We start from the raw sequence: 57,671 nt of genomic DNA, 5'->3' as shown, positions 1-57,671 counted from the left end.
CGCGAACGGCACCGACGCCAACAGCTCACGACTGCCCGCGTACTCACCGCCCAGCGGCTGCAGCACCGCGCCCAGGTCGGGCCGCAGCGCGGTCAACAGCGGTCGGGCCACCAGCTCGGTGACCCGGCCGCCACCGGTGGGTTCCTCGGTGCCGTTGACCTTCAGCGGGCGCCGGTAGAAACCCTTGACCAGGTGGACGCCGTCACTGGTCAGCAGCGGCCCGACCAGGTTCGGCACGAACATCGGGTCGGGGTCGATCAGGTCGGAGTCGACGAACACCACGATGTCGCCGCTGGTGGCCGCCAGCGACCGCCAGAGGGCTTCGCCCTTACCAGGCTGCGTTGGGACCTCCGGAACCGCCTGTTCGCGGCTGACGACGCGAGCGCCGGCGGCGATGGACCGGATCTCGGTGTCGTCGGTGGAGCCGGAGTCCAGCACGATCAGTTCGTCGACCAGGTTGTCGACCAGGGGCGTGATGCTGTCGATGACCGATTCGATGGTCGCCTGCTCGTTCAGCGCGGGCAGCACCACCGAGATGCTGCGACCGGTGTTGGCCTTGGCCGCCAGCAGCTCGGCCACCGTCCACTGCGGCCGGGTCCAGGTGCGCCCGGACAGCCGGGTGTCGCCCGGCGCCGAGACCAGCTCGGTCATGCCAATCCCCTAACTGTGCGGGTCGGGGCCCGCACGCCCTGGATCGATGCCACCATCTCCAGTACGCGCCGGGTCGGCCCGACCTCGTGAACCCGAAACATCCGGGCTCCGGCGGCCGCCGCCAACGCGGTGGCCGCCAATGTTCCGTCCAGTCGTTCGGTGAGACCCACTCCAAGAGTCTCCCCGATGAAGTCTTTGTTGGAGAGCGCCATCAGCACCGGCCATCCGGTACCGACCAAGTCCTCCGTGTGTCGCAACAACGCTAGCCCGTGGAAGGTGTTCTTGCCGAAATCATGGGTGGGATCGATCAGCACACGGTCGCGCGACACCCCAGCCGCCACCGCCCGTTGCGCGGCCGCGGTGACCTCGCCGATCACCGCTTTCACCACCCCGTCGACGCTGGTGCCGTAGCTCACCCGGAACGGGCGGGTGCGCGGCTTGGCGCCTCCGGTGTGCGAGCAGACCAGCCCGGCCCCGAACTCGGCGGCCACCGCCGGCAGCTCCGGGTCGACCCCGCCCCAGGTGTCGTTGATCAGGTCGGCACCGGCCGCGCAGGCACGTTTGGCCACCTCCGCGCGCCAGGTGTCCACGCTGATCAGCTGCTCGGGGTAGGCGCCGCGCAGCCACTCGATGAACGGCACCACCCGAGCGGTCTCGGTGTCGGCGTCGACGGTCTCCCCCGGCCCGGCCTTGACCCCGCCGACGTCGATGACATCGGCGCCGTCGGCCACTGCGCGGTGCACGGCAGACTTGGCCGCCTCGTCGGTGAACGTGGCGCCCGCGTCGTAGAACGAGTCCGGAGTGCGGTTGACGATCGCCATGATCAGCGCGCGATCAGCCGCCACCGGACGGCCGCAGAAGTGGGACTGCACTGCTCCATGGTGCCTGGTGGCCTACGAGCCCCAGGACACTACCGTGCTCTCATGGTGGATTTTGCTCTCTGCTCGTGCGCAGTTCGTGGGCACGCGACGTTCGCTCCCGATGAGCCGGAACTTCGGACGCGACTGCGGGCCGACACACCCGTGGGCGAGGCATGGCGGTGTTTGCGCTGCGAGACCTTCGTGGTGGGGCCGCCCCGCGGCACCGGCCCAGCCGACACCGCGCCGGAGATTCCCCGTGGCCCGATGCTGCGCGACCGGATCCTGATGCGAGCACTCGCGGTGGAACGCGCTACTCGCTGCGTGATTTTCATGTTGGTGGCTGCCGGGGTGTTCAAGGTCAGGGGATCACGCGAACGCCTGCACGATGCCTTTGAGCGAGACGTGCCGTTGCTGCGACCGTTGGCAGATCAGATCGGTTGGGATCCGGATAACTCGAAGATCATCCGGCACATCGCCGAGGCGTTCGCCCTGTCGTCGTCGACGCTGCTGTGGATCGCCGTGGGGCTGGCGGCCTATGCGGCGATCGAGCTTGTCGAGGCGGTCGGACTGTGGCTGATGCAACGGTGGGGCGAGTACTTCGCAGTGGTCGCGACCGGTGTCTTTCTTCCCCTGGAGATCTACGAGCTGACCGAGAAGATCACGGTTCTTCGTGCTGTCGCCCTGCTGATCAATGTCGCTGCGGTGATCTGGCTGCTCTGGAGCAAACGACTGTTCGGATTGAACGGCGGCGCCAGGGCCTACCGACAAGCACATGAGACGGCGAGCCTGCTCAGCGTCGAGCGGGCGAGCCTGCGCGAAGCCGATGCCGGCGCAACGCCGTAGGGGGAACCGTCAGCCCTGCGGTCGCTTACCGGCGGCCACCTCGGCGGGGTAGTCGGCGTAGTAGGGCACGTAGCCCTCGCCGCGGCCGGCCAGCACGTACAGCGGGTCCTCTATGACGGCACCGTCACCGCCGTAGCCCTGCTCGCGAAGCTCCACCTTACGACTCTTGAAGGTGCTGGTGTGGGCCATCGACGGCACCACCCGCACGAACAGCGGCACCGCGTAGGAGGGCAGCTGGTCCGAGACCACGGCGGCCAACCCCGCCCCGTCGAACGTCGCGCCGTCACGCAGTTTGATCGCGGCCATCCCGGCACGGCCCCCGGTACCGGGCACCTCCACCCCGTAGACGGCGCACTCCTCGACCGACTCGTCGGCAGTCAGCGCGGCCTCGACCTGCGTGGTGGCGACGTTCTCGCCCTTCCACCGGAAGGTGTCCCCGAGGCGGTCGACGAACGCGGCGTGCCCCATGCCCTGGGGACGCATCAGGTCACCGGTGTTGAACCAGCAGTCGCCGTCGCGGAAGGCGTTGCGCACCAGCTTCTTCTCGTTGGCCTCCGGGTCGGTGTAACCGTCGAACGGCGAGAACCGGTTCACCGGGCTCAACAACAGCCCGGGCTGACCCGCGGGCACCCGCTGCACCCAGCCGTCCTCGCCGCGCAGTGGCAGGCCGGTGTCGGGGTCGTACCGCACGTAGGCCAACGGCAGCGGATAGACACCGGTGCTGCGCGGCACGTTGAACACGTTGAGGAAAGCGCTGTTGCTCTCGCTGGCGGCGTAGAACTCGCAGACCCGCTTGATGCCGAACCGGTGAGTGAACTCGTCCCAGATCTCGGGCCGCAGACCGTTGCCGGCGATCACCCGCACCTTGTGCGCACGATCGGTTGCCTTGGCGGGCTGGTTGAGCAGGTACCGGCAGAGCTCACCGATGTAGACGAACGCGGTGGCGTCGGCGGCGATCACCTCGTCCCAGAACCGCGAGGCCGAGAACGAGCGGCCCAGCGCCAGCGTGGCACCGGCGTTGAGCACCGACGACACCGCCACCGTCAGCGCATTGTTGTGATACAGCGGCAGGCAGCAGTACAGCGTGTCGGTGCCGCGCAGCCGCAGCCCGATGCCCCCGAATGTCGCCAGCGCACGCAGCCACCGGTAGTGCGTCATCACGCTGGCCTTGGGGTAGCCGGTGGTGCCGGAGGTGAAGATGTAGAACGCGGTGTCCTTGGCCAGTACCGCGTTGACCGACGCGGGGTTGCCGGCCGGTGCCGTCGCGGCCAGCCGGTGGAACTCCTCGATGGTCATCGGCGCGTCGGGAGAACCGCAGTCCTTGACGGCATCGACCAGGTCGGACTCCGCGACCAGCAGGGTGGAGCCCAGCACACCCAGGCTGTGGGCCAGCACGTCACCGCGCTGGTGATAGTTGAGCATGCCGGCGACGCCGCCGCATTTGGCGATGGCCAGCATCATCAACACCGCGTCCGGAGAGTTACGCAGCATGATCCCGACGACGTCGCCGTGACCGACGCCGCGGGCGGCCAGCACGGCGGCGTAGCGGTTGACGGTCTCGTTGGCTTCGCGGTAGGTCAGTTGCTGCTCGCCGAACCGGATGAAGACCCGGTCGCTGAAGCGGGCCGCGCAGTCCTGAAAGACCTTGCCGATCGAGGCCTTGGAGGTGGGGCGGGCCCGCAGACCGGTCCACAGCCCACGCAGGATGGTCGGCCCGTCGGCCAACAGGCGGGGCGCACGGGCGAGAACATCGACGAGGCCCACCTGGGTGACGGTGCCGGAGTCGTGGTCGGACACGTTATCGCCTCATTTCACTGAAAGTCGGTGGCCACGCGAGCTTAATCGGTACCGGCGGTACCGGGTGAACAGGCGTCCAGCGCCGCCTCCATGTCGTCGAACACCAGCAGGCGGTCCATCGCACGCCGGGACACGTACCCGGTCTCGATCAGCCCGGACAGCCACGTCCACAGCGCCTCGTAGTGGCCGTCGGGATCCAGCAGCACCACCTCTTTGTCGTGCATACCCAGATACCCCGCGGTCCAGGTTTCGAACAGCTCTTCCAGCGTGCCGATGCCGCCGGGCAGGGTCAGGAATGCGTCGGCGCGGTCGTCCATCACCTGCTTTCGCTCGCGCATGGTGTCGGTGACGATCAGCTCGTCGGCGTCGACATCGGCCACCTCGCGATGCAGCAGCGCTTTGGGGATCACCCCGACGGTATGCCCGCCGCGCTCCCGGGCGGCCACGGCGAGCGCGCCCATCGCCGAGACGTTGCCGCCTCCCCACACCAACGTCCAGCCCCGCTCGGCGATCGCCGCACCGACCTTGGCGGCCAGCGCCAACAGTGCCGGATCGCTGGGACCGGACGCGCAGTAGACACAGACCGCCCATTCGCTGCACCGCACGACCGAAAGGCTATCGGGCCGTTGGCTCAGACCGTAAACTCTCGGCGATGCCGATCCGGTGGAACGTCCCCGAACATTCGGCGGCGTTGGATCAGCTGACCGCGGCGCTCGACGCCGACGGGCCCCGGGCCGGCGCGGTGGTGCTCGGTCCCGACGGGTGCGGCAAGTCCACCCTGGCCCGGTTGGCCGCCGAAGACCACGCCGACCGCCACCCCGGCACCCGGGTGCGCTGGGTGATCGGCACCCCCGCCGAGCGAGACGTGCCGTTCGGCGCCGTCAGCCATCTGGTCCGGGTGGCCGACATCGGCAAACCCGCCGCACTGCTGCGGGCGGCGCGGGCTTCGATGGTCGACGCGGCGGGCGATCTGCTGCTGGTGGTCGACGACGCCCACCTGCTCGACATCTTGTCGGCGACGCTGGTCTACCAGCTGGCGCTGACCGGGACGGCCCGAGTGATCGTCACCGGCCGCGCCGACTGCGCCCCCGCGCCACCGCCGCCGATCACCGCGCTATGGGGCGACGACCTGCTGTCCCGCATCGACATCACCGCCTCCGACGAGGCGGGCGAGGCCGGCCGTGACGTGGACGCCTTCGTGGCGGGCTTGCCGGCCGACGCGCGTGCGGTGCTGGACTACCTGGCCGTCTTCGAACCGCTGGCGCTGGTCGACCTGATCGGCCTCACCAGCGCCGACGCGGTCCGCCAGGCCGAGGAACTGGGCGCGGTGGAGACCCGCGCTCGCGGCGGCCGCGAACCGGACCCCGTGGTCTACACCGCTCACCCGCTGTTCGCCGAGCGGGCCCGCGGCGCGCTGGGCGCCGACGGTGCGCGCGCCCGGCGCACCGAGGTGGTCGGGGCGCTGACGGCCCGGCCCTGCGCACACGTCGGCGAGCAGCTGAGGCTGGCGGCGCTGGCCGCCGACAGCGACGCACCCCAGCCCGCCGCGGACGTGGTGGCCGCGGCGCAGCAGGCGCTGCGGCTGGGCGATCTGCAACTGGGTGAGCGGCTGGCCCGTCACGCCCTGGATCGGTCGGACAGCCTGTCGGCCCGACTGGCGCTGGCGCATGCACTGGGCTGGCAGGGCCGAGGGCGTGACGCCGACGCGGTGCTGGCGGCGGTCGACCCGGCCGGGCTCAGTGAGCCGGAGTTGATGGCCTGGGCGCTGCCGCGGGCCGCCAATCAGTTCTTCATGCTGGGCGAGCCCGAACGCGCCACCGCCTTTCTGGCCGCCACTCGTGGCCGGGTGACCGGCACCGCCCCACGCATCACCCTGGACGCGCTCGGCGCCACCTTCGCGATGAATGCCGGCAACATCGGCCGCGCCGTCGAGGCCGCCACCGCGGTACTGGCCGACCCGGCCGCCGACGACATGGCGGTGGCCTGGGCGGGCAGCGCCGCGGCCCTGTGCGCGGCGCGGTCCGGCCGCTTCGATGACGTCGGCCCGCTGGCACGCCGAGCGCTGGACGCCGAACATCCCGGCGTGCTGCGGTTCACCATCGGGCTCGCCGAGATCACCGCGCTGCTGATGGCCGACCGGCTCGCCGAGGCGCGCGAGCTGGCGTGGCAGTTCACCGATTTCGCCGAGCTGTCCCAGCCCGGGCGGGCGATCGGCGAGGTGCTGGTGGCGCAGGTGCTGATCGCCGCCGACGAGTACGACGCCGCCATCAAGCTGCTGGCACCGGCCGCGGCCACCCTGGAACGCACCGGCTACTCGTGGGGGCCACTGTCGCTGACGCTGCTGGCCACTGCACTGGCCCGCCAGTCCGACATCGCCGGTGCGGCAAAGGCGTTGAGCCGGGCCGAATCCCGGCACGGCACCAAATCGGCACTGTTCGCTCCGGAGTTGGGTATGGCGCGCGCCTGGCAGCGGGCCGGCATGCGCGATCAGCACGGCGCGGTCGCCGCGGCCCGAGACGCCGCCCGGATGGCCGAGCGCACCGGACAGTCGGCGGTGGCGCTGCAGGCCTGGTACGTGGCCGTCCAGCTCGGCGATGCCCGGGCCGTCGATCCGCTGAGCCGGCTGTGCGACGAGATCGACTGCGCGTTCGGCCGGACCGCGCTGGCGCTGGCTAGGAGCTGAGGAACCCGCGCAGCAGCTCCGCCACCGTGCTGATCTGCTCGACCGGCACCCGCTCGTCGACCTTGTGAGCCAGGTTGGGATCGCCCGGCCCGTAGTTGACCGCGGGGATGCCGCGGGCGGCGAACCGGGACACGTCGGTCCAGCCGTACTTGGCCCGTACCCGGCCCCCGGCAGCAGCCACCAGCGCGGCCGCGGCGGGCGCGGTGAGTCCCGGCAGGGCGCCGGCGGCGGAGTCGGTCTGCTCGATCACGACGTGCAGGCCGTCGAACACCTCCTGCACATGGGTCAGCGCCTCATGGGGCGTGCGGTCCGGGGCGAAGCGGAAGTTCACGGTCACGCTCGCGGCATCGGGGATGACGTTGCCGGCGACCCCGCCTTCGATGCGCACCGCCGACAATCCCTCGCGGTAGACACAGCCGTCGATGTCGATGCTGCGCGGCTGGTAGGCGGCCAGTCGGTTCAGCACCGCCCCCAGTTTGTGGATGGCGTTGTCGCCCAGCCAGGAGCGCGCCGAATGCGCCCGGGTGCCCGCCGCGCTGATCACCACCCGCAGCGTGCCCTGACAGCCGGCCTCGATGTAGCCGCCGGTGGGCTCACCGAGGACGGCGACGTCGGCCGTCAGCCAGTCCGGCAGGTTGCGTTCGATGCGGCCCAGCCCGTTGGCGGCCGCCTCGATCTCCTCGCAGTCGTAGAACACGCAGGTCAGATCGTGTGCAGGCTCGACGACGGTGGCCGCCAGGTGCAGGAAGACGGCGACCCCGGATTTCATGTCGACCGTGCCGCAACCGTGCAGCACGTCGCCCTCGTCGCCGGTGGTGGTGCGCCGGCTGGGCAGGTTGCCGGCCGCCGGGACGGTGTCCAGATGCCCGGCCAGCAGCACCCGGGTCGGGCGTCCCAGCTGGGTGCGGGCCAGCACCGCGTCACCGTCGCGGATGATCTCGAAACCGGACGTCTGGGCCCGCAGCGCGGCTTCGACCTCGTCGGCGATCCGCGCCTCGTGCCGCGACTCGCTGGGAATGTCCACCAGCGCCGCGGTCAGGGCAATCGGGTCGGAGCGCAGGTCCAGCACGGGCTCAGCCTAACGGGTCGCGTCTCCCGGCGAGCAGACGTGAAAGCGCCCAATTTTGAGGCGCGCAGGGGGCTTTTGCGTCTGTTCGCCGAAAGAAAGTAGCCTGGCCGGCGTGACTGGAGCTTCGGGCGTCGGGGTAGCGACGCTGGCCGCAGACGGATCGGTGCTCGACACCTGGTTTCCCGCACCGGAGTTGGGCGGCTCCGGCCAGCCCGGGACCACCCGCCTTACCGCGGACGAGGTGCCCGCCGAGCTGGCCGGGCTGCTCGGCGCCGACGAGGACCGTGGCACCGAGACGGTCGCGGTGCGCACCGTGATCGGGTCACTCGACGACGCCGCCGTCGACGCCTACGACGCCTATCTGCGGCTGCACCTGCTGTCGCACCGGCTGGTGGTGCCGCACGGGCTCAACGCCGGCGGACTGTTCGGCGTGCTGACCAACGTGGTGTGGACCAACTACGGTCCGTGCGCCGTCGAGGGCTTCGAGTCAACACGTGCCCGGTTGCGCCGACGCGGACCGGTGACCGTCTACGGCGTGGACAAGTTCCCCCGCATGGTCGACTACGTGCTGCCGTCCGGAGTGCGCATCGCCGACGCGGACCGGGTGCGCCTCGGCGCGCACCTGGCGTCGGGGACCACGGTGATGCACGAAGGCTTCGTCAACTTCAACGCGGGCACGCTGGGCGCCTCGATGGTCGAGGGCCGCATCTCCGCGGGCGTGGTGGTCGGCGACGGCTCGGATGTCGGCGGCGGCGCTTCGATCATGGGAACGCTGTCCGGCGGTGGGACACAGGTGATTTCGATCGGCAAGCGCTGCCTGCTGGGCGCGAACGCCGGGCTGGGCATCCCGCTGGGCGACGACTGCGTCGTCGAGGCCGGGCTGTATGTCACCGCGGGAACCAAGGTCGCTCTGCCCGATGGCACCACGACCAAGGCCCGCGACCTGGCCGGCGGCAACAACCTGTTGTTCCGCCGCAACTCGCAGACCGGTGCGGTCGAGGTGGTGGCCCGCGACGGTCAGGGCATCGCCCTCAACGAGGACCTGCACGCCAACTAAACCAGCACTTCCTCCGGTTCCCGCTGGATCGGTTGCGGCCAGGGCTGCGGAACCGGGCGTGGACGCACGATCTGCGGCCACCAGAACCAGCGCCCCAGCAGAGTGGCGACCGACGGCGTCATCAGGGACCGGACGATCAAGGTGTCGAAGAGCAGGCCCAGCCCGATGGTCGTGCCGACCTGGCCGATCACGATCAACGCGCTGACCGCCATCGAGGCCATGGTGAAGGCGAACACCAGACCCGCGGCCGTCACCACGGCACCGGTGCCGACCATGGCGCGGATCAGCCCGGTGTGCAGACCCGCGTGGATCTCCTCCTTGATCCGCGAGACCAGCAGCAGGTTGTAATCCGCGCCGACGGCCAGCAGCACGATGACCGACATCGGCAGCACCATCCAGTGCAGCGGGATGCCGACGATGTGCTGCCAGAGCAGGACTGACAGGCCGAACGCGGAACCAAGACTGAGCACCACCGTGCCGACGATCACCGTCGCGGCGACCACGGCGCGGGTCAGGACCATCATGATGATGAAGATCAGGATCAGCGCGGCCGTCGCAACGATCATCAGGTCGTAGTTGGCGCCCTGCTGCATGTCGTAGAACATCGCGGCGCTGCCGCCGAGATAGATCTTGGCCCCCTCGAACGGTGTTCCCTTGATCGCATCGGCCGCGGCGACCTTGAGCGATTCGATGCGCGATATTCCCTCGGGCGTCAAGGGGTCGCCCTGGTGAATGATGGTGAACCGCACCGCATGACCGTCCGGCGACAGGAACAGCTTGATACCGCGCTTGAAGTCGGCGGTGTCGAAGGCTTCCGGCGGAAGGTAGAACGAATCGTCGTTCTTGGCGGCGTCGAAAGCCTCGCCCATGGCCGTGGAGTTCTCCTGCATCGCCATGTTCTGGTCCTGCTGGGCCTTCTGCACCTGGTACTGGTTGAGCAACGTCTGCTTCTGGTTCTTCATCGACTGGATCTGCGCCGGCATCACCGCGACCATCCGCGGCATCAGCTCGGCCATGCGCTGCATGTCGGGCACGATCTCATCGAAGTCGGCGGACATGGTGTCGACGCCGTCCAGGGCATCGAAGATCGACCGCAAAGACCAGCAGATGGGGATGTCGAAGCAGTGCGGCTCCCAGTAGAAGTAGTTGCGGAACACCCGGAAGAAGTCGTCGAAATCGGCCATGTGGTTACGCATCTCGCCGATGTCGACCGCCGTGTTGGACATCTTGTCGGCCATCCGCTGCGACACCTCGGCCAGGTCCTGCTGGATGTTCATCATCTCGGTCATCGAGTCGATGCTGGCCTGCAGATCGTCGGCCTGCTTGAGCAGGTTCTCCAGGTTGGTCTGCATGTAGTCGTTGTTCATCAGCTGGGCCGTGCCGCTCTGGCCCAGGGTGTACGGGATCGTCGAATGTTTGACCGGGTCTCCGTCGGGGCGGGTGATGGTCTGCACCTGGGCGATGCCGTGCACGTTCTTGAGAGCTTTGGCGATCTTGTCGATCACCAGGAAGTCCGCCGGGTTACGCAGGTCCCGGTCGGTTTCGACCATCATCAGGTCCGGGTTCATCTTCGCCTGGGAGAAGTGCCGGAACGCGGCCGAGTAACCCACGTTCGCGGCGACGTCGTCGGGCAGGTAGATGCGGTCGTTGTAGCTGGTGTGGTAGCCGGGCAGCGCGAGCAGGCCGATCAGCGCCGCCGCGACGGCGGCCACCAGGATCGCCCCGGGCCAGCGAACGGTTGAGGTGCCGACCCGGTGCCACCCGGTCGACCGGGTGACGCGCTTGGGCTCCAGCACCCGACCGAAGCGACTGCACACCGAGATGACGGCGGGCCCCAGGGTCAATGCCGCGGCGACCACGATCACCATGCCGATCGACAGCGGGAAGCCCATCGTCTGGAAGTACGGCAGCCGGGTGAAGTGCAGGCAGAACGTCGCCCCGGCGATGGTCAGCCCGGAGGCCAACACCACGTGCGCGGTTCCGTGGAACATGCTGTAGTACGCGGCTTCTCGGTCCTCACCGGCTTTGCGTGCCTCCTGATATCGGCCGATCAGGAAGATCGCGTAGTCGGTGGAGGCGGCGATGGCCAGCGTCACCAGCATGTTGGTGGCGAAGGTCGTCAGGCCGAACAGGTTGTGGAATCCCAGGAATGCCACCAGTCCTCGGGCAGCCGACAGCTCGAACACGACCATCAGCAACACGATCAGCGTGGTGATGACGGATCGGTACACGCCCAACAACATCACCGTGATGACGGCGAAGGTGAGCATTTCGATGGTCTCCATGCTCTTGTCGCCGACGTGGTTCTGGTCGGAGCTTGTTGCCGCCGGCCCCGTCACATAGGCCTTCACACCGGCGGGAGCGGGGAGGCCGGATGCGATGTGGCGCACCGCGTCCACCGACTCGTTGGCCAGCGTCTCACCCTGGTCGCCGGCGATGTAGACCTGCACGTAGGCGGCCTTGCCGTCGGCGCTCTGGGCGCCCTTGGCAGTGAGCGTGTCGCCCCAGAAGTCCTGGACGTGCTGGACGTGGGCGGTGTCGGCACGCAGATCACGCACCATGCGGTCATAGAACTCATGCGCCGCCGCACCCAGTGGCTCGTCGCCTTCGAGCACGATCATCACCGAGCTGGAAGTGTCGTACTCCTGGAACACCTTTCCGACCCGCTTGGTGGCGATCATCGACGGTGCGTCATTGGGGCTCATCGACACCGCACGCAGCTTGCCGACGTCCTCGAGCTGCGGGACGACGATGTTCAGCACGGCGATCAGGGCGATCCAGGCCAGGATGATAGGCACCGCGAACCTCCGGATGAACCGGGGTAGCCGCGGGCGCTCGGCGGGACGTGCCGCCGGAATGGTCACGGTCGGCGCGTCGTCCGTCGGCGCGGTCATGCTGCCTTCACAAAGCAGAAGGTCTCGGCATTCACTCCGGTGGCCGTCCTTTCCTGTTTGACCTCGTCGTCGACGGTGACCCGGCAGCTGATGCTGTCGCCGTCGCCCTGGGCCAGGATGTTGGGCATCACCGAGGGCAAGGTGGTCTGCAGAGTCAGAGTCCACGGCAGCGCCACATCCGTGACGCGCTGCGGCTTGCCTTCGAGGTCCATGTAGTTGATGACGGCCGTGGTGCCCGAACCGAAGATCTCGTAGGTGACGAACTTCGGGTTGAAGTCCTCGGCGTTGTCCGAGGACAAGTCGGTCACCACGACCGGATGCGCACCGAACACGGTCCGCAGCTGGGCGACGGTGAGAGCTCCCGCCGCGACTGCCGTCACGATCAAAGCGGGCAGCCAAACCCGGCTGATCAGCCTTTTCATCGTCTGCCTTCCCCGACGTTGACCAGGCCGGTCGCCGTCTCCGCTCCAGGTAGCTAAGCTAACTATGCAAGCGGATTAAGTCAATCCGGTTTAGCTGTTGCGCGCGTTACACTTGGCCGCTGTGAGCGCCAGTGAGACGACCGGCCGCCCGCTGCGCAAGGACGCGGAGCGTAATCGGGCGCGCGTGTTGGAGGCCGCCCGCGACCTGTTTGCCAGCAAGGGCCTGGAGCCCAACCTCAATGACGTCGCGCATCACGCAGGCGTGGGAGTGGGCACCGTCTACCGGAGGTTCGCCAGCAAGGAGGAACTGCTCGAGGCGATCTTCGAAGACGGCTTGAACCAGCTCGCAGATCTCGCGGAAACCGCTCTGTGCCAACCAGACTCATGGCAGGCGATCGTATGGTACGTCGAGCACATGTGTGAGATCACCGCGACGGACCGAGGGCTGCGGGAGATCGCGTTCAGCAAGGCCTACGGGGGCGATCGAGTCAAGACCGCCCAAGAGCGACTTGTTCCCCTGACGAAGAGACTCGTCGAGCGAGCGCAAAGCGACGGCTATCTGCGGCCCGGACTGTCGTCTACGGACATGCCGATCTTCGCGCTACTGGCGGGCACGGTGAGCGAGTTCGCCGGCAACATCGACCCGGAGCTATGGCGGCGCTATGTGGCCATCATCCTCGACGGCATCCGCCACCGCAGTGACCAAACGCCGCTGCCGATCGCCGCACTCGACGACGACGGAGTCGAGTGCGCAATGCAGTCCTGGGAACCCGCGGGTCCCTGCGGTGACCGCAGCCGCGAGTTGAGATGAGCGTTACAGCATCACCCTGCTGATCTTGTCGCTGTCTTTCCCGATCGTCTTGCAGTAGGCGCTGACCGCCACCTGCGTTCCCGACAGCTCCAGATTCGACGGCTCGCCGCCCTTGGAGTCCTTGAGCATCTTGGAGATTTCGGAGCGCTGCTTCTCGTCGGTGTGGCTGTTGAACTCTCCGCACGTGGTGTCGCCACCCTTGTTGATGACCTTGTCCACCGCCGAGCAGCCACCGAGTAGGACCGTCGCGCCGGCGAGGGCGGTGACAGCGGCGAGACTGAATCGCTTCCTAGGCTTCACGGGGCCACCCTTCTGGTTTCGATTCGCGCAAGCGGAGCCTACGTCAGCAGCGCCTTCTTGAGCACTTTTCCCATCGCATTGCGCGGCAGGGCATCCACGATCCGTACCTCGCGCGGCCGTTTGTGCACCGAAAGTTGTTGAGCGACATAGTCGATCAATTCGGTCGGCCGCGCAGAACCGTCCGGCGAGGCGACGACGAACGCGACGATTCGCTGCCCCAGGTCTTCGTCGGGCAAACCGACGACGGCCACTTCGGCAACCGCGGGATGGCCCAGCAACGCGGTCTCGATCTCACCGGCCCCGACCCGAAAACCACCGGACTTGATCAGATCGACCGACTCGCGGCCGACGATCCGGTGCATGCCGTCGGCGTCGATCACCGCCACATCCCCGGTGCGGTACCACCCGTCGGCGTCGAACGCCTCGGCGGTGGCGTCGGGCCGGTTGAGGTAGCCGTCGAACAGCGTCGGCCCGCGCACCGCGAGCCGCCCGATGGTCGCCCCGTCGTGTGGCACCGGCCCACCGTCGTCGGCGACGAGCTTGGTCTGCACCCCGCGCAACGGCAGACCCACCCAGCCCGGGCGGCGCTCACCATCGACCCGGGTACTCAGCGTGATCAGCGATTCGGTGCTGCCGTAGCGCTCGATGGGGGCGTGACCGGTCTGCGCGACGAGGGCGTCGAACACCGGGACCGGCAGCGCCGCGCTGCCCGAGACCAGCAGCCGGGCGGGCCGCAAGGCTGCGGCGGCGCCCGTGTCGGCCACCACCCGCGACCACACGGTGGGCACTCCGAAATACAGCGTGCCGCGTGCGGCTGCGTATGCCTCCGGCGTCGGCTTGCCGGTGTGCACGAAGCGGTTGCCGACCCGCAGCGAGCCCAGCAGACCCAAAACCAACCCGTGCACGTGGTACATCGGCAGGCCGTGCACCAGCACGTCGTCGGGACTCCACTGCCAGGCCTGCGCCAGCGCGTCGAGGTCAGCGGCCAGCGCCCGCCCGCTCAGCTGCACGCCTTTGGGCGGGCCGGTGGTGCCGGAGGTGTAGATGATCAACGCGGCGCCGTCTTCGCTCACTTCGGGCAACTGGTGCGACGATCCGGCGCGGGCCGGGAAGTGCGGCAGGCCGGCGAGGTCGTCGGGCCGCTCCCCCAGCCAGGCCCGTGCACCCGAGTCGCTCAGGATGTGCTGGCGTTCGGCGACGCCCACGTCGGCGGGGACCGGCACCACCGGTATCCCGGCCAGCAGGCAACCGGTGACCGCCAGCACGGTCTGCGCCGTCGGGGTGGCCAACACCGCGACCGTCGGCACGCCGGCAAGATCTTCGAGCACTGCCGAGGAGGCGGCACTCAACTCGGCACGGCTCAGTACGGTGTTGTCGATACGCACCGCATCGGCGAGGTCCGAGGCATCGGAGCCGTCGGCAGCCAGCGAGGTCAGCAGCATCTGGGGGACGTTACCCGGTCCGCAGCGCGCCCCCAGCCGAGCGACCGAACGACGGCCGACCGCTACAAGTGGTATCAACGAGTTACTTCCCTTAAATTTGTGGGCAACTCCTCAAGGAGAGGAACTCCCATGCACGACCAGTCCGGCCAGCGGCGCGGCACCCCTCGCAGTCATCGGTTGCCGCGCAACCAGCAGCGGGAACGGGTGCTGCGGCTGGTGGGCGCTGCCAGTGGTGCAGTCGATGCCGCCGAGCTCGCCGAGCGGATGCACCTGCACGTCACCACGGTGCGGTTCCACCTCGACGCCTTGTGCGAGGACGGGGCGGTCGCCCGGACCCGGATCAAACGAGACGGCGTCGGGCGGCCCCGCACCGGTTACGTGGCTGTCCGCGATCGGTTGGACTATCGCAGCCTGGCCGAGATATTGGCGATGGAGCTCGGTGAGACCGCCGCCGAGCGCCAGGAGCGCGCCGAACGGGCTGGCCAACGGTGGGCCGACCGGATCTTGACGTCCGACGACACCGTCGCCGAGGGGCCCGTCACGCCGAACGGATCGGCCCCCGACGCCGGTATCGACGAGTGCGCCGACCGGATCGCGGGAATCTTCGCTCGGATGGGGTTCGGCGCGGAACTCGTCGCGGCGGAGGACGGCGACGGCAGCCGACGCACGATCCTGCTGCACGCGTGTCCGGTTCGCGACCTGGCGCGGGCGCACCCGGAGGTCAGCTGCGCCATGCACCGGGGCCTGCTGCGTGGGCTGCTCAACGCCGAGAACGCTCCCGGCGGCCGCGCGGAGCTGGAGCCGTTCGTCGAGCCGGAGATGTGCATCGCCAGGGTGATCGGCCGCTAGCCCGCCCGGCGCGACACGGAATCGTCAATCCATGGCGTCGGCGAATTCGCAGAACGCCGTGTAGGCACGGGCCCCGTAAATGGTGGCCGGACCGCCGTGCATGAGAATGCTGACGCCGATGGCCTCGGCGGCCTCTTGCTTGGTGGCCCCGGCACGGGCCGCCGCACGTGCGTGGGAGGCGATGCATCCGTCGCAGCCCTGAACCACCCCCATCGCCATGGCCATCAACTCTTTGACCTTGCGCTCCAGTGCCCCGGATTCGAACGTAGCCTTGCTCATTTCGCCGAATCCCTGGTACACGCCGGGGATCTGCTGCCGAAGGTCGCGGTGCTGCGGGTTCAGCTCGTTGAGGACTTCCTGGTAGTTACTCATACCCCCCAGGGTATCAGGCTCACGGCGCGGCCATGTGCGGGTAGCGATGATCGGTGGGTGGGACGAAGGTCTCTTTGATGGTTCGCGCCGACGTCCAGCGCAGCAGGTTCAGCGGCGAGCCCGCCTTGTCGTTGGTGCCCGAGTTGCGCGACCCGCCGAACGGCTGCTGGCCCACCACCGCCCCGGTCGGCTTGTCGTTGATGTAGAAGTTGCCGGCGGCGAACCGCAGCCGTTGCAGCGCCGTGCGGACCGCGCGCCGGTCCTCGGCGATGACCGCCCCGGTCAGCGCGTAGCGCGATCCGGTGTCGACGAGGTCGAGGATCTGCTCGTATTGCTCGTCGGGGTAGACGTGTACCGACAGCAGCGGGCCGAAGTATTCGCAGCTGAACATCTCGTCGGTCGGATCGTCGGAGAGCAGCACCGTGGGCCGCACGAAATAGCCCAAGCTGTCGTCGTAGTCACCGCCGACGGCAATCTCGACACCCGGGGCGGACTTGGCGCGCTCGATGGCGCGCACGTTCTTGGCGAACGCCCGCCTGTCGATGAGCGCACCGCCGAAGTTCGTCAGGTCGGTGACGTCGCCGTAGCGCAGCTCCGCCGTGGCGGCCAGCAGGTCGTCGCCGAACTGCCGCCACAGCGAAGACGGGATATAGGCCCGCGAGGCGGCCGAGCACTTCTGCCCCTGGTAGTCGAAGGCGCCGCGAATCAGCGCGGTACGCAACACATCCGGCCGCGCCGACACGTGCGCCACCACGAAGTCCTTGCCGCCGGTCTCCCCCACCAGCCGGGGATAGCTGCCGTACCGGTCGATGTTGGCGCCCACCTGACGCCACAGCGCGCGGAACGTGTCGGTCGAGCCGGTGAAGTGGATTCCGGCCAGCCGCGAATCCGCCAGCGCCACCTCCGAAACCGCGTACCCGTCACCGGTGAGCAGGTTGATCACCCCCGGCGGCAGCCCGGCCTCCTCCAGCAGCTGCATGGTCAGGTAGGCGGCCAGGGTCTGGGTGACGGACGGCTTCCAGATCACCGTGTTGCCCAGCAGCGCCGGCGCCGTCGGCAGATTGCCGGCGATCGAGGAGAAGTTGAACGGGGTGATGGCGTAGACGAACCCGTCCAGTGGCCGATAGTCGCTGCGGTTCCACACTCCCGGGCTGCTGAGCGGTTGCTGCGCCAGGATCTGACGGGCGAAAGCGACGTTGAACCGCCAGAAGTCGATGAGCTCGCAGGGCGCGTCGATCTCGGCCTGATAGGCGGTCTTGGACTGGCCGAGCATGCCCGCGGCGGCGATGGTCTCCCGCCACGGTCCGGCCAGCAGGTCGGCGGCGCGCAGGAAGATCGCCGCGCGCTCGTCGAACGGGGTTGCCGCCCAGTCGTTCTTGGCCGCGGCGGCGGCTTCGACCGCGGCGGTGGCCTCAGCGTGGGTGGCGTTGGTCAGCGTGCCCAGCACGGCGGTGTGCCGGTGCGGCGCGACGACGTCGATACGCGCGCCGTCGCCCATCCGATGCCGGCCCGCGATGACGTGCGGCAGGTCGCGCGGTTGGTCGGCGAGCGCGGTCAGGGCGGTGCGCAGCCGGGCAAGCTCGGCAGAATCCGGGGCGTAGTCGTGCACCGGCTCGTTGACCGGAACCGGCACTTCGGTGATGGCGTCCATAATCCAGAATGCGCCCGGATCGGCTTTCGCGCCCGTTCAGCCGCCCGCGTAGGCCACGGCGATCTCGGCGGCCAGCCGCGCATTGGCCAGCACCAGTGCGACGTTGGCGGCCACCGAGGCGCCGTGCGTCTCGCGGTGGAAGTAGTCGAGCAAGAACGGGGTGACGTCCTTGCCGTGTACGTCCGCGGCCTCGGCGGCGGCCAGCCCGTCGGCCAGCACTCGGTCATGCAGCTCGCGGTCCAGCTCGGCGTCGGCGGGGATCGGGTTGGCCAGCACCAGGCCGTAGCCGTCGGTGCCCAGCCGGGCGCGGGCCCGCAGCACCGCGGCGGCCTGCTTCGGGGTCTGGACCCACCAGTCGAGCGGGTGGCCGGAGTCGGTGAGATAGAAGGCCGGGAAGCGGTCGGTGCGGTAGCCGATCACCCCCACCGACAGCGTCTCCAACCGCTCCAACGTCGCGCCGATGTCCAGAATCGACTTGACGCCCGAACACACCACCAGCACCGGGGTACGCGACAACGTGGTCAGGTCCGCGGACTCGTCGTAACTGTCCCGCGCGCCGCGGTGCACGCCGCCCAGCCCACCGGTCGCGAACACCGTGATCCCGGCGGCCGCCGCCAGATGCGCAGTCGACGCGACCGTGGTCGCACCGTCGCCGCCCACCGCGGCCAGCATCGCGATCTCGCGGACACTGACTTTGATCGCCGTGCCACCGGTGGCAATGCGGTGCAGCGCTTCGTCGTCGAGGCCGATGTGCGGCTGGCCGTCGATGATCGCGATGGTGGCGGGGACCGCTCCGCCGGCGCGCACCGCGTTCTCGATGGCGCGGGCGATGCGCAGATTGTCCGGACGCGGCAGACCGTGGCTGATGATGGTGCTCTCCAGCGCCACCACGGCCCGGCCGGTGGCCAACGCATCGGCGACCTCGGGATGGATGCGCATCTATTCAGCCTATTGCGGCCGGACTCGCGTTCAACAGCACCAGCCCATTCGATTTCAAGCTCCTGCCGGAGGGCCTGCGTACGAATCTGACGCACGACAACCGGGTTGCCGACCAACGGGCGGTTCGAGTTCGAAAAAGCTAACTCGCCGACTTACCCGCACCATCGCATTGATCTCATTGGCGCTACCGGTAGGGCAGAATACGCAGGTGGAGGTGACAGTGATGCACGAACTGGTCGAGTCGAAGCGACAGCAGATTCAAGCCTTGTGCCGCGACCTGTCGGTGCGCCGCCTGGACGTGTTCGGTTCCGCTGTCAGTGACTCCTTTGACGTCAACACGAGTGATGTCGACGTCCTCGTGGAGTTCGGAGAGGGACCGGATTTCGACAAGTTCTTCGCGCTCAAAGAGGGACTTGAAGAAATCATCGGACGGCCAGTTGACGTGGTGACACCGTCAGGCCTGGCGAACCCCTACTTCAGGCACGACGTCATGCAGACGCGCGAACTGATCTATGCCGCCTGATCCTCGAAAATACCTTTGGGATGCGCTGGCACTCACTACCTGACCTCGGATCGGCTCGGGCATCGGACCGCCCCAGTCGCGGCAGCCAAGCCGGTCATGTCGGAGCGTGCTGATAGCGTCCGCGCCAGTTCCGGAGAGACGGGGAGGTGGCGTGGTCGACCAGCGACGCAGGTGGCCGGGGCGTTTTGTAGTGCTCGCCGCGGCCCTGCTGATCGTCGCGCCGGCTGCCACCGCGGACCCGGCTCCGGTGGGCTCCGCCGACGGAACCGCCGAACTGGGCCTGCTCAACGCGCTGCCGATCAAAGGCCGCGCGCCCAAGACCGGCTATAGCCGCGCCCTGTTCGGCCAGGCATGGAGCGACGACGTCACGGTGCCCGGCGGGCACAACGGCTGCGACACCCGCAACGACATCCTGCGCCGCGACCTCGTCGATATCGAGATCAAGCCGGGCACAACCGATTGCGTGGTGGCATCCGGCGTCTTGAATGATCCCTACACCGGTACTGCGATCCCGTTCCAGCGCGGTCGGGGCACCTCCCCCGCGGTACAGATCGACCATGTCGTGGCGTTGTCGGATGCCTGGCAGAAGGGCGCCCAGCAGTGGAATGAGCTCACCCGCCGCAACTTCGCCAACGATCCGCTGAACCTGCAGGCCACCAGCGGGCCGATCAACGAGCAGAAGGGCGATGGCGACGCGGCCACCTGGCTGCCGCCCAACAAGTCCTACCGCTGCGCCTACGTCTCCCGGATCGTCGCGGTGAAGTCCGGCTACGGCCTATGGGTGACCCAGGCGGAGCACGACGCGATCGAGCGGATTCTCACCGGCGAATGCGGCGCGCCGGGCGGCTAACCCAGCCGGGCGGCCGCCGCCGCGATCCGCTCGTCGGTGGCGGTGAGCGCCACCCGCACGTACTGGGCGCCCGCCGGCCCGTAGAACTCGCCCGGCGCCACCAGGATGCCGCGCTGCGCCAGCCACTCGACACTGTTCCGGCACCCCTCACCGCGGGTGGCCCACAAGTAGAGCCCACCCTGGGACAACTCCACGGTGAACCCGGCCGCCTGCATCGCCGGCAGTAGCGTCGCGCGGCGGCGGGCGTAGCGGTCACGCTGTTCGCGCTCGTGCTCATCGTCGTCGAAGGCGGCCACCATGGCTGCCTGAATCGGGGTGGGCACCATCATCCCGGCGTGTTTGCGTACCGCCAGCAGTTCGGCCACCACCGCGGCGTCCCCGGCGACGAAACCGGCCCGGTAGCCCGCCAGCGACGAGGTCTTCGACAGCGAGTGCACCGCCAGCAGGCCGCGGTGGTCGCCGTCGCACACCGCCGGGTGCAGCACCGACCGCGGCTCGGCCTCCCAGCCCAGACCCAGGTAGCACTCATCGGAGACCACCAGCACGTCGTGCTCGCGGGCCCAGCCGACGACGGCGCGCAGCTCGTCGGCGGTCTTGATCGCCCCAGTCGGGTTGCTCGGCGAATTCAGGTACACCAGGGCCGGTGGCGGACCGTCGAGTAGGTGCGGGGCGTCGCTGCGCACCCAGCGGGCCCCAGCCAGCCGGGCGCCGACCTCGTAGGTCGGATAGGCCAGTTCGGGGACCACGACCACGTCCTGCTCGCCGAGGCCGAGCAGGCTCGGCAGCCAGGCGATGAGTTCCTTGGTGCCGATGACGGGCAGAATCGCCGACTCTGCCAGGCCGGTGATCCCATAGCGCCGTTCCAGGGCGGCCACCGCCGAGGCGCGCAGCGCCGGAGTACCGGCGGTGGCGGGATAACCCGGCGCGGACGACGCTGCCGCCAGCGCCTCGCGGATGATCGGGGCGACGGGGTCGACCGGGGTGCCGACGGACAGGTCCACGATGCCGTCGGGGTGCGCCTTGGCCAACGCCGTCGCCGCGGCCAGGGTGTCCCACGGAAACGTCGGCAGTGCGGCCGATCTGCCGCCGCGCACGGGACTCACGAGGCTGCGGGGACACGGGGCGGATTCATCGGTCCTGATAGTAGAGGCCGCTGCGGCGTCGCTACCACCACGGTACGGACTATGCACCCAGTTGCTGTGCAACTAGTTGCATAGGTGGCTCACGCCTGCCTATGCTTCCCCGCGTGGCACTTCCGCACGCGATCCTGGTGTCGCTGAGCGAGCAGTCGGGTTCGGGCTATGAGCTCGCGCACCGCTTCGACCGCTCGATCGGCTATTTCTGGAGCGCCACCCACCAGCAGATCTATCGGACGCTACGAACCATGGAGGCCGACGGCTGGGTGCAGGTGACCGAGGTGGCCCAGCAAGGCCGCCCGGACAAGAAGGTCTACACCGTCGCCGAGGCAGGCCGCGCGGAGCTGGCCCGTTGGATCGCGGCTCCGCTGGCCGGGCGCGGAAGCTCGGTGGTGGACAACCGGCTGCGCGAACTGGCGGTCAAGATCCGCGGCGCCGGCCACAGCGACCGCGCCACGGTGCGCGAACAGGCCGTCGACCTGCGCACCGAACGTAGCGAGCGATTGGACATCTACCGCGCACTGGAGAAGAAGCAATTCCCCGATCCCAGTTCACTGACAGGCGCCGCACTCCATCAGTACCTGGTGTTGCGCGGCGGTATTCGTGCGGAGGAGAGCGCGATCGACTGGCTCGACGAGGTCGAACAGGCACTGAGGTGAAGAGGACACTGTGACAACAGAATCCACCAATCCATACCCGATCTTGATGTCCCCGCTGGACCTGGGATTCACGACCCTGCCCAACCGCGTGGTCATGGGTTCGATGCACACCGGCCTGGAAGACCGTGCCGGCGACACCGGCAAACTGGCCGAGTACTTCGCGGCGCGCGCCCGCGGCGGTGTGGGGCTGATCATCACCGGTGGATACGCCCCGAACCGGTCGGGCTGGCTGCTGCCGTTCGCCTCAGCGATGACCACCCGCGCCGACGCGCGACGCCATCGGCGCATCACCGACGCGGTGCACGACGCCGGCGGCAAGATCGCGCTGCAGATACTGCACGCGGGACGCTATGCCTACCATCCGCTTTCGGTCAGTGCGTCGAGCATCAAGGCGCCGATCAATCCCTTCCGGCCCAGGGCGTTGTCCACGCGCGGGGTCGAGTCGACGATCGCCGACTTCGCCCGAGCCGCCGAACTCGCCCGCGAGGCCGGCTATGACGGCGTGGAGATCATGGGCAGCGAGGGCTACCTGGTAAACCAGTTCCTGGCGCCGCGCACCAACAGGCGCACCGACGCCTACGGCGGTACCGCCGACAACCGGCGCCGCTTCCCGGTGCAGATCGTGGCTCGCACCCGCGCGGCGGTCGGCGACGACTTCATCATCTGCTACCGGATGTCGATGGCCGACTACGTCGAAGATGGCCAGAGCTGGGAGGAGATCCTCACGCTGGCAACCGAAGTCGAGGCAGCTGGCGCCACCATGATCAACTCCGGCTTCGGCTGGCATGAAGCACGGGTGCCGACCATCGTCACGTCGGTCCCGGGCAATGCTTTCGTCAACATCAGCAGCGCCGTCGCCGACCACATCACGATCCCGGTGGTGGCGTCCAACCGGATCAACATGCCGCAGGCGGCTGAACAGGTCCTGGCCGAGACCTCGGTGCGCTTGATTTCGATGGCCCGCCCGATGCTGGCCGACCCGGACTGGGTGCACAAGGCCGCCGAGGGCCGGGCTGCGGAGATCAATACCTGCATCGCATGCAATCAGGCCTGCCTGGACCACGCCTTCGTGCACAAGAAGGTCTCCTGCCTGGTCAACCCCCGAGCCGGTCACGAGACCACGCTGGTGCTGCGTCCGGCGCGGCGGCGCCGGCGCATCGCGGTGGTGGGCGCCGGCCCGGCCGGGCTGTCGGCGGCAGTGTCGGCCGCCGAACGCGGGCACGCGGTGACGCTGTTCGAGGCGAACGAGTTCATCGGCGGCCAATTCGACTTGGCCAGAAGGATTCCGGGCAAAGAGGAGTTCGCCGGGACGATCCGCTACTACACCACCATGCTGGACAAGTACGCGGTGACAGTACGTCTGGGCAGCCGCGCCCACGTCGAGGAGCTGACCGGCTTCGACGAGGTGGTGCTGGCCACCGGGGTCAAACCTCGGATCCCCCAGATCCCGGGCATCGAGCACCCGATGGTGATGTCGTATGCCGAGGCGATCGCCGGCCGGCCGGTCGGCCCCGCGGTCGCGGTGGTGGGTGCCGGCGGGATCGGTTTCGACGTCAGTGAGTTCCTGGTCCTGGATTCACCCGACTCCTCGCCGACGCTGCACCTCAAGGAGTGGAAGGCCGAGTGGGGCGCCGCCGACCCGTGGGAGGCCAGGGGCGCGCTGATTCCACCGGACCCGGCCCCACCGGCCCGCCAGGTCTATCTGCTGGCCCGCTCCGAAGGCGCCCAGGGCCGCAAGTTGGGCAAGACCAGTGGCTGGGTCCACCGGGCATCCTTGAAGGCCAAGAACGTCCAACAGCTCTCCGGGGTGAACTACGACCGCATCGACGACGACGGGCTGCACATCAGCTACGGCCCGACGAAGTCACGCCCGCGCGTGTTGGCCGTGGACAACGTGGTGATCTGTGCCGGGCAGGAGTCGGTGCGCGATCTCGAGGACGGCTTGCGGATGCGCGGTATGACCCCGCACATCATCGGCGGGGCGGCGCTCGCTTCCGAGTTGGATGCCAAGCGGGCAATCAAGCAGGGCACCGAGCTCGCGGCACGACTGTAACGAGCGTCACTGCGGGCGCGATCGATGAGCCCTTAGCATACGTCCTTGCGCAGCAGGGGAATAGGCCGAATGACGCGCAGAGACGAATTCGTATCTCGATGCGTATAAATCTAATTCTGCTGTCCACCAGCATAATCAGCTTCCCCTAGGCTGATCTGAACGACCGGTCGATTTGACGCCGCAACGCCTCGGCAGATTTCTCTACATCCGAGCCCTGCACATTTCTTTCATGGTGATGCATTGGGTGGACACGGTTTTCGGCATCCGGTTCCCTTAGCACAACTTGAGGCGTTCTCAGGTTGGTTTGCGGTTTTGCAGCTCGGAGGGAGCGGTGTCATGGCGCGTCGGCAGGTCGTGAAGGGTAGTCCCAGCGTTGGGTGGGTTGGTGCGCGTGGGAGTGCCCGGCGCGGGTGCGCTGCGGCGGGCGTGGGCGCGTTTTTGGCCTTAGGGTCGGCGGTAGCACCGCCAGCCCAAGCAGACGAACTGGACTGGTTGTCCGATCTGTTCGATCCGACCCTGTGGGCGACGTCGGGCTGGGACTCAACACCTTGGTGGGACAGCCTGGATCTGGCATGGAATGACCCGTTGGCGGGAGCGGCCTTCAGCAGTTCCCTGACCGATTTCGATCAGTGGCTGGTCGAGACCGTTAACGGAGTGGGCCAGTCAGTGTTGGCCGATCCGTTTGTCTCGCAGATCGTCTCGGTCGTCAATGACCCGTTCGTGTACCTGTTCGGCCGCGAACTGCTCGGCAACGGCATCGATGGCTTCACCGGAACCAACGACTCATTGTTCGGCAGCTCAGGGATCTTCGGAGATCTCGGTGACGGCGGCTTCCTGTTCGGCAATGGCGGTGCCGGAGCAGCCGGCGCCGATGGTGGCGACGCCGGTTGGATCGGCAACGGCGGCGCAGGCGGGTTCGGCCTGGACAGCACCGATGCCGCGGTAGCCGGCGGGATCGGCGGAAACGGCGGCGCAGGCGGCTGGCTGCTGGGCAACGGCGGCATCGGAGGCGCCGGCGGGGCCGGATTCAACGGTGTCGACGGCGCCGGCAGTGCCGGAGGCGCCGGCGGCGACGGCGGTGCCAGCGGATTCTTGTTCGGTGCCGGCGGCACCGGCGGTGCTGGCGGCGCCGGCGGGCGCGGCGCTGACGGCATCGCACCAGTCCTCGACGGGCGAGCCACCGACGGTGCTGACGGCGGGCTACTGCCCGCCCTCAACGCCGCGGGCCTGGCCGGTGGCAACGGCAGCGACGGCGCGCTCAGCGCCACCGGCGCCCAGGCCGGTGGCCACGGCGGCTCGGGCCAGGACAGCCTGAGCGACGACGGTGTCACCAATGCCGTCGGCGGAGCCGGCGGATCCGGCGGCAACGGAGCAACGGGGGCAGCCGGCGGCAACGGCGCTGATGGCGGTTCAGCGCAGGCGCACAGCACTGCAACCGCCATTGGCGGCAACGGCGGCAACGGCGGCAACGGCGGCAACGGCGTATCCGGCTTCGCCGGGGGCGCCGGCGGTGATGGTGGCGCCGGCGGCCGCTCCGGCCTGTTCGGTGCCGCCGGTATCGGCGGTATCGGTGGCGCCGCGGGGCCGGCGGCGTAGGTACCGCTGGCGGCGACGGCGGAACCGGTGGCGCCGGCGGCCTGGCCGCAGGAACCACACCCGACAACACCACCGTCGACAGCACCGTGACCGCCACCGGCGGCAACGGCGGAAACGGCGGCGTCGGAGGTGCCGGCGGCAATGGTGGTGCCGGCGGTAACGGTGGCGCCGGCGGCAAGACCGGAATTTTCGGACTGCGCCCCTCAGCCGCTGACGGAGACGGCGGCGCAGGCGGCGCAGGCGGCAACAGTGGCACCGGCGGAAACGCCGGCAACGGCGGAGCCGCCGGACGCAACCACCCAGGGCGGCAACGGCGGCGCAGGCGGCGCAGGCGGTGACGCCGGAGCGATCGGCCTCGGCGGCCACGGCGGTACCGGCGCCACCGCAGGTACCAACGGCACCGACGGCCTCTACGGCGCAACCAACACCATCAGCGGCAACGGCGGCAACGGCGGCGCCGGCGGCACCGGCTACCTGACCACCCTCAACCCAGCCCAATCCGGCAATGGCGGCACAGGCGGCAACGGCGGCGCAGGCGGCGCAGGCGGAAACATCGGCAACGGCGGCAACGGCGGTACCGGCGGCCACGCCGCAAGCGGAGCCAACGGGGTGGACGGCGTCGATTTCGGTGAGTCCGGTACCAGCGGCGGTAACGGTGGTGCCGGTGGTGCCGGTGGCCACGGCGGTGACGGTGGCGCGCTGGCCGGTAACGCCGGAAACGGTGGAGACGGCGGCAACGGCGCCACCGGCGGCAACGGCGGCAACGGCCACAACGGTGCCGCCGGCGTAACCGGGGTCGACGACGGTGCCGGCCACGACGGCGGTGATGGCGGTGCCGGTGGAAACGGCGGCACCGGCGGCGCCGGCGGCAACGCCGGAATCGCGGCCCACGGTGCCCAAGGCACCAACGGCGACGGCGGAAACGGCGCCAACGCCGGCAACGCCGGCAACGCCGGCAACGGCGGTATAGGCGCCGATGGCGACACCACCCACGTCGACGGTGGCCGCGGCGGCAACGGTGGTGACCGCGGGACCGCAGGCGTTGGTGGCACCGGCGGCACGGCAGGCATTGGCGGCACCGGCGGCACGGCAGGCACCGGGGGCGCCGACGGCACGCAGGCCACCGGCGGCAACGGCGGCGACGGCGGCAACGGCCTCGATGCCACCGCACCTGGGACCGATGGCGGCGCCGGCGGCGCCGGCGGCAATGCCGGAATCATCGGCAATGGCGGAAACGGCGGCACCGGCGGCAACGGCGCCCTCGGCGCCAACGGCACCAACCCCACCGCCAACCAAACCAGCACCGCCGCAAACGGAACCAGCCAATCAGGCAGCACCTCCAGCGGCAACGGCGCAAACGGCGGCAACGGCGGCAACGGCAGCGCCGTGGGCCAGGGCGGCGGCACCGGCGGCAACGGCCAGGGCGCCTTCATCAACAGCGGCAACGGTGGCAGCACCAACGGCGGCAACGGCGGCAACGGCGGCAACGGCGGCGATCTCGCCAATGGTGGCAATGGTGGCAACGGCGGCGTCGCCTACGGCAGAAACTCAGGAATCGTCACCGCCAACGGCGGCGATGGGGGGCAAGGCGGCCACGGCGGTGACGGCGGCGCCGGAGGTAACGGCGGGACCGGCGGCGGCGTCGGCACCACGTCGGGGATCGCCAACCGCGGCTTCGGTGGCACCGGCGGTGACGGCGGTGACGGCGGCGCCGGGGCCAACGGCGGAAACGGCGGCGCCGGCGGCGCGATCGGCACCAGCGTCGAGAACCCCGGTTTCAGCGTCGCTGGTAACGGCGGCAACGGTGGCACCGGCGGCACCGGCGCGGCCGGACAGAGCGGCGGCTCCGGAGGGGTCGGCGGCGCCGGCGGCAGCGGCGGCACCATCAGCGGCAACGGTGGCGCCGGCGGCGCGGGGGGCACCGGCGGCACCGGCGGCACCGGCGATGTCGGTGGCAACGGCGGGGCCGGCGGAACCGGTGGCGCCGCCCAGATTTCCGGCAGCACTAGTGGCAATGGCGGCAACGGCGGTACCGCGGGAACCGGCGGAACGGGCGGTACCGGCGGAGCGGGCGGCAACGGCGGAGCGGGCGGCAAAGCCCTCGGTGCGGGCGACGACGGCGACGCTGGCACCGGCGGCACCGGCGGCACCGGCGGGACCGGCGGGGCAGGCGGCACCGGCGGCGCGGCGGGCGCAGCCGGCACGGCGGTCGCGGGCGGAATCGTCGGCAGCAGCGGAACGACTGGTACCAGCGGCAGCCAAGGCGCCGCTGGTGACAACGGCGCCGACGGCCAGCCCGGGAGCTGACTCCGTAGGCCGGCGAGAAGCCCTGCATGCCCCGGCATGCAGGGCTTTTCACCGGAGTTGTCTTAGTGGATCGTGAAGGGAGCAGTTGTTATGACGCGTAGGCAGGGTGTGAAGGGCGGCCCCGGTGGTGGCCGGGTTCGTGCGGGTGTTGGGGCGTTTTTGGCGTTGGGGGTGGTGGGGGCGCCGTCGGCTCAGGCCGATGGTTTGGACTGGTTGGCTGATTTGTTCGATCCGTCTGGGTGGGAGTCACCGCAGTGGGATTCGGCGAACTGGTGGGACGGACTGGATTTCAGCTGGGCTGAGGCGTCTGCGGGACCGGCCCTAGGTGAGGTGGTGACCGGATTCGATCAGTGGTTGGTCGGTGCAGTTCACGACGCAGGCCAGTCCGCGTTGACTGATCCTTTTGTCGGACAGTTCATTACCAGTATCAATGAGCCATTTGTGTATCTGTTCGGCCGCGTCCTCGTCGGCGACGGCATTGACGGCTTCACCGGAACCAACGACTCCGTATTCGGCAGCTCAGGGGCATTCGGGGACCTCGGCGACGGCGGGTTCCTATTCGGTGACGGCGGCACCGGAGCGACCGGCGCCGACGGCGGCAACGCCGGATGGATCGGCAACGGCGGCGACGGCGGCGACGGCCTGGACAGCACCGATATCGACGCCGCCGGCGGCAACGGCGGCAACGGCGGGCACGGCGGCTGGCTTTTGGGTGACGGCGGGGCAGGCGGCGCCGGCGGCGCGGGCTTCAACGGGATCGACGGAATCGGCGGCAACGGCGGCAACGGCGGCAACGGCGGCGCCGCCGGCTACCTGTTCGGCGACGGCGGCATCGGCGGAGCCGGCGGAGCCGGTGGTCGCGGCGCCGACGGGATCGCCGCCATCCTCGACGGGCGAGCCACCGATGGCACCGACGGCGGAGCCCAACCCGCCCTCAACGCCGCCGGCCAAAGCGGAGGCAACGGCACCAACGGCGCACTCAGCAACACCGGCGCCCAAGGCGGCGGCAACGGCGGCATCGGCCAAGACAGCCTCAGCGACGACGCCCTCACCAACGCACTCGGCGGCAACGGCGGCACTGGTGGCACCGGAGCAACCGGAGCCGCCGGCGGCAACGGCGCCGACGGAGGATCGGCACACGCCATCACCGGCGCCACCGCCACCGGAGGCAACGGCGGCAACGGCGCTACCGGAGGCAACGGCGTAGCCGGATTCACCGGCGGCACCGGCGGCGACGGCGGCGCAGGCGGCCGCTCCGCAGTGTTCGGCGCCGCCGGCATCGGTGGTATCGGCGGCGCCGGCGGAAACGGCGGCGCAGGCACCGCCGCAGGCAACGGCGGCAACGCCGGAAACGGCGGAAATGCCACCGGAACCACCGCCGACCACACCACCATCGACAACACCGTGACCGCCACCGGCGGAAACGGTGGCGACGGCGGCGCAGGAGGAACCGGCGGCGCAGGCGGCAACGGCGGCGCAGGAGGCAACGGCGGCGCAGGAGGCAAAACCGGCATCTTCGGCTTCCGCCCGCCCGCCTCCGACGGCAACGGCGGTGCAGGAGGCAACGGCGGCGACAGCGGGACCGGCGGAAATGGCGGAAATGCCGGCAACGCCGGCGACGGAACCAGCCACGGCGGCCAAGGCGGCAACGGCGGCGCCGGCGGCGACGCCGGAACAATCGGCCAAGGCGGCCAAGGCGGCCACGGCGCCACCACCGGCACCCACGGCACCGACGGCCGCTACGGCGGATCCGACGACGCCTTCAGCGGCAACGGCGGAAACGGAGGCAATGGCGGCAACGGCTACCTCACCCCCGACAACACCACCAGCGGAACCGGAGGCAACGCCGGCAACGGCGGCGCCGGCGGCAACATCGGCAACGGCGGCAACGGAGGCACCGGCGGCAACGGCTCAGCAGGCACCAACGGAGTCAATCCCGCCTTCAACCAGACCGGCGCCGCGCCAAGAGGGACCAACGGCAAGTTGAACGGCGCGCCCGACGGCAGCGGAGATGGGTCAAGCGGCACAGCCGGTGGCGATGGCAGCGCCGTCGGCCAACGCGGCGGCGACGGCGGCAACGGCGGAGCCGGAGAAATGACCCAGTTCTGGCCTGGAACCATCAACGGCGGCAACGGCGGTGACGGCGGTAACGGCGCCGACCACGCCAACGGCGGCAACGGTGGGCGCGGCGGCGACGCCCTCGCCGACACCGTTAACTATGGCAGCACTGCCCACGCCGGGGATGGCGGAGACGGCGGCAACGGTGGCGCGGGCGGCAACGGCGGCACCGGAGGCAACGGCGGTGATCAGGGCAGCGATTTCGGTACCGGCGGTGACGGCGGCAACGGCGGCAACGGCGGTGACGGCGCCAACGGCGGCGCGGGCGGTAGGGGCGGGTACGCCCTGACACTGGGTTATCCCTCCAGCGGTATCGGTAACACCGGCGGCTACGGCGGAGACGGCGGCGCGGGCGGAGACGGCGCCGCCGGAACGGCTGGAGGGGCGGGCGGAGCTGGAGGGACCGGTGGAGCCGGCGGTGTGATCCGCGGCGACGGCGGCATCGGTGGAGCCGGCGGAAACGGCGCCGCAGGTGGAAACGGCGACAGCGGCGGAAACGGCGGCAACGGCGGCAACGGCGGCGACGGGAGGGGGATTTGCGGCTGCTCCATCAGCGGTAACGGCGGCGACGGTGGGAACGGCGGAGCCGGTGGGGACGGCGGCGCCGGCGGCGCAGGTGGCGCCGGCGGCGCAGGCGGCATCGCCCTCGGCGCCGGCAACGATGGCGCGCACGGTGAAGGCGGCACAGGCGGCATAGGGGGAACCGGCGGAGCGGGCGGAAGCGGCGGAGCCAGAGGCGCTGCGGGTGAAATACCCTCGGGCGGCTATAAGGGCAGCGTCGGGAACCTAGGTCTGAACGGTGCCGACGGCAAGACCGGCGCCACCGGCTCTAACGGCTGGTCGGGTCCGCCGCCCGCCTGATCTCAGCGGAGGCTAGGCCGGCAGCGGCGCGTAGTCGGTGGTGCGCTGCCGAGCCGGGCGGCCGATACCCTCGGCGATCGCCGTCAGCTCCGCGATGGTCTTGGCCGAACCGTGCTCGGAGCCGGCCATCCGGGAGATGGTCTCCTCCATCAGGGTGCCGCCCAGGTCGTTGGCGCCGCCATTGAGCATCACCTGGGTGCGCTCCACCCCCAACTTGACCCAGCTGGTCTGGATGTTGGGGATCCGACCGTGCAGCATGATCCGCGCCAACGCATGTACTGCGCGGTTGTCGCGATGACTCGGGCCGGGCCGCGCCCCGCCGGCCAGGTACAGCGGCGAACTCTGATGCACGAACGGCAGCGGCACGAACTCGGTGAAACCACCTGTGCGGTCCTGGATATCGCGCAGCACCCGCATGTGCCCGACCCAGTGCCGCGGGGAGTCGATGTGGCCGTACATCATGGTCGAGCTGGACCGCAGGCCCACCTCGTGCGCGGTGCTGACCACCTCCACCCACATCGACGTCGGCAGCTTGCCTTTGGTCAGCACCCAGCGGATCTCGTCGTCGAGAATCTCCGCTGCGGTGCCCGGAATGCTGCCCAGGCCCGCCTCGCGCAGGCTGATCAGCCATTCCCGAATGCTCAAGCCGCTCTTGGACACTCCGTTGGTGATCTCCATCGGCGAGAACGCGTGCACGTGCATCGAGGGCACCCGCGCCTTGACCGCGCGGACCAGATCGGCGTAACCGGTGACCGGCAGCTCCGGGTCGATGCCGCCCTGCATGCAGACCTCGGTGGCGCCCGCCAGGTGCGCCTCGTAGGCGCGTTCGCCGACCTCGGCGTTCGACAGCGAAAAGGCGTCGGCGTCCCCCTTGCGCTGGGCGAACGCACAGAACCGGCAACCGACGTAGCAGATGTTGGTGAAGTTGATGTTGCGGTTGACCACGTAGGTCACATCGTCGCCGACGGCGTCGCGGCGCAGCGAGTCTGCCAGTGCGGCAACGGCATCCATGGCCGGTCCGTCGGCGGTGGCCAATGCCAGGTACTCGGCGTCGGTGCAGCCGGCCGGGTCGCGTTCGGCGGAACGCAGCGCCGCCAGCACATCGGTGTCCACGCGTTCCGGCGCACGGGCGGCCAGGTCGTGGATCTGTTCGCGAATCGACTCCCAGTCCCCGAACGCACTGCCCAGATCACTGCGCGTCTCGGTGACTCGGCCGTCGACGTCGATCGCGGTGTGCAGGTCCACCCGGCCGGCGGACTGCACGTCGTCGGGCTCCTGCCAGGCCAGCCCGACCGGATTGATGTCGCGGGCCCAGCCGGTGTCCGGGTCGGCCAGCGCCGCCACGTGCGGGCGCACTCGCGGATCGATCCACGCCGCGCCGGCCAGCACGTAGTCGGGCTGGGCGGTAAGCCGCTGCACCAGGTCATAGCCGGCCCGTTCGGTGATCGCGGCCAGGTCGTCCAGCGCGGGCCAGGGCCGCTCCGGATTGACATGGTCGGGGGTCAGTGGTGACACCCCGCCCCAGTCGTCGACCCCGGCGCCGATCAACGCCAGGCATTCCTCGGCCGACACCAGGTTGGGCGGCGCCTGCACCCGCATCTTGGGGCCCAGCACCAGCCGGGTCGCCGCTACGGTGGCCAGGAAATCCTCGAAACCCGCGTCCGGCACCGCCGCCATCGCGGTGTGCTCCTTGGCCCGGAAGTTCTGCACGATGACTTCCTGAATGTGCCCGAACTCCTTGTGCACCTTGCGGATCGCGTGCAAGGTGTCGGCACGCTCGGCGACCGTCTCGCCGATGCCGACCAGCAGGCCGGTGGTGAACGGGATCGAGAGTCGGCCCGCGTCGGCCAGCGTGCGCAGACGCACCACCGGGTCCTTGTCCGGGCTGCCGTAGTGCGCCAGGCCTTTTGTCTCGAACAGCCGCCGGGAGGTGGTCTCGAGCATCATGCCCATCGACGGCGCCACCGGCTTGAGCCGCGACATCTCCGACCAGCTCATCACCCCGGGGTTGAGGTGCGGCAGCAGCCCGGTCTCCTCCAGCACCCGGATGGCCATCGCCCGCACGTAGGCCAAGGTGCTGTCATAGCCGCGCTCGTCGAGCCACTGTCGCGCCTCGGGCCAGCGGTCCTCGGGCCGGTCCCCCAGGGTGAACAGCGCCTCTTTACAACCCAACTCGGCGCCGCGGCGGGCGATGTCGAGGATCTCGTCGGGCCCCAGGTACATCTGCTTGCCCTGGGCTCGCAGCACGCCGGGCACGGTGACGAAGGTGCAGTAGTGGCAGGTGTCCCGGCACAGGTGCGTGACCGGGATGAACACCTTGCGCGAGTAGCTCACCGGCAGCCGTCCGCCCGGCCCGCGCCGGCCGCCGGACACCAATCCGGCGTCTCGGACCCGAGCGGCGCTGGCACACAGGTCGGCCAGGTCACTGCCACGAGCGGTCATGGCGATCGCGGTTTCCTCGACATTGAGGAGCACGCCGTCGCGGGCCCGTCGCAGGACGCGGCGCAGGGCCGACGAGTTCGTCATCCGCGCGCCACCCGCATCCGGAATCTCGCGCATGCCATAAGCGCCACAGTAGCCGCCGCGCCAACCGGGCCGGCGAGCGCACACCGCGGCCCACGGTCCGCCAGCGTCACCTGACCGTCGACGGTGCGGCCAGCGCCTGGCGGCGCCGCCACAGCACCCACCCGGGCGGCGCGCTGCCCAGCACGATCATCAGCAGCACGCCGTAGGCCATCACGCCGCGGTCGGCAAAGATCAGGTCGTCTCCCGGGCCGCCGAGGGTCATCAGCGCGATCGTCAGCAGCCAGGTCCACAGCGGCAGCGCGGCCAACCGCAGCGACGGCGTGCAACGCAGCGCCACCCACACCAGGCCGGCGTTGACCAGGCCCCCGACCAGGGCACTGAGCGGAAACGGAATGGCACCGATATGCGTGGGCAACAGCAGCGCGGTGGCCACGGCGCAGAGCACGCCGTCAAGGGCTAGCAGGGCCAGCACGATGAAGGTGAAGGCCGGCGTATCAGTGGGCATCGCGGGCTCGGTGAGCGACGCGACGGGGCTCAAGTGGGGATGCTCTCCAGCTGGCTGACCAACGAACCGACCATCCACTGGTAGCTGTCGAGCCACCACTGCCAGTGCTCCAAGTTCGGGTCCAGATCGGGATCCATGCCTAAACCACCTAAGTCCTTGCCGCTACAAAAACTGCTCAGCAGGAGCTTACCCGGTGGCCGTCGTCGCCGAGCCGAAGTCCGGCCAGGAGATCGGTTTCCCATCCCCGCGCGTCGCGCGGACCGGCCGCACCGGCGGCCAGCACGTAATGTTCAGCGTCCAAGATCGGCTGGACCACGTTGTTCGACAGCGCAAACGCCCGGCCGGTCGGCCCGACGGTGATCTGGGTGGCGTGGGCGTTCATGGCTGCCACCTTGGCCGCGCGAGCCTCAGCGGCCTCGATCACCGCATCGATCCGGTCGTCGGGGAAGTCCCCGACCGCCTCCTCGCCCGGCAGCGTCCACTGCGGCAGCCGATCGGCGTCCCGCAGTTCTTCCAGGGCGGTTCGCCTGGTGCTGCCGGCGGTCACCGTCCAGTAGAACTTCGGCGTGGCCCATCCCGATTCGGAGCCGTCGGCGTCGTCTGCCGCTGCGGCCAGCGCCGCAGTGGTGATGTGATGCGCATGTATGTGGTCGGGATGGCCGTAACCACCGCTCGGGTCATAGCTGACGACGACGTGCGGGCGCAGCCTGCGGATGACGGTGGCCAGCGCCGCGACGGTCTCGGTGTCGTCGGCGTCGATGAACCGCTGCTGTCGCCGCGCCGGGGTGCCGGTCATTCCCGAGTCGCGCCAGCGGCCGGCCCCGCCGAGAAACTCCGGTGGGCCGACCCCCAGCGCCCGCAGCGCCGCCGTCAGCTCCCCGATCCGGTATCCACCCAACTGGTCGGCCGCCGCCACCGCCAGGTGCGCCCAGCGTTCCCCGATGACCTCACCCTCCTCCCCCAGCGTGCAGGTCACCACGTGCACGTCGGCGCCGCGGGCGGCGTAGTGGGCGATCGTCGCCCCGGTCGTCAGGGTTTCGTCATCGGGGTGGGCATGCACGAACAGCAACCGTGGAATCGGATCCGACACGCCAAAACCCTATCGCCGCACGGCCGAATGGATCGGCGGCCCTCGAACCGATCAGAACAGACCGGCGAACAGCCCATCCCAGTCGATGCTGCCCAACAGCAGCGCGAGGTTGTCGCCCTGGATGGCGTCGACGATGTCGTTGAACGTGTCTGGGCTCAACCCGAGCATGGTGGTCCAGTCGGCGTCGAGGATCGCCGGGTCGAAGTGCCCGAGCAGGCTGTCGTGGGTGTCGAAGCTGATGCCCATCAGGTCGTTGAACGCGGCCTCATTCTGCGCCAGCACCGTGTTGTTGAGGCTGAAGATCCAGTTCACCACGTCGTTGAACTCAGGGTTGTCGCCGAACAGCCGCTCGGCGGCGGCCTGCTGCGCTGCGACCAGGGCACTGTTGAACCCTGACTCCATCGCGATGACGGCGGCGCTCAACGTCTGCTGCGGGTCCGGGAGCCCCTGCAGCAGGAGGCTGAAGTTGGCTACCGCGTCGGCCGCGGCGGTGTTGGCGGTCTGCTCGGTTCCGCCGCTGAACGCGCCGGCACCCGGGAGCTCCAGCCCGCTGAGGTCAGGCGTGAAAGGCGCGCCGAGCGGCAGGTTCTGCGGATCGAAGCTGCCGCCGGTCAACTCGTTCAACACCGTCGCGTCCAGGTCGCCCGCATTGAACGCCGAGCCGACCCCGTAGGCGTCGTCGCCGCCCCCGAAGAGCAGCGAACCCAGGTTGATGTACGGGCCGTCAGCACCGCCGCTGCCGACGAAATCCGGGCGGACGTGATTTTCGATCACGTCCAGGCCCGGGGTCACGTCGAGGTTTGCCGCAGCCAGGTCGATGTCGCGAATCTGTACGTCGGGCAGGGCAGGGGTCATCGACGTCAGCACTGCAACCAGGCCGCTGACACCCAGAGCTGCGGCTGCCACTGTGGCGCAACGGCGAGCGAGGTGTTCCATTGACAAATCCCCTCCGACGAGTCCCGCGCAGGTTTGCTTAATCTTACCCAAGAATTGTCTGTGCACAAGACATCGTTAATACCGATTCCGGCTGGGCCGAACGTAGCGCCCGCAGCACACCGCTAGGGCAGCATCAGGGCAGCTTGATCCAGTTCCCGGCCTCGCCCACGATGCCCACCGGTACCGCGCCGGTCAGGCTGACATTGGTCACGCTCGGGCCGACGGCCACGATCGTGGTGTCCTGCAGGATGGGCAGCACCGTCGCCATATTCCACAGCCGCGGCTCAACGGCGGCGATCACCTCGCCGATGGGTTTGCTGCCGTCGAGGGCGGCGTCGATCTCGGCCTGGATGGCATGGTCGCAGACGCCGGTGATGTTCGACGGAGCCTGTACCAGCGCGCCTGGCGCGGGGGTGCGCGGCGGTGCCTTCGAGGTCGGGGTGGCCGGTGCGGGCGCCGGGGACTGCGGCGGAGTTGTCGAAGGCGCCGGAACCGGGGTGCCCGAGGTGGGCACGGTGGTGGGCGCCAGCGCACCGCAGCCGTAGCGCGAAGCCAGCAGCGTCGCCAGGTCGCCGCCGGCCTGCTGCCAGCCGACGATCGCATCGACCTGGTGGGTGACCAGCGCTTCCCGGTAGAGCTTCACCGGGTCGAGCGCGAGCACCGTCGCGGCAATGCCGACGTTGCGCAGCTGGTCGGCGGCGGTGTTGGCCACGGCCAGCGAGGTGGGGTCGTTGGCCGCCACCCCGATGACCAAGGACAACTGCTCGCCGCCCTTGCTGATCCGCCCCCGGGTGATCTCCGGCGGGTGCGGCACGCCGGTGGCCGAGCCGGCCGGTGGAACCAGCGCGGACGGCGGCGCATCCTTTTCGACGCGGTAGCCGGCCGCCTGCAGCAGCGCCAGCGCCGCCGATTCGGACATGGCCGGCGGCGCGGTGGGCACGTAGCCGGGATCGCTGGGGGTACGGATCTGGGCCTGGTCCAAGGTGACGGTGTTGTCGCTGCCGGCGCCCACCGTGGCCAGCAGGCCGACGTCGAGCAGTCCCAGAACGGCCCGGCGCACCCGTACATCGGCCAGTTTGGGGTCCGCTGCCCGCAGCGCGAGCTGCATGATTCGGGGCGTGACCACCCGGGTGGTCTGCACGCTGGGGATCACCGACAGCTGAGCGAACGCCGCCGAGCCGCCGTGCACCTGGGCCACCTGGGTGTCCCCGTTGCGGATGGAGTCGGCCAGCGCTGCCGCTGAGCCGGCGCGGCGGAACAGGACCAGGTCCGGTTTGGCCGGCGGGCCCCAGTAGCGGTCATTACGGGCGAGCAGGATCGCGTCGCGCTGCGGGTCGATGTTCTCCACCCGGAACTGGCCACCGGTGACCGGCAGCGCCCGGGCCAGCCCGGCCGGGAAACCACCGGGCACGTCCTTGACGATGTGCGCCGGAAGGATGTTGTTGAACAGCTCCCGCCAAGCCGGGTACGGCTTGGCGAAGGTCACCACCACCTGCTTGCCGCCTTCGACGGAGTGCACGCCGGTGATCAGGTCATAACCGGCCGGATCGACGACGCCGGGCTGGCTGACCATCTGCTGCCACAGGTACCAGAAGTCGTCGGCGGCGATCGGCGCGTTGTCGGTCCAGGACGCCTCGGGGCGGATCCGGTAGGTCACCGTGAACGGCGCCTCGGAAGTCACCGTGGCCGACACCAACAGGGTCGGGTCCATCTCCCACCGCGACCCGGTGGGCGTGCTGGAGTCCGGGACGGGCCGAAACGCGCTGGGCAGCACCAACGCGCTGATCGCCGCGGTGACCGCCGACAGGTCCGAGCGCAGATGGGGATTGAAGCCGGCCCCGATGGAGTCGATGCCCATGATGATCTGGCTGATCCGCTTCGGCGGTGGCGGAGCGCTTTTCGGGGTCTCGGTGCTCTGTGGCGCCGGTGGCGGGTTGACCGTGCACCCCGACACCAACAGCAGCATCACGCAAGCCAGCGCTGCCGCCGTGACACGGGCTCGGCGGGCTGGTCTCGGCACGGCCACCAGGGTATCCGGGCGGCGATTTCGACGCGAAGACCGTCGCGCAGCGCGCAAAACCGCGCCCAACCCTAGAGGTTCTTGGCCCGTGCCCGGCTGCGCGCCCGCAGCGTCGAGTCCAGTTCGACCTTGCGCACCCGGACCACCTCCGGGGTGACCTCGACGCACTCGTCGGCCGCGCAGAACTCCATCGCCTGCTCCAGATCGAGCTCGATCGGGCGGGCCAGCGTCTCCATCACGTCGGCCGTCGATGACCGCATGTTGGTCAGCTTCTTCTCCTTGGTGACATTGATGTCGAGGTCCTCGGCCCGCGGGTTGATGCCGACCACCATGCCCTGATAGGTGTCCTGGCCCGGCTCGACGAAGAACTGCCCACGGTCCGCCAACTGGATCAGCGCGAACGGGGTGATGGTGCCGGCCCGGTCCGAGACCAGCGACCCGGTGTGCCGAGCGCGGATCTCGCCGGCCCACGGCTGGTAGCCCTCGAACACCGCGTTGGCGATGCCGGTGCCGCGGGTCTCGGTGAGAAAGTCTGTGCGCCAACCGATCAGGCCGCGGCTGGGGATGATGAACTCCATCCGCACCCACCCGGTGGTGTGGTTGGCCATCTCGGTCATCCGGCCCTTGCGTGCCGCCGCCAACTGGGTGATGGCGCCGACGTACTCCTCGGGACAGTCGACGGTGAGGTGCTCGAACGGCTCGTGCACCTTGCCGTCGACCTTGCGCGTCACCACCTGCGGCTTGCCGACGGTCAGCTCGAAGCCCTCGCGGCGCATCTGCTCGACGAGGATGGCCAGCGCCAGCTCGCCACGGCCTTGGACCTCCCAGGCGTCGGGACGGCCGATGTCGACGACCCGGACCGAGACGTTGCCGATCAGCTCGGTGTCCAGACGCGTCTTGACCATCCGCGCGGTCAGTTTGTGGCCGGAGACCTTGCCCGCCAGCGGCGAGGTGTTGGTTCCGATCGTCACCGAGATCGCCGGCTCGTCGACGGTGATGCGCGGCAGCGCGACCGGGGTGGCCAGATCGGCCAGGGTGTCACCGATCATGATGTCGGGGATCCCGGCGACGGCGACGATGTCGCCGGCTTCGGCTTCGTCGGTGGGCGTGCGCTCAACCCCCTCGGTCACCAGCAGTTCGGTGATCTTCGCGCCTGCGGTCACCGGTTCGCCGTCGACCTCGCGCATCCAGGCGACCTGCTGGCCCTTACGGATGCGGCCGTTGTAGACCCGGATCAGGGCGAGCCGGCCCAGGAACGGCGAGGCATCGAGGTTGGTGACCAGCGCCTGCAGCGGCGCCTCCGGGTCGCCCGAGGGCGGCGGGACGTGCTCGAGCAGCACGTCGAACAGCGGGTCGAGGTTCTCGCCATCGGGAACCTGGCCGTCGGCCGGCGCTACCGTGCTCGCCACCCCGGCCCGGCCCGAGGCGTACAGCGTGGGCAGCCCCAGCGCGTGCTCGGCAGCGGCCTGCGCCTCGTCGTCCAGGTCGCTGGCCACGTCGAGCAGCAGGTCGTGGCTGGCGTCGACCACCTCGGCGATCCGGGCGTCGGGCCGGTCGGTCTTGTTGACCACCAGGATCACCGGCAGGTGCGCGGCCAGCGCCTTGCGCAGCACGAACCGGGTCTGCGGCAGCGGACCCTCGGAGGCGTCCACCAGCAGTACCACGCCGTCGACCATGGACAACCCGCGTTCTACCTCGCCGCCGAAGTCGGCGTGGCCCGGGGTGTCGATCACATTGATGACGGTGACGGTTCCGTCGGGGTTGTGGCGATGCACGGCCGTGTTCTTGGCCAGGATGGTGATTCCCTTTTCCCGCTCCAGGTCACCGGAGTCCATCACCCGGTCGGCGGCCTCGCCGCGTTCCTGCAGGGCGCCGGACTGGCGGAGCATGGCGTCGACCAGAGTCGTCTTGCCGTGGTCTACGTGCGCGACGATGGCGACGTTACGAAAGTTCACCGGGCGATTCTGCCAGCGCACCCTGTCAATCGCGAAAACGTGAAAGCGACGTCACAGCCCGAGGGAGGACTCCGCGGAGAACCTCTCGAGCTCCTTGAGGTGCAGTTCGGTCAGCGATTGCAGACACTGCGCCGCCGTTTCGGTGAGCTGCAGCCGGATCACCCGCTGGTCGCCGCTGTCGCGGACCCGGGTGACCAGGCCGGCGGCTTCGGCCCGCTGGATCAGCTCTCCGGCACTGTGGTGGCGCAACAGCAGGTACTCCGCGATGTCGCCGACCGTCGGCCCCCGCGAGTCGCTGTGGCCGCGCACCGCCAGCAGCAATTGGTGCTGTGCCGGGGTGAGTCCGGCCGCTTGCGCCTGGTCGGCGCTCCACCGCTCAAAGCGCCGCAGCCGCGTGCGGAACGCAAGCAGCCGGGAATAGACGTCGTCAGGCAGTGGCACGTCTGTAACTTTATGCCGACCAGCGCCTGCGCGCGCAGCTCAGCTCAGGCGTGCGGTGATCCGGATTTCAACCACCGCCCCGGGGATGGCCAGTTCGGAAATGCCGACGGCCGTCCACGCGGGGTACGGGGCGGACACGAAGGTGTCCTTGACGGCGACGAATCGGTCGATCTGCTCAGAGAGCCCGACGTGGTAAGTGGTCATCTCAACCACATCGGCGAAGGTGAGACCCACCTCGCCGAGCAGCCCGCGCAGATTCTCGAAGGCCAGGGTGATCTGTTCGGTCGGGTCCTCCGGAACGCTCAGGTCGGGCCGGATCCCGATCATGCCCGAGCAGCGCAGCTGATCGCCGACGATGACGGCTGGCGCGTAGTGAAAGTTGTCGTAGATCGGCTGCATCCACTCCGGAATCACGACCTGCATGGGTTGCTCCGGCCGGTCCGTCAGGGTGTGACCGCCGCGCCGTTGCGCACCAGCTGGTCCGGGCAGTACGACTGGGCGGCGATCCCCACGAACTGGGTTCCGTGCTCAGTCGTCAGGCCCGGGTTGCGGGCCTTGAGACCCTCCAACACCTCCGGGCTCGGCTTGCCCTCGGCGATCAAGCCGCACACCAACTTGGCGGTGATAATGGCCTGGTCAGCGTTGGTGTAGGTGATGCCGGCGGCCCGCAGGGACACCAGGAAGGCGGTGTCGGTCTCCGAGGGATCGGCGTGAGCCGGCGCAGCGAGGCAGATACAGCCAAGGGCGCCGAGCAGGGCCGCGCGGATTCTCACCAGCCCCTCCGTTGCGGTCGTGAACCCATCGGTTGATTCCTCCTTGCGACGTCGCGGCTGCGGTAGACGATGTATGGCCGAAACAGATAACCGATCGGCGCGCTGAACGCATGTACCAGACGAGTGAACGGCCAGAGCGCGAACAAAGTCAACGCAATCATGACGTGGATCTGGAAATACAGCGGTGCCTGCAGCATCAGATCACCGCGTGGATCAAGCGTGAAGATCGACCGGAACCAGACCGAGACGGTCTGCCGGTAGTCGTGCGCCTCGCCGTAGGCGGTGGTGCCCATCAGGGTGCAGCTCATCCCGACCACCAGTGCGCACACCAGCACCGCATACATCAGCTTGTCGTTGACGCTGGTGGCCTTGAACACCGATCGCTCGGTGCGGCGCCGGTAGATCAGCAGCCCGACGCCGATCAGGGTGGCGATGCCGGCGGGCAGGCCAAGGATCAGCGCCTGCAGGTGATAGAGCCGATCGCTCATCCCCAGTGCCCGGGTCCAGGACTCCGGGACGAACAGGCCCATGATGTGTCCGGCGATCACCACGAAGCTGCCGAAGTGGAACATCGGGCTGCCGATCCGCAGCAGCTTGGACTCATACAACTGCGACGAGCGGGTGGTCCAGCCGAATTTGTCGTATTTGTATCGCCACCAGGTGGCGACGCCCGCGATCGCCAGCACGAAGTACGGCACGATGTCCCACCACAGTTCGGCGGTGCTGAGGACGGTGACGCCCGTCATCGCGTCGGCACCTTCGGCATGCCCAGCGAAACGGCCGCCGAGTACGGTTGCAGCCCAACGGCTTCCACCGGCGGGCCAGAAGCCATCAGCTCACTCACGTTGCGCACCTCCTGATCGGTCGCCGCCGGGAGCGTCTCGCAGACCGCTGCCACGGCGTAGGCATACGGCGACCCCGCGTCACTCAACGCACGATGCAGGACGTCGATCGGCGCCCGGTGCGCCAGCAGCAGCCGACGGCCGGCCTGCGGATCCACCGTCGCGGCGAACTCCAGTACCACCGGCAGGTGGTCAGGTGCCTCCCCCACCGGCGGCTCGGCGCCGGCCTCGCGGTAGGCGGTGGCGAAGGTCAGCATCTGCATTCCGCGGTTGCGGGTGTCACCACCGGTCCAGTAGGTCAGAAACATCGTCGAGCGCCGCCGCATGTCGAAGGTTTCGACATAGTCGGCGGCGGCGGCCATCGGGTCAGCCTCGCGCAGCGCGGTGACCGTACGCCGCAGCAGATTCGCCGCCGCTGCGTCGGCATGGGCAAGCAGTGCCTCGGCGGTGTCGAGCCGCTGGAGCAGTTGCTCGTCGGGGTAGGACAGCAACAGGGACGCGGCCTGCCACACCGCCCGGTCGGCAGGTCCGCCGGGTGGGCGTCGCAGGGAATGGATGAATCGCTTCACTGGTGCTCCGGGAACATCTCCGGTACGGCCTGCTCGCCGCCACCCCAGTTGAGCAGGTTGGTCCGGCCCCGCGGCCGCTGCGCGTGCCCGTTCTCGACCAGATGAAACGACGACTTCGCGACGTCCTCGACGCCGACGAACGGATCCTCCCCATACCCGTCGGGCCCGCCGGTGATCGAGCAGCCCAGGTGTTCGAGATCGTGCGCCTGCTGGCTGTAGGCGGTGGGAATCACATAACGCTCTTCGTATTTCGCGATCGCCAGCAGGCGGTACATGTTGTACATCTGTTCCTCGGTCATGCCGACCGAGGCGGGTATGTGCGGCTGGGTCTCGCGTCCCAGGCTGATGTCGCGCATGTAGGAGCGCATCGCCGCCAGCCGGCGCAGCACACCCTCGACCACGCCGGTGTCGCCGGCGGTGAACAGTTCGGCCAGGTAAGCCATCGGAATACGCAACGCCGCAAGCGCCCCGAACAGGTTGCCCAGGTCTTCGCCGTCATGCCCGTCCCGGCTGACGGCATCCACCACCGGCGACAGCGGCGGGATGTACCAGACCATCGGCATGGTCCGGTATTCGGGATGCAGCGGCAACGCCACTTGAAAGGTGTTGATCAACGCGTAGATCGGGGAGCGCTGCGCGGCCTCGATCCAGGCATCGGAAATCCCCTCGGCGCGAGCTCCCGCGATCACCTGCGGGTCGGTCGGGTCCAGGAACACACCGCGCTGCGCCTCGTACAGGTCCGCGTCGTTGTCCACCGAAGCCGCTTCGAGCACCTTGTCGACGTCATACAGCACCAGGCCGATGTAGCGCAGCCGGCCGACACAGGTCTCCGAGCAGACCGTCGGCAGCCCGACTTCGATACGCGGATAACAGAAGTGGCACTTCTCGGCCTTGCCGGTCTTGTGGTTGAAGTACACCTTCTTGTACGGGCAACCCGACACGCACAGCCGCCAGCCACGACAGCGGTCCTGGTCGACCAGCACGATGCCGTCTTCCTCGCGCTTGTAGATGGCCCCGGTCGGGCACGACGCCACACACGACGGATTCAGGCAGTGCTCGCAGATCCGCGGCAGGTAGAACATGAACGTCTCTTCGAGCTCGCTTTTGACGCGGTCACCGACCTTCGCCAGGATCGGGTCATTGACCAGCGTCTCGGGCGCACCAGCGAGATTGTCGTCCCAGTTGGGTCCCCACTGGATCTGCATCGGCTCGCCGGTGATCGAACTCTTCGGCGCCGCGACCGGGATGGTGTCGCCCAGCGGCGCGGCGGTGAGGTTCTCGTAGTCGTAGGTCCACGGCTCGTAGTAGTCCGTCAGGTGCGGCAGGTTGGGGTTGGCGAAGATGTTCAGCAGCTTGTGGAGTCGACCGCCGGCCAGCAGGCGCAATCGGCCCTTTTTGTCCCGCGTCCAGCCACCCTTCCAGCGGCTCTGATCTTCGTAGGTCCGCGGATATCCGCCGCCGGGCCGGGTTTCGACATTGTTGAACCAGACGTACTCGGTGCCCTCCCGATTGGTCCAAGCCTGTTTGCAGGTCACCGAACAGGTATGGCACCCAATACATTTGTCCAGGTTCATCACCATGGCCATCTGCGCCATTACTCTCATCGCTTCAGTACCTCACGTCCTGGTTCCGGCGGCGACGCACCACCGTCACCTCGTCGCGCTGGTTTCCGGTGGGGCCCAGGTAGTTGAACGCGAACGCGTGCTGGCCGTAGCCGCCGGCGAGGTGGCTGGGCTTGACCCGGATCCGGGTCAACGAGTTGTGAGTGCCGCCGCGCTTGTTGTTGGTCTCGGCCCGCGGGGTGTCAACGGTGCGCTCCTGCACGTGGTAGACGAACACCACACCTTCCGGCATCCGCTGGCTCACGATCGCGCGCCCCACGAAGATTCCGTTGACGTTGACCGCTTCGATCCAATCGTTGTCTTTCACACCGATTTTCGCGGCATCACCCGGGCTCATCCACATGGTGGGGCCGCCGCGGGACAGCGACAGCATGTAGAGGTTGTCCTGGTAGGTGGAGTGGAACGACCACTTCGAGTGCGGGGTCAGGTACCGCACGGTGATCCCGATGCCATCACCGGTCTCACCGAGCTCGGGGGCGTCGAACAGCCGCGCCATGTCCAGCGGCGGGCGGTACACCGGCATGTGTTCGCCTAGTTCCTCGATCCAGTCGTGCGCGGTGTAGAAGTGCATCCGGCCGGTCAGGGTGTGGAAAGGCTTGAGGCATTCGATGTTGATCGTGAAGGGGGCGTAGCGCCGTCCGCCGGTCTCGCTGCCGGACCACTCCGGGCTGGTGACCACCGGCACCGGCCGCGCCTGGGTGTCGGCGTAGGTGATCCGCTTCTCCTCGCTGCCCTCGGACAGGTGCGCCAGCCGCCGGCCGGTGCGCTTCTCCAGCTCCCGGAAGCCCTCCGTCGCGATCCGGCCGTTGGTGGTGCCCGACAGCGCCAGCACGGTGTCGGCCATCCGCGTCGCGGTGGTGAGTGCGGGGCGCCCGGTCCCGGCGCCGGACGTCATCACCCCGAACCTCGCGGCCAGGTCCTCGACCTCTTCATGCGGGAACACGGTGTAGCCCTTGGTGGTCAGACCCAAGGTGTCCACCAGCGGACCAAGTGACTGCCACTTGTCACCGATGGTGGTGTAATCGCGTTCCACCACAGTAACTTTGGGCATGGTCTTGCCCGGAATCGGCGTCTCGCCGCTGCGCAGCCAGTCACGCTCGGCGCCGTCGGGGTAGGCCATCGCGTCGGCGGTGTCGTGCTGCATCGCCGTGATCACCACATCGTTGCGGACGCCGAGGTGCTTAGCCGCCAATGCGCTGAACGTCCGGGCGATCGCGCCGAATGCGTCGTAGTCGCTGCGGGTCTCCCAGGGCGGATCGATCGCCGCACTGAACGAGTGGACGTACGGGTGCATGTCGGTCGACGACAGGTCGGCCTTCTCGTACCAGGTGGCCGCCGGCAGCACGACGTCGGACATCAGCGTGGTCGAGGTCATCCGGAAGTCGATCGACATGAGCAGGTCGAGCTTGCCCTCGGGAATGTCGCGGTCCCAGCGCACATCGGCGGGTTTCACCCCGCCGGCGGGCGGCTCCCCCATCACGCTGGCGTCGGTGCCCAGCAGGTGCTTGAGGAAGTACTCCCCACCCTTGCCGGAAGCGCCGATGAGGTTGGCCCGCCACACCGTGAGCACCCGCGGCCAGTTCACCGGGTTGTCCGGATCGGTGACCGACAGCTTCAGGTCGCCGGCGGCGAGTTGCTCGGCGACGTACTCCCCCGCATCGCGGCCGGCGGCGTCGGCCTCATCGGCCACATCCAGGCTGGAGCGGTCGAACTGCGGGTAGAACGGGCTCCAGCCCATCGCGGTGGCCGACGCCAGGATGTCCATGGTGTGCCGGCCATCGAATCGGCCGCGCCCGAGCGGCGTGGTCAGCTTTTCCGCCCCGTAGGCGTCGTAGCGCCACTGGTCGGTGTGGGCGTACCAGTAGGAGGTACCCGGCACTTGTCGCGGCGGCCGCGACCAGTCGTTGCCCGCGGCCATCGTCTGCCATCCGGTCAGCGGGCGCACCTTCTCCTGGCCGACGTAATGCGCCCAGCCGCCGCCGTTGCGTCCCATCGATCCGGTGAGCATCAGCAGCGCCAGCACCGCCCGGTAGGTGGTGTCGCCGTGGAACCACTGGCAGATCCCGCTGCCCATGATGATCATCGACCGTCCGCCGGATTCTTCTGCGTTGCGGGCGAATTCGCGCGCGATCCGGATCGCCTGGGTGGCCGAGACGCCGGTGATCGACTCCTGCCATGCCGGGGTGTTGACCTGCGTGTCGTCGTCGTAACCGGTCGGCCACTCGCCAGGCAGCCAGGGCCGGCGCACCGAGTAGTTCGCCAGCATCAGGTCGAAAACCGTACAGACCAGGTGCTCGCCGACCTGACGCACCGGCACTCCGCGCTCGATGACGGTGCCCTGGCCGCTCACCGTGTCGAACCCGGGCAGTGAGACCAGTGCGGCAGGCTGATCGCCGTTGAGGAATTTCGGGTTCTTGACGGTCAACGCCGGCCGGATATCGCCGAGTTCCAGGTTCCACTTGCCCATGCCCTCGTCGCCCCAGCGGAAGCCCAACGAGCCTTGCGGTACCACCACACTGTCGGTGACCTCGTCCAGCAGGGCCGGCTTGAACGCGGCATTTTCGACATCCTGGCCCAGGTCGGCGGCGGTCAGGTTCTTTCCCGGAACCAGCCGTCCGTCACGCTCCTCCAGCTTGATCAGGAACGGCAGGTCGGTGTAGCGGCGCACGTAGTCGGTGAAGAACGGCACCTCCTGCTTGACGTAGCACTCGGTGAGGATGACGTGGCCCATCGCCATCGCCAGGGCGCCGTCGGTGCCGGCCGCGCACGGCATCCATTCGTCGGCGAACTTGGTGTTGTCGGCGTAGTCGGGGCTGACGGTGACCACCTTGGTGCCCCGGTACCGCACCTCGGCCATCCAGTGCGCGTCGGGCGTGCGGGTGATCGGGACGTTGGAGCCCCACATCATCAGGTAGGCGGCGTCCCACCAGTCCCCGGATTCCGGGACGTCGGTCTGGTCGCCGAAGACCTGGGGCGAGGCGACCGGCAGGTCGGCGTACCAGTCGTAGAAGGACGTCATCACCCCGCCGAGCAGCTGGATGAAACGCGCCCCGGCCGCGAACGACACCATCGACATCGCCGGAATGGGCGAGAACCCGGCGACCCGGTCCGGGCCGTAGGTCTTGATGGTGTGCACATGGGCGGCCGCGATCATCTCGGTGGCTTCGGCCCAGGACACCCGGACCAGACCGCCCATGCCGCGGGCCTGCTGGTAGCGCCGGCGGCGCTCGGGATCGGCCTGGATGTCCGCCCAGGCCAGCACCGGGTCGCCCAGGCGTGCCTTGGCCTCCCGGAACATCTCAACCAGCGCTCCGCGCGCGTAGGGGTAGCGCACCCGGGTCGGCGAGTAGGAGTACCAGGAGAACGAGGCGCCGCGCGGGCAGCCGCGCGGCTCGTACTCAGGCCGGTCCGGGCCCACCGAGGGGTAGTCGGTGGCCTGGTTCTCCCAGGTGATGATGCCGTCCTTGACGAAGATCTTCCAGGAGCACGAGCCGGTGCAGTTCACCCCGTGGGTGGACCGGACCACCTTGTCGTGACTCCAGCGGTCCCGGTAGAAGATGTCCGCCTCACGCCCGCCCCGGCGGGTGACGGTGCGCAGATCCGGCGAGACCTGGCCCGGGGTGAAGAACCGGCCACTGCGTTCCAGCAGTTCCTCGAGCGGGCCACCGATTCCGGCGGTTCGGCGAGTGGGCGGTCGCGCTGCGCGTGTCATCGGGACTCTCCTTCGCGGGTCACGCACTCCAGCGGCGCACGTTCAGGGACGGGGCCGCCGCCGCGCACGTTTTCGGACCCGAAATACCAGCCTAGCTAGGTATATCGCTGCGCGACTGAATTCATCAGCAAGATTTACACAGCCTTTTCACCACAGTGCACGAGTCAGCTCGCCGAGCCAAGCTCGATCAGCAGGTACCCAGTCAACGTCGGCCAGTTGCACAGCGGTCACCCAGCGCAGGGCCTGATGGTCGTGCGGGTGGGGCTCGCCGTGCGCCAGGTCGACCAGGTAGGCGCGCAAGGTCGTATCGGGGCTCAGCACGACGTCGGCGCCGAGGCGCTCCCCCACCGTGATGGCGTCGGCGTCCAGGCCCAACTCCTCAACGAGCTCGCGGGCCAGGGCGGCGGATTCGCTCTCACCGGGCATGACCTTGCCGCCGGGCAGTTCCCAGAGACCGGCCAGCTCCGGCGGACGGCGTCGCTGCGCGATCAGCACCGCGCGCCCGGCCGCGGATTCGGCGATGACGGCTCCGGCGACGACGATCTGCGGGGACATGACCCTAGGACGGTACGGCATCAGCACCCGATAACTATCGTCGTGCGAACAGAGAGGAGTTCCGTTGCGAATCATCACTGTCGAAGAGCATTTTCATCACCCTGAGGCCGTGGCTCGGGTCCTGGAACTCGGAGGGCCGGGGCCCGTGGTCCCCGATGAAGGGTTCGGAGCCTTCCTGGTGAACTTCATGCCCGACCGGGACTCGGCCGAGCGGTTGAGCGGAAACCGGCTGGCGCACATGGACCGGGTCGGCATCGACGTGCAGGTCGTCTCGCACGGCGCCAACAGTCCCGGCAATCTCGATCATCCCGAGGCCGTCGAACTGTGTCGACTCGTCAACAATGCTCTCGCCGAGCAGATTTCGGAACATCCCACACGATTCCGCGGATTCGCCACGCTACCGCTGCACGATCCCGTCGCGGCCGCCGACGAACTGAAGCGCTGTGTCGACGAACTCGGGTTCGTGGGGACGCTCGTCTCCGGGAGCTGCGGTGGGCGGTTCCTCGACGACGAGCAGTTCGACGTGGTCCTGGCCGCGGCCGAAACTCTTGACTTGCCGATCTATGTCCACCCCGGTGTGCCGGAGAATCCCGTGTCGACGGCCTATTACGCCGGGCAGTGGCCGGCGGCCGTGCATTTCATGTTCTCCGGTCCCGCCTTCGGCTGGCACGCTGAGGCGGGTATTCACATTTTGCGACTCATCTTGTCGGGCGCACTGGACCGCCATCCCGGCCTCAAGCTGCTGAGCGGCCACTGGGGTGAGTTCGTCGCCGGCTGGCTCGACCGGCTCGACGAGTCGATCGGTTGGACGGGCCAGCGCCTGGAACGCCCGGTGAGCGCGTACTACCGCGAGCAGGTTTGGGCGACTCCGTCCGGCATGTACAGCCAGAACCAGCTGAACTTCATCGTCGCGGAGCTCGGTGCCGACCGGATCATCCATTCCGAAGACTTTCCCTACGTGGTCCGGGACAACGTGTCGACATTCCTCGAGCAGGCCGACCTCAATGACGAGCAACGCCACGCCATCGCGCACGGCAATGCCGAGCGGGTCATGCGGTTGTAAGGCCCTGTGGCAGGAACGCCGTCGGCGTCCTACCGTCGGGTATGGCTTTGTTGACTGACGACCAAATCGACGCCGCGCTGACCTCACTCGACGGGTGGGAGCGGGCCGACGGGGCGTTGCGCCGCTCGGTCAAGTTCCCGGCTTTTCTGGCGGGTATCGACGCGGTGCGACAGGTCGCCGAGCGCGCCGAAGCGGCCGATCACCACCCCGACATAGACATCCGCTGGCGCACGGTGACGTTCGCCCTGGTGACGCATTCCGAAGGCGGCATCACCGACAAGGACGTGGGGATGGCCAGCGAGATCAACCGGATTCTGGCGAGCTGACCCGCGTGGTCGCCATCCAGCCCAGGGTCACCAGCGCGCCGACGATGTAGACCAGGCCGGCCCACGCCAGGTACCAGGGCCGGCCGTCCTGCCAGATGGTCGGCTGGAAGAAACTGAGCAGCCACGGCACCCCGATGAGGGCCACGGCCAGCCAGCCCCAGCCCAGCACCCGGGCGCCGCGGCGATCCGAGCAGGGCCCGTGCAGCAGCCAGATCATCAGCGGCACCAGCCACACCCAGTGATGAGTCCAGGAGATCGGCGAGGCCAGCAGCCCGAACAGCTCGACCACCAGCAACGACCCCAGCGGGTCCGCCCCAGGTCCACTGTTCAGCGCCCGCCAGGCCAGCACCGCCAGCACCGCAGTGACGCCGATCGCGATCAGCACCGGCGGGCTGTAACCCGCGTCGTGTCCGAGGATGCGGGAGATCCCGCCCCGCCAGGACTGGTTGAACGACGTTCCGATCGGGCCTACCCGATGGGCGTCGCCGAGCAGCTCGGTGAAGTAGCGGCGAGCCTGGTCCCCGGTGACCCACACCGACACCGCAATGGTGCCGGCGAAGACGACCGCCGAGAACACCGCAGCGGCCCAGCGCCGTGCCCCGGCCAGGTAGACCCCGGCGATCGCCGGGGTGAGCTTCACCCCGGCGGCCAGCCCAACCAACAGCCCCGACACCCACCACCGCCGGCTGTAGACCGCATAGAGCACCGCGAGCACCAGGATCACGTTGATCTGGCCGTAGTCGAAGGTGCTGCGCAACGGCTCGGTCCAGATCCCCGCGGCGGTCCACACCATCGCAACCTGACGGCCCGCGGTGGCCGATTCCCCGAGGAGTCGCTGGCACAGCCGCACCACGCCGTACAGTGCGGCCATCGTCCCGATCTGCCATCCGAAGGCGACCAGCCCGAACGGCAGGAAATGCAGCGGGTAGAACACCACCGCCGCGAACGGCGGGTAGGTGAACGGCAGCGGGAAGTCCGGGGTCTGGTCGGCGTAGACGTAGTCATACAGCGCGCCGGGCTGGGCCAGCGCGGCCGCGCCACTGATGTAGACGTGCAGGTCGACGAAGTTGGCACCGTGCGGGGTGAGGTAGGTCCAGGCGAGTCGCGCCGCGATGCTGATCGCCAGCAGCAATGGGGCCCACGCGGTCAGGCGAGTCGTCAGCGAACGCGCAGGCGGGGTGGCCCCGGTGTTCAAGGTGGTGTCTACCGGCACGACTTTAGCGAACGGCCGCCAGATCACCGTCGCGGTTCGGGTCCGTAACGGTTCCATAAATGACACACGTGTCACTTGAGCCTCACCAGCAACAGGCTAGCTTCGGTTTTCAGGAAGCCACCGCCGACGATTGGGGAAGTCATGTCGCGCCTCCAGACGCTGTTCGCCACGACGCATTTCAAGACGCAGCGGGCCACCGCCGCCAAGGCGGCCGTCGCCGCCGGATCATCGGCCCTGCTGGTCTTCGGCGCCGTCGGCGGGGTGGCCATGGCCGACCCGGCCATGCCGGCACTGCCGCTGCCCACCGCGGGATTTCCCGGGCTGCCCGCCATCGAGCAGTTGAGCCCGGTGATCCAGCAGGCTGCCGCCGACCCCGCCGGGGCGACCTCGCTGCTGATGGCCGCGGCCGCCGCATTCACCGGAAACTCCAACACGCCCGCCAGCTCCCGGCAGGTGGCCGACTCGGTGGCGCAGTTCGTGCAGTCGCCGCCCGAGGCGCTGCCGAGCAATCACGTACCGACGGCCGGCTCGGAACCCGGAATGGTGGCCCACCTGCCCAGCGGCATCGACCCGGCCAAGTCGGTGGGCCCGGCCCCCCAGGCCGCACCGAATGCGCCCGAAGCCCTGCCCGCGCCCGCCGAGGCTCTCCCCGACGCGGCCCCGGCAGCCCCCGAAGCCGCGTTCGTGGCGCCGGCGCCCGACGCCGCCCCGGCGGCGAATCCCGGATTCGGTCCGGACGCCCCGCCGACCCAGGACTTCATGTACCCGTCCATCGGCCAGAACTGCCAGGCCGACGGCGGCAACGTCATCGCCACCGCACTGTCGGTGGCCGGCCCGGCCACGATTCCGACCCCCGGACCCAAGCCCGGTCAGACCGCCTACGTGTTCACCGCCATGGGGACCCCTGGCCCGGCCGAGACGCAGAAGCTGCCGCTGAACGTCACGTGGGTGAACCTGACCACCGGCAAGTCCGGCAGCGCCACCCTGCAGCCGCGCACCGACATCAACCCCGAGGGGCCGACGACGCTGACCGCGATCGTCGACACGGGCTCGGGCAGCATCATGTCGACGATCTTCGGTCAGGTCAGCACCAAGGACCACCAGTGCAACTTCCTGCCGACCATCGGGTCGACCGTGGTGCCCTGACGGCCATGACCGTCCCCCGCAAGTCGGCACCTTGGACGCTGTTGATCGGCTTGGCTGCCGTGTTGGTCCTCGCGATCAGCGGTTGCGCCGGGGAACGGCCGTCACCGGAACGGGCGCCGTCGGATGCCGCTGTTTCCGCGCCCGCACCCATGAGCCCGCCGAATCAGCCGCTGCACAAGGACGTGCAGCGGGACGTCGTGACCACCGGCAGCCTCAATATCGCGGTGACCGACGTCGGCGTAGCGGTGGACCGACTCATCGACCTGGCCACCGGACTCGGCGGCAGCGTAGATGATCGCACCGAAAGCACGGCACCGGGTCAGTCCCACACCGCCGGGCTGACCGTGCGCATCCCGTCCGCAAAGGTCGATGCATTCCTCGACGACGCAAAGCAACTGGGAGATGTCTCGTCGATCGCCTTGAGGCACGACGACGTCACCGGACAGCGTGTCGACCTCGATGCGCGGGTCGCCGCGTTGCAGGCGTCGGTGGACCGGTTGACCGCACTGATGAAGTCAGCCTCCACCACGGCCGATCTGCTGGAGGCCGAGAAGGAGCTGACGTCGCGGCAGGCCGACCTCGACAGCCTGCGGGCGCAGCGCACCCAGCTCGGCGACCAGATCAACTACGCGACGCTCACCGTTTCGCTGGCGTCGGAGTTCGAGTCGACCGCGCCCGGATTCGTCACGTCGGTTCGCCACGGCTGGCACGCACTGCTGTCGTTCACCCACGGCCTGATCTCGGTCACGGGATTCCTACTGCCCTGGCTGCCGGTGATCGTGGCGATCGCCGCCGTCGTGATGGTCCTGCGCCGCAGGGCCCGACGGCCGCGTCAGTAGGCCATGAACAAGATCGCGTCCCGGTCGTACTCCATGCCGGGGTGCACATCGGCGAGGTGCTTCTGCACCACCTCGACGAGGTTGTCCTCGTCCGTGCCGGTCATCGCCTCGCCACACGGACAGTTCAGGTGAGTTTTCACGTCGTCGCCTTTCCCTTACTCTCTCCGGCCTGCTTCGCAGCCAATTTCTGGGCCTTCTTCGTGGACCGCACCTGCTGCAGCGACGACGCATCCACGACGTCGGCGATCGACAGATGTGTTCCGGGCTCACCGTATGCCCCGGCAGCCTCCCGCCATCCCGACGGGGTGACACCGTATTGCTTGCCGAGCAGGGCCAGAAAGATCCGGGCCTTCTGCTCGCCGTAGCCGGGCAGTGCCTTGAGGCGCTTCAACACCTCGGCGCCATCGGGCTCGCCGACCGTCCACAAGGCGGTCGTGTCGCCGCCATACCGATCGACCACCGCTTTGGCCAGCGCTTGGACACGGCCCGCCATCGAACCCGGAAACCGGTGCACCGCAGGCTTTTCAGCGAACAACGCGGCGAATTCGTCCGGATCGCGCGCGGCGATGTCGTGCGGGTCCAGACTGCCCATCCGGTCAGCGAGCTTCTTCGGGCCGGCGAACGCGACCTCCATCGGAATCTGCTGATCGAGCAGCATTCCGACCAGCAGCGCGAACGGGTCGGCGCTCAGCAACTCATCCGCAGGCGGGTCCCCTACCAGCTGCAGCTTCGGCACCCCGCCAGTCTAGGCACGACGACGGCGACACGGAGGCGCAGCGCTGGAAGTACTTCCGAGGGATACCGTATCCCCTTCAACGTTGACGGTCGGTGGCTCAGCAACTGCGTTACCAACGGGCTTCGGGGCCTTGCAGGCAACGACATAATGGACCGTGCGCACCAATGGTCAAGCCATGAATTCCCAGCGTGTCGCGGTATGCACGGTTCGCAGGGATGCGACGATGGTAGCGATGTTCAGCCTACACAGATAGCCTTGCGAAGTAACTGAACCGAGGGATCAGTGAAACAGTCACGCAGTCGATTACGCGGCCCTACGATCGAAGCCCAAGGGGACCTTATGCCGTACAGTTCCCAAGCATGGCGCCAGAGTCAGGATGCGGCGCGGTCCTTCACCCGCAGCGGGCACGGATTGGTTACCGACGACCGGCTCACCGGAGGAGATAGGTATGACATCACCAACCTTATCCCCGAATGACGTAGCACGTCACGAGGAACGGTACGTTCGAACATGGCAGCTCATAGACCAGCTCGTGAATTTCGGAATGGCAACGACAGACTTGCCCGACTTGCCCGACTTCCCTAACCTGCCCCACAAAGCAGCGGAGATGCTTCGAACTTCCGAAGGACGAAAAGCCCTAACTCGTTGGCTCGCAGCGTTTCGACGCAGCATCGAGCTTATGCGCGAATTTAATGATCAACGTGAGGCCGGGGCTGTATTTACTTCCAGCGACTGGAAATTGATGGATGAAAGTGCAACCAAGACAGTCGAGGCCCTGCAGAGGAAGCTGAGGACACTCGCTCAAGTCTAGCGGCTCACTCTGCGTCATATTCCAATACGCCGGCATCTGCAGCATTAGCTGTTTGCGCAACGAGTGGACTAGTCATCGGCCTAGCGCCTCGGTACTCACCCCACGGCGTCTTGATAACGATGGGCCCGACTATCGGAACCACTATTGCCATGAAGAAAAACAATGTAAGGATAGTTGCCGCAAGTACGTAATTGCCGGGAACCACCGGCGGCTGACATGTCTCAGTCATTTTAACCGAGCGTATTGGCGTCCGGGGTCGACCATTCTGCTCCGCCTGATCGATACCTTCGCCCTCGGCGAACTCAAGGGATGATTCTGTTTGCGAACTGCAAATATCACGAAACGCTTCCGGCATTGCCGCCGGGAAAACGGCAGTGATTCCGATGCCGAGTACCCACGCAAATGACAATAAACCGCATGTAACAAGCATCGTCTTCATCATCCAAGCTGCGACCTTGGACCTGCGGCTCGGCTCCTCGGCTACTGTTGCCGCTTCTCTCCCTGTCGCCGCAACAGCCGAAGTGGGCACCTGATCAGCCTGCGGCACGGTTCGAAGCGGGGGCCGGCGGATACGCTAAGGCGGCGTTTGCTATCTCCAAGATGACACCGTCATTTGGGCAACCCTCGCCGGCGCGCATTACGAGGTAGCAAGCAGATAGATTGGCGAGCGATCGATACCGCGCTTCCCTGCGCCGCAGATCGCTAATAGCTCGGGGCTCACCGACAGACCGGTCGATGGCATCCATCCTATAGTTAGCCCAAGCGCCGGCAATTGTCGCGAAATAATCTGGGTGGGCGTCCGACACAGCCCATCCAGGTTCAAAACAGAGCTGGTTCAGACATCTCAGCATTTTTCGATCACGCTCCTCGGCGATCGCATGAGAAACGGCGCGTCGGAAGATTCTCTTCGATAAGGGCGCGACGGCCGTGAGCAGTTCGTACCGTCGCTCTGCATGCGCCTGCCAACAGTCATCGATCGCGTACGCCGACATCTCGGCCCTCGCACAGATTGCAGCTCTCTGAGGTACACGAGCGTGTCCCGATTGCTGGTAGCTCCGTTGCGCCCGCCTGACTTCGTTCAGAAGAAAAAAGAAGCGATCCGACTGTGATTGTTTCAACGCACCCCTCTGATCACTCCGAATACCCTTCCTACCTGCATCGGCTAGCCTGTGTCGGCGCGACGCAGCCGCCGCCATAACAGTCTAATCTTTCGTGAACTCTTCGTTACAAAAGTGTCACGATTTGTGCGACGGTGTAGCCAGCTCACCCGCAGACATACCTTCAGGAGACGTACATGAGACGTGTAGCGGCAGCGCTGATTGCAGCGGCGGTTTCCGCTGTCGCCCTGGCGGCCACGGCCGGTGCCATACCGGACCAGGGCACCCCGGAATTCGACACCTACATGGAAGGCCTGGAACGCAACGGGTTCAACCTGAACCCGGACACCGCCTGGCGCCTGGCCCACCAGGCATGCGAAGGCGGACTTCCGGGCTATATCGGGTTGGAACTCGCGGCGCAGGGGGTCGTCGGGCCCGGCGCGAACCAGCGGGTGATGGACGTGGCACGCAAGTACGCCTGCCCAGTGCAGTAGCTAACCGCTCTTGCGGCGGAACTCCCGGCGGCTCTCCACCGGTCCGTGCGACCGCGACTGCTTGGCGCCGGCGTCCTTGTGGTCAGAGCCGCCCGCCGACTTCGCGTTCTTACGTTCCAGCGCCTCCCGGAACTTGCGCTTGTTCTCGTCTGCGGCGGAATCTGATTCGGGCATACCCGGGAGCCTAGCTCAGCGCACGGCGTACCGGGTGGGAGATGCTCAGCGCACACCCGGGGGCATGCCGTACAGGTGATGAACGGGCAGCGTCAGCAGCACGCGGCGATCGGTCACCATGGCCTGGCGGTACTCGTCCCAGTCCGGATGCTCCCCGGCAATGTTGCGGTACAACGCAATCAGCGCTTCGACGGTGTCGTCGTCGGGTGCGGCGGCCGGCGGCGTCAGCTGGGCATCCCCCTCGGCGACGGCGTAGGACCAGCCGTCGTCGGAGCTGACCAGAAGCGACGCTCTGGGATCACGGCGCAGGTTGCGGGTCTTGGCTCGCGGCTCGGTGACCGACACCTGCACGACGAGGGCCCGCGGGTCGAAGTGATACTGCACGTTCGACAGTTGCGGGCGGCCGTCTCGTTTGAGGGTGGCCAGTACGCCAAGTGAGTTCCCGCTGATCAAGGCAAGCAACTTGTCGTCGAATACCTGGCGTCCCATGATCGAAGCGTACCGACGTGTCCGGTTATTACCATCGTTCTTCCGCCGATTGGAGTTCGCCTCATGACCCGGTATGCGCTGTTTCTGCGCGGCGTGAACGTCGGCGGCGTCAATCTCAAGATGGCCGAGGTCGCCGCCACACTGACCGCCGCCGGATTCACGGAGGTTCGCACGCTGCTTGCGAGCGGCAACGTGCTGCTGGAGTCACCCACCGACGCCGCGGCGGTTCGCGCCGCCGCCGAGTCGGCATTGCGGGAGCGCTTCGGCTATCCGGCCTGGGTGCTGGTCTATAACGTCGAGACGGTGCGCAACATCGTGGCCGGGTTTCCCTTCGAACCCGAGGTCGCGGGTCTGCACTCCTATGTCACGTTCGTCGCTGACGATGCGGTGCTGACCGAACTGTCCAAGCTGTCCGAGCTCGCGGGGGATGCCGACAAGAAGATCGCCGTCGGCAATGGGGTGGTCTACTGGCAGATCCCCAAGGGCGACACCCTGACCAGCACCGTGGGTAAGACGATGGGCAACAAGCGCTACAAGTCCGCTACCACCACCCGCAACCTGCGCACCCTGAACAAAGTGCTGCACGCCGCCGCCCACCGGTAACGCCGCCGCCCACCGGTAAGGCCGCCGCCCACCGGTAAGGTCGCACAGGTGAGCCAGGCACAAAAAGTCACCCTGACCGGGGTCTCCGAAACCGCGTTGCTGACCTTGAACGCTCGGGCGACCGAAGCCCGCCGTTCCGACGGAATCATCGACGACCCGATGGCGATCAGCCTCGTCGATTCGATCGACTTCGATTTCGCGAAGTTCGGGCCCACCCGCCAGGACATCGCCCTGCGCGCCCTGGCCTTCGACGACCAGACCCGGCAGTTTCTGCGCCAGCACCCGTCGGGCACCGTGGTGGCTCTGGCCGAGGGCTTGCAGACCAGCTTCTGGCGGGTGAGTGCGAGCGTTTCCGACACCGCGTTCCGCTGGCTCACGGTCGATCTGCCGC

The 57,671-nt window shown here is 68.4% G+C and carries 53 protein-coding genes and 1 pseudogene (2 of these 54 cut by a window edge); 21 read left to right on the top strand and 33 right to left on the bottom strand.

Features of this window, described 5'->3' with window-relative positions; translation table 11 throughout:
* Positions 1–651: the 5' portion of a glucosyl-3-phosphoglycerate synthase gene (locus tag K3U94_RS06555; protein WP_047317112.1), read on the bottom strand. It extends 288 nt beyond the left edge of the window; the window shows 651 of its 939 coding nt (coding positions 1–651); the start codon lies at positions 649–651; its stop codon lies beyond the left edge, outside the window.
* Complete coding sequence (folP, locus tag K3U94_RS06550; RefSeq protein WP_230987578.1) at positions 648–1,472, bottom strand: dihydropteroate synthase; 825 nt, start codon at positions 1,470–1,472, stop codon at positions 648–650. The genes K3U94_RS06555 and folP overlap by 4 nt, the downstream gene beginning before the upstream one ends.
* A gap of 102 nt (positions 1,473–1,574) precedes the next feature.
* Between folP and K3U94_RS06545 the strand changes: the two genes are divergently transcribed.
* Entirely contained in the window at positions 1,575–2,354 is a 780-nt protein-coding gene (locus K3U94_RS06545) for a DUF2127 domain-containing protein (RefSeq protein WP_220695978.1), read from the top strand.
* A gap of 9 nt (positions 2,355–2,363) precedes the next feature.
* Here the strand turns inward: K3U94_RS06545 and fadD6 are convergent, their stop codons facing one another.
* Both fadD6 and log read right to left on the bottom strand, forming a co-directional pair.
* Complete coding sequence (gene fadD6 / locus K3U94_RS06540) at positions 2,364–4,151, bottom strand: long-chain-acyl-CoA synthetase FadD6 (RefSeq protein ID WP_220695977.1); 1,788 nt, start codon at positions 4,149–4,151, stop codon at positions 2,364–2,366.
* 41 nt (positions 4,152–4,192) lie between these two features.
* Positions 4,193–4,756, bottom strand: a complete 564-nt coding sequence (log, locus tag K3U94_RS06535) for a cytokinin riboside 5'-monophosphate phosphoribohydrolase (protein WP_047317116.1) — start codon at positions 4,754–4,756, stop codon at positions 4,193–4,195.
* 47 nt (positions 4,757–4,803) lie between these two features.
* On the opposite strand from log, the gene K3U94_RS06530 reads away from it, so the two are divergent.
* Positions 4,804–6,834: an AAA family ATPase gene (locus K3U94_RS06530; RefSeq protein WP_220695976.1), complete on the top strand. Its 2,031-nt coding sequence runs from the start codon at positions 4,804–4,806 to the stop codon at positions 6,832–6,834.
* Here the strand turns inward: K3U94_RS06530 and dapE are convergent.
* A complete protein-coding gene (gene dapE, locus K3U94_RS06525) occupies positions 6,824–7,903 on the bottom strand; it encodes a succinyl-diaminopimelate desuccinylase (protein ID WP_220695975.1) in 1,080 nt (359 codons plus the stop codon). The genes K3U94_RS06530 and dapE overlap by 11 nt on opposite strands.
* A gap of 103 nt (positions 7,904–8,006) precedes the next feature.
* Between dapE and dapD the strand changes: the two genes are divergently transcribed.
* A complete protein-coding gene (gene dapD, locus K3U94_RS06520) occupies positions 8,007–8,960 on the top strand; it encodes a 2,3,4,5-tetrahydropyridine-2,6-dicarboxylate N-succinyltransferase (protein WP_220696700.1) in 954 nt (317 codons plus the stop codon).
* Here the strand turns inward: dapD and K3U94_RS06515 are convergent.
* Together K3U94_RS06515 and K3U94_RS06510 are read right to left on the bottom strand one after the other, a co-directional pair.
* On the bottom strand, positions 8,957–11,854 hold the full coding sequence (locus K3U94_RS06515; RefSeq protein WP_220695974.1) for an MMPL/RND family transporter: 2,898 nt from the start codon (positions 11,852–11,854) through the stop codon (positions 8,957–8,959). The two genes, dapD and K3U94_RS06515, sit on opposite strands and share 4 nt — an antisense overlap.
* Positions 11,851–12,276: an MmpS family transport accessory protein gene (locus K3U94_RS06510; RefSeq protein WP_047317121.1), complete on the bottom strand. Its 426-nt coding sequence runs from the start codon at positions 12,274–12,276 to the stop codon at positions 11,851–11,853. Before K3U94_RS06510 ends, K3U94_RS06515 begins: the two co-directional genes overlap by 4 nt.
* A gap of 121 nt (positions 12,277–12,397) precedes the next feature.
* Between K3U94_RS06510 and K3U94_RS06505 the strand changes: the two genes are divergently transcribed.
* Positions 12,398–13,087, top strand: coding sequence for a TetR/AcrR family transcriptional regulator (locus K3U94_RS06505; RefSeq protein WP_220695973.1), 690 nt, complete (start codon positions 12,398–12,400; stop codon positions 13,085–13,087).
* A 3-nt stretch (positions 13,088–13,090) separates the two neighbouring features.
* Here K3U94_RS06505 and K3U94_RS06500 read toward each other — a convergent pair whose 3' ends face one another.
* Both K3U94_RS06500 and K3U94_RS06495 read right to left on the bottom strand, forming a co-directional pair.
* Positions 13,091–13,387 (bottom strand): hypothetical protein, encoded by a 297-nt coding sequence (locus K3U94_RS06500; RefSeq protein WP_220695972.1) that lies wholly within the window; start codon positions 13,385–13,387, stop codon positions 13,091–13,093.
* A 38-nt stretch (positions 13,388–13,425) separates the two neighbouring features.
* Positions 13,426–14,829, bottom strand: a complete 1,404-nt coding sequence (locus K3U94_RS06495) for an acyl-CoA synthetase (protein ID WP_220695971.1) — start codon at positions 14,827–14,829, stop codon at positions 13,426–13,428.
* A 129-nt stretch (positions 14,830–14,958) separates the two neighbouring features.
* Between K3U94_RS06495 and K3U94_RS06490 the strand changes: the two genes are divergently transcribed.
* The gene (locus tag K3U94_RS06490) at positions 14,959–15,678 is read left to right on the top strand and encodes a helix-turn-helix transcriptional regulator (protein ID WP_220695970.1); all 720 of its coding nucleotides are present in this window, start codon (positions 14,959–14,961) and stop codon (positions 15,676–15,678) included.
* Positions 15,679–15,702: 24 nt separating this feature from the next.
* Here the strand turns inward: K3U94_RS06490 and K3U94_RS06485 are convergent, their stop codons facing one another.
* From K3U94_RS06485 to K3U94_RS06475, 3 genes are read right to left on the bottom strand one after another with little or no spacing between them, the layout of a single operon-like run.
* The gene (locus tag K3U94_RS06485; protein ID WP_220695969.1) at positions 15,703–16,050 is read right to left on the bottom strand and encodes a carboxymuconolactone decarboxylase family protein; all 348 of its coding nucleotides are present in this window, start codon (positions 16,048–16,050) and stop codon (positions 15,703–15,705) included.
* A gap of 19 nt (positions 16,051–16,069) precedes the next feature.
* On the bottom strand, positions 16,070–17,701 hold the full coding sequence (pruA, locus tag K3U94_RS06480; RefSeq protein WP_220695968.1) for an L-glutamate gamma-semialdehyde dehydrogenase: 1,632 nt from the start codon (positions 17,699–17,701) through the stop codon (positions 16,070–16,072).
* A 36-nt stretch (positions 17,702–17,737) separates the two neighbouring features.
* Positions 17,738–18,640, bottom strand: a complete 903-nt coding sequence (locus tag K3U94_RS06475) for a pseudouridine-5'-phosphate glycosidase (RefSeq protein WP_047317128.1) — start codon at positions 18,638–18,640, stop codon at positions 17,738–17,740.
* Positions 18,641–18,863: 223 nt separating this feature from the next.
* Here K3U94_RS06475 and K3U94_RS06470 point away from each other — a divergent pair, with 223 nt between their 5' ends.
* Together K3U94_RS06470 and K3U94_RS06465 are read left to right on the top strand one after the other, a co-directional pair.
* Positions 18,864–19,163: a nucleotidyltransferase family protein gene (locus K3U94_RS06470; protein WP_047317623.1), complete on the top strand. Its 300-nt coding sequence runs from the start codon at positions 18,864–18,866 to the stop codon at positions 19,161–19,163.
* Positions 19,164–19,314: 151 nt separating this feature from the next.
* A pseudogene (locus tag K3U94_RS06465) lies at positions 19,315–20,001 on the top strand (GmrSD restriction endonuclease domain-containing protein); the annotation flags it as partial.
* Between the two features lie 8 nt (positions 20,002–20,009).
* Here the strand turns inward: K3U94_RS06465 and dapC are convergent.
* Positions 20,010–21,107, bottom strand: a complete 1,098-nt coding sequence (gene dapC / locus K3U94_RS06460; protein WP_220695966.1) for a succinyldiaminopimelate transaminase — start codon at positions 21,105–21,107, stop codon at positions 20,010–20,012.
* 152 nt (positions 21,108–21,259) lie between these two features.
* On the opposite strand from dapC, the gene K3U94_RS06455 reads away from it, so the two are divergent.
* From K3U94_RS06455 to K3U94_RS24070, 6 genes are all read left to right on the top strand, one after another.
* Entirely contained in the window at positions 21,260–21,808 is a 549-nt protein-coding gene (locus tag K3U94_RS06455; protein ID WP_220695965.1) for a PadR family transcriptional regulator, read from the top strand.
* A gap of 46 nt (positions 21,809–21,854) precedes the next feature.
* On the top strand, positions 21,855–23,861 hold the full coding sequence (locus K3U94_RS06450) for an NADPH-dependent 2,4-dienoyl-CoA reductase (protein WP_220696699.1): 2,007 nt from the start codon (positions 21,855–21,857) through the stop codon (positions 23,859–23,861).
* Between the two features lie 492 nt (positions 23,862–24,353).
* The gene (locus K3U94_RS24085; protein ID WP_220695964.1) at positions 24,354–25,457 is read left to right on the top strand and encodes a hypothetical protein; all 1,104 of its coding nucleotides are present in this window, start codon (positions 24,354–24,356) and stop codon (positions 25,455–25,457) included.
* 86 nt (positions 25,458–25,543) lie between these two features.
* Positions 25,544–25,795: a hypothetical protein gene (locus K3U94_RS24080; protein WP_220695963.1), complete on the top strand. Its 252-nt coding sequence runs from the start codon at positions 25,544–25,546 to the stop codon at positions 25,793–25,795.
* On the top strand, positions 25,707–27,764 hold the full coding sequence (locus K3U94_RS24075) for a PE family protein (protein ID WP_220695962.1): 2,058 nt from the start codon (positions 25,707–25,709) through the stop codon (positions 27,762–27,764). Before K3U94_RS24080 ends, K3U94_RS24075 begins: the two co-directional genes overlap by 89 nt.
* Positions 27,765–27,854: 90 nt before the next feature.
* Entirely contained in the window at positions 27,855–30,743 is a 2,889-nt protein-coding gene (locus tag K3U94_RS24070; protein WP_220695961.1) for a PE family protein, read from the top strand.
* A 12-nt stretch (positions 30,744–30,755) separates the two neighbouring features.
* Here K3U94_RS24070 and K3U94_RS06425 read toward each other — a convergent pair whose 3' ends face one another.
* From K3U94_RS06425 to K3U94_RS06360, 14 genes are all read right to left on the bottom strand, one after another.
* Complete coding sequence (locus K3U94_RS06425; RefSeq protein ID WP_220695960.1) at positions 30,756–33,302, bottom strand: bifunctional FO biosynthesis protein CofGH; 2,547 nt, start codon at positions 33,300–33,302, stop codon at positions 30,756–30,758.
* Positions 33,303–33,375: 73 nt separating this feature from the next.
* Positions 33,376–33,774, bottom strand: a complete 399-nt coding sequence (locus tag K3U94_RS06420) for a hypothetical protein (protein ID WP_220696698.1) — start codon at positions 33,772–33,774, stop codon at positions 33,376–33,378.
* A 175-nt stretch (positions 33,775–33,949) separates the two neighbouring features.
* Complete coding sequence (gene mshB, locus K3U94_RS06415) at positions 33,950–34,864, bottom strand: N-acetyl-1-D-myo-inositol-2-amino-2-deoxy-alpha-D-glucopyranoside deacetylase (protein WP_220695959.1); 915 nt, start codon at positions 34,862–34,864, stop codon at positions 33,950–33,952.
* 51 nt (positions 34,865–34,915) lie between these two features.
* Positions 34,916–35,800, bottom strand: coding sequence for a hypothetical protein (locus tag K3U94_RS06410; protein WP_230987453.1), 885 nt, complete (start codon positions 35,798–35,800; stop codon positions 34,916–34,918).
* A gap of 133 nt (positions 35,801–35,933) precedes the next feature.
* Positions 35,934–37,826, bottom strand: coding sequence for an ABC transporter family substrate-binding protein (locus tag K3U94_RS06405; RefSeq protein WP_220695958.1), 1,893 nt, complete (start codon positions 37,824–37,826; stop codon positions 35,934–35,936).
* Between the two features lie 65 nt (positions 37,827–37,891).
* Positions 37,892–39,775: a translational GTPase TypA gene (gene typA, locus K3U94_RS06400; RefSeq protein WP_047317630.1), complete on the bottom strand. Its 1,884-nt coding sequence runs from the start codon at positions 39,773–39,775 to the stop codon at positions 37,892–37,894.
* Positions 39,776–39,826: 51 nt separating this feature from the next.
* Positions 39,827–40,216 carry a MarR family winged helix-turn-helix transcriptional regulator gene (locus tag K3U94_RS06395; protein WP_220695957.1) on the bottom strand — a complete coding sequence of 130 codons (390 nt, stop codon included), beginning with the start codon at positions 40,214–40,216 and terminating at the stop codon, positions 39,827–39,829.
* 39 nt (positions 40,217–40,255) lie between these two features.
* Positions 40,256–40,639 (bottom strand): RidA family protein, encoded by a 384-nt coding sequence (locus K3U94_RS06390; protein ID WP_047317134.1) that lies wholly within the window; start codon positions 40,637–40,639, stop codon positions 40,256–40,258.
* Positions 40,640–40,659: 20 nt separating this feature from the next.
* Complete coding sequence (locus K3U94_RS06385) at positions 40,660–40,989, bottom strand: DUF732 domain-containing protein (protein ID WP_220695956.1); 330 nt, start codon at positions 40,987–40,989, stop codon at positions 40,660–40,662.
* On the bottom strand, positions 40,986–41,735 hold the full coding sequence (gene narI, locus K3U94_RS06380) for a respiratory nitrate reductase subunit gamma (RefSeq protein WP_047317137.1): 750 nt from the start codon (positions 41,733–41,735) through the stop codon (positions 40,986–40,988). The genes K3U94_RS06385 and narI overlap by 4 nt, the downstream gene beginning before the upstream one ends.
* On the bottom strand, positions 41,732–42,400 hold the full coding sequence (gene narJ / locus K3U94_RS06375; protein WP_220695955.1) for a nitrate reductase molybdenum cofactor assembly chaperone: 669 nt from the start codon (positions 42,398–42,400) through the stop codon (positions 41,732–41,734). Before narJ ends, narI begins: the two co-directional genes overlap by 4 nt.
* Complete coding sequence (gene narH / locus K3U94_RS06370) at positions 42,397–44,004, bottom strand: nitrate reductase subunit beta (RefSeq protein WP_047317139.1); 1,608 nt, start codon at positions 44,002–44,004, stop codon at positions 42,397–42,399. The genes narJ and narH overlap by 4 nt, the downstream gene beginning before the upstream one ends.
* A gap of 4 nt (positions 44,005–44,008) precedes the next feature.
* Entirely contained in the window at positions 44,009–47,734 is a 3,726-nt protein-coding gene (locus tag K3U94_RS06365) for a nitrate reductase subunit alpha (RefSeq protein ID WP_220695954.1), read from the bottom strand.
* 147 nt (positions 47,735–47,881) lie between these two features.
* Positions 47,882–48,289: a (deoxy)nucleoside triphosphate pyrophosphohydrolase gene (locus tag K3U94_RS06360; RefSeq protein WP_220695953.1), complete on the bottom strand. Its 408-nt coding sequence runs from the start codon at positions 48,287–48,289 to the stop codon at positions 47,882–47,884.
* A 109-nt stretch (positions 48,290–48,398) separates the two neighbouring features.
* Here K3U94_RS06360 and K3U94_RS06355 point away from each other — a divergent pair, with 109 nt between their 5' ends.
* Both K3U94_RS06355 and K3U94_RS06350 read left to right on the top strand, forming a co-directional pair.
* Positions 48,399–49,352 (top strand): amidohydrolase family protein, encoded by a 954-nt coding sequence (locus K3U94_RS06355; RefSeq protein ID WP_230987451.1) that lies wholly within the window; start codon positions 48,399–48,401, stop codon positions 49,350–49,352.
* Positions 49,353–49,393: 41 nt separating this feature from the next.
* Positions 49,394–49,678 (top strand): 4a-hydroxytetrahydrobiopterin dehydratase, encoded by a 285-nt coding sequence (locus K3U94_RS06350; protein WP_047317169.1) that lies wholly within the window; start codon positions 49,394–49,396, stop codon positions 49,676–49,678.
* Here K3U94_RS06350 and K3U94_RS06345 read toward each other — a convergent pair.
* Positions 49,656–50,948: a mannosyltransferase gene (locus K3U94_RS06345; RefSeq protein ID WP_220695951.1), complete on the bottom strand. Its 1,293-nt coding sequence runs from the start codon at positions 50,946–50,948 to the stop codon at positions 49,656–49,658. The two genes, K3U94_RS06350 and K3U94_RS06345, sit on opposite strands and share 23 nt — an antisense overlap.
* A gap of 84 nt (positions 50,949–51,032) precedes the next feature.
* On the opposite strand from K3U94_RS06345, the gene K3U94_RS06340 reads away from it, so the two are divergent.
* Both K3U94_RS06340 and K3U94_RS06335 read left to right on the top strand, forming a co-directional pair.
* Complete coding sequence (locus tag K3U94_RS06340; protein WP_220695950.1) at positions 51,033–52,037, top strand: Rv1157c family protein; 1,005 nt, start codon at positions 51,033–51,035, stop codon at positions 52,035–52,037.
* Entirely contained in the window at positions 51,995–52,876 is an 882-nt protein-coding gene (locus K3U94_RS06335; RefSeq protein ID WP_230987448.1) for a DUF4349 domain-containing protein, read from the top strand. Before K3U94_RS06340 ends, K3U94_RS06335 begins: the two co-directional genes overlap by 43 nt.
* Here the strand turns inward: K3U94_RS06335 and K3U94_RS06330 are convergent.
* Both K3U94_RS06330 and K3U94_RS06325 read right to left on the bottom strand, forming a co-directional pair.
* Complete coding sequence (locus tag K3U94_RS06330; protein WP_064888412.1) at positions 52,870–53,016, bottom strand: DUF1059 domain-containing protein; 147 nt, start codon at positions 53,014–53,016, stop codon at positions 52,870–52,872. The genes K3U94_RS06335 and K3U94_RS06330 overlap by 7 nt on opposite strands.
* Positions 53,013–53,612: an HhH-GPD-type base excision DNA repair protein gene (locus K3U94_RS06325; RefSeq protein WP_220695948.1), complete on the bottom strand. Its 600-nt coding sequence runs from the start codon at positions 53,610–53,612 to the stop codon at positions 53,013–53,015. Before K3U94_RS06325 ends, K3U94_RS06330 begins: the two co-directional genes overlap by 4 nt.
* Positions 53,613–54,060: 448 nt before the next feature.
* Between K3U94_RS06325 and K3U94_RS06320 the strand changes: the two genes are divergently transcribed.
* Entirely contained in the window at positions 54,061–54,423 is a 363-nt protein-coding gene (locus K3U94_RS06320) for a hypothetical protein (RefSeq protein WP_220695947.1), read from the top strand.
* A 4-nt stretch (positions 54,424–54,427) separates the two neighbouring features.
* Here K3U94_RS06320 and K3U94_RS06315 read toward each other — a convergent pair whose 3' ends face one another.
* Entirely contained in the window at positions 54,428–54,865 is a 438-nt protein-coding gene (locus tag K3U94_RS06315; protein WP_220695946.1) for a hypothetical protein, read from the bottom strand.
* Positions 54,866–55,717: 852 nt separating this feature from the next.
* Between K3U94_RS06315 and K3U94_RS06310 the strand changes: the two genes are divergently transcribed.
* Entirely contained in the window at positions 55,718–56,014 is a 297-nt protein-coding gene (locus tag K3U94_RS06310) for a DUF732 domain-containing protein (RefSeq protein WP_220695945.1), read from the top strand.
* Here the strand turns inward: K3U94_RS06310 and K3U94_RS06305 are convergent, their stop codons facing one another.
* Together K3U94_RS06305 and K3U94_RS06300 are read right to left on the bottom strand one after the other, a co-directional pair.
* Positions 56,015–56,188 carry a DUF5302 domain-containing protein gene (locus K3U94_RS06305; protein ID WP_109519432.1) on the bottom strand — a complete coding sequence of 58 codons (174 nt, stop codon included), beginning with the start codon at positions 56,186–56,188 and terminating at the stop codon, positions 56,015–56,017. It abuts the gene before it with no gap.
* A 45-nt stretch (positions 56,189–56,233) separates the two neighbouring features.
* Positions 56,234–56,677, bottom strand: a complete 444-nt coding sequence (locus K3U94_RS06300) for a PPOX class F420-dependent oxidoreductase (protein WP_047317173.1) — start codon at positions 56,675–56,677, stop codon at positions 56,234–56,236.
* A 63-nt stretch (positions 56,678–56,740) separates the two neighbouring features.
* Here K3U94_RS06300 and K3U94_RS06295 point away from each other — a divergent pair, with 63 nt between their 5' ends.
* Positions 56,741–57,280: a DUF1697 domain-containing protein gene (locus K3U94_RS06295; RefSeq protein ID WP_220695944.1), complete on the top strand. Its 540-nt coding sequence runs from the start codon at positions 56,741–56,743 to the stop codon at positions 57,278–57,280.
* 48 nt (positions 57,281–57,328) lie between these two features.
* Positions 57,329–57,671, top strand: the start of a protein-coding gene (locus tag K3U94_RS06290; protein ID WP_220695943.1) for a class I SAM-dependent methyltransferase. The gene runs 479 nt beyond the window's last position; 343 of the gene's 822 nt are visible here — the first part of the coding sequence; its start codon is at positions 57,329–57,331; its stop codon lies off the right edge, out of view.

Source organism: Mycolicibacter heraklionensis (assembly GCF_019645815.1).
GTDB classification, from domain to species: Bacteria; Actinomycetota; Actinomycetes; order Mycobacteriales; family Mycobacteriaceae; genus Mycobacterium; species Mycobacterium heraklionense.
Note: the sequence above shows the minus strand (reverse complement) of the source record. Positions and strands in the feature narration are given on the sequence as shown.

Excerpts from the sequence above, each read along its gene's own strand:
- folP (WP_230987578.1), bottom strand. The coding sequence starts at position 1,472 with ATGGCGATCGTCAACCGCACTCCGGACTCGTTCTACGACGCGGGCGCC.
- K3U94_RS06545 (WP_220695978.1), top strand. The coding sequence starts at position 1,575 with ATGGTGGATTTTGCTCTCTGCTCGTGCGCAGTTCGTGGGCACGCGACG.
- K3U94_RS06530 (WP_220695976.1), top strand. The coding sequence starts at position 4,804 with ATGCCGATCCGGTGGAACGTCCCCGAACATTCGGCGGCGTTGGATCAG.
- K3U94_RS06515 (WP_220695974.1), bottom strand. The coding sequence starts at position 11,854 with ATGACCGCGCCGACGGACGACGCGCCGACCGTGACCATTCCGGCGGCA.
- K3U94_RS06510 (WP_047317121.1), bottom strand. The coding sequence starts at position 12,276 with ATGAAAAGGCTGATCAGCCGGGTTTGGCTGCCCGCTTTGATCGTGACG.
- K3U94_RS06495 (WP_220695971.1), bottom strand. The coding sequence starts at position 14,829 with ATGCTGCTGACCTCGCTGGCTGCCGACGGCTCCGATGCCTCGGACCTC.
- K3U94_RS06490 (WP_220695970.1), top strand. The coding sequence starts at position 14,959 with ATGCACGACCAGTCCGGCCAGCGGCGCGGCACCCCTCGCAGTCATCGG.
- K3U94_RS06485 (WP_220695969.1), bottom strand. The coding sequence starts at position 16,050 with ATGAGTAACTACCAGGAAGTCCTCAACGAGCTGAACCCGCAGCACCGC.
- pruA (WP_220695968.1), bottom strand. The coding sequence starts at position 17,701 with ATGGACGCCATCACCGAAGTGCCGGTTCCGGTCAACGAGCCGGTGCAC.
- K3U94_RS06475 (WP_047317128.1), bottom strand. The coding sequence starts at position 18,640 with ATGCGCATCCATCCCGAGGTCGCCGATGCGTTGGCCACCGGCCGGGCC.
- K3U94_RS06470 (WP_047317623.1), top strand. The coding sequence starts at position 18,864 with ATGCACGAACTGGTCGAGTCGAAGCGACAGCAGATTCAAGCCTTGTGC.
- K3U94_RS06450 (WP_220696699.1), top strand. The coding sequence starts at position 21,855 with ATGTCCCCGCTGGACCTGGGATTCACGACCCTGCCCAACCGCGTGGTC.
- K3U94_RS24070 (WP_220695961.1), top strand. The coding sequence starts at position 27,855 with ATGACGCGTAGGCAGGGTGTGAAGGGCGGCCCCGGTGGTGGCCGGGTT.
- K3U94_RS06425 (WP_220695960.1), bottom strand. The coding sequence starts at position 33,302 with ATGCGCGAGATTCCGGATGCGGGTGGCGCGCGGATGACGAACTCGTCG.
- K3U94_RS06420 (WP_220696698.1), bottom strand. The coding sequence starts at position 33,774 with ATGCCCACTGATACGCCGGCCTTCACCTTCATCGTGCTGGCCCTGCTA.
- K3U94_RS06410 (WP_230987453.1), bottom strand. The coding sequence starts at position 35,800 with ATGGAACACCTCGCTCGCCGTTGCGCCACAGTGGCAGCCGCAGCTCTG.
- K3U94_RS06390 (WP_047317134.1), bottom strand. The coding sequence starts at position 40,639 with ATGCAGGTCGTGATTCCGGAGTGGATGCAGCCGATCTACGACAACTTT.
- narI (WP_047317137.1), bottom strand. The coding sequence starts at position 41,735 with ATGACGGGCGTCACCGTCCTCAGCACCGCCGAACTGTGGTGGGACATC.
- narH (WP_047317139.1), bottom strand. The coding sequence starts at position 44,004 with ATGAGAGTAATGGCGCAGATGGCCATGGTGATGAACCTGGACAAATGT.
- K3U94_RS06365 (WP_220695954.1), bottom strand. The coding sequence starts at position 47,734 with ATGACACGCGCAGCGCGACCGCCCACTCGCCGAACCGCCGGAATCGGT.
- K3U94_RS06360 (WP_220695953.1), bottom strand. The coding sequence starts at position 48,289 with ATGTCCCCGCAGATCGTCGTCGCCGGAGCCGTCATCGCCGAATCCGCG.
- K3U94_RS06350 (WP_047317169.1), top strand. The coding sequence starts at position 49,394 with ATGGCTTTGTTGACTGACGACCAAATCGACGCCGCGCTGACCTCACTC.
- K3U94_RS06345 (WP_220695951.1), bottom strand. The coding sequence starts at position 50,948 with ATGGAACCGTTACGGACCCGAACCGCGACGGTGATCTGGCGGCCGTTC.
- K3U94_RS06340 (WP_220695950.1), top strand. The coding sequence starts at position 51,033 with ATGTCGCGCCTCCAGACGCTGTTCGCCACGACGCATTTCAAGACGCAG.
- K3U94_RS06320 (WP_220695947.1), top strand. The coding sequence starts at position 54,061 with ATGACATCACCAACCTTATCCCCGAATGACGTAGCACGTCACGAGGAA.
- K3U94_RS06315 (WP_220695946.1), bottom strand. The coding sequence starts at position 54,865 with ATGATGAAGACGATGCTTGTTACATGCGGTTTATTGTCATTTGCGTGG.
- K3U94_RS06310 (WP_220695945.1), top strand. The coding sequence starts at position 55,718 with ATGAGACGTGTAGCGGCAGCGCTGATTGCAGCGGCGGTTTCCGCTGTC.
- K3U94_RS06305 (WP_109519432.1), bottom strand. The coding sequence starts at position 56,188 with ATGCCCGAATCAGATTCCGCCGCAGACGAGAACAAGCGCAAGTTCCGG.
- K3U94_RS06300 (WP_047317173.1), bottom strand. The coding sequence starts at position 56,677 with ATGGGACGCCAGGTATTCGACGACAAGTTGCTTGCCTTGATCAGCGGG.
- K3U94_RS06295 (WP_220695944.1), top strand. The coding sequence starts at position 56,741 with ATGACCCGGTATGCGCTGTTTCTGCGCGGCGTGAACGTCGGCGGCGTC.